44 protein-coding genes (2 of these 44 cut by a window edge) are annotated in these 57671 nt (G+C 66.6%); 14 read left to right on the top strand and 30 right to left on the bottom strand.

All coding sequences use genetic code 11. From position 1 onward, the window contains the following. On the top strand, positions 1–498 hold the end of the coding sequence (gene ilvD, locus N8H22_RS02710; RefSeq protein WP_264589084.1) for a dihydroxy-acid dehydratase. 1341 nt of this gene lie to the left of the window's left edge; 498 of the gene's 1839 nt are visible here — the last part of the coding sequence; the start codon falls outside the window, past its left edge; the stop codon is at positions 496–498. 58 nt (positions 499–556) lie between these two features. Here ilvD and N8H22_RS02715 read toward each other — a convergent pair whose 3' ends face one another. Both N8H22_RS02715 and N8H22_RS02720 read right to left on the bottom strand, forming a co-directional pair. Then, entirely contained in the window at positions 557–2290 is a 1734-nt protein-coding gene (locus N8H22_RS02715; protein WP_264589085.1) for a DUF4153 domain-containing protein, read from the bottom strand. A 98-nt stretch (positions 2291–2388) separates the two neighbouring features. Beyond that, the gene (locus N8H22_RS02720; protein WP_264589086.1) at positions 2389–3507 is read right to left on the bottom strand and encodes an NAD(P)/FAD-dependent oxidoreductase; all 1119 of its coding nucleotides are present in this window, start codon (positions 3505–3507) and stop codon (positions 2389–2391) included. Between the two features lie 98 nt (positions 3508–3605). Between N8H22_RS02720 and N8H22_RS02725 the strand changes: the two genes are divergently transcribed. Further along, positions 3606–4061: a metallophosphoesterase family protein gene (locus N8H22_RS02725; RefSeq protein WP_264589087.1), complete on the top strand. Its 456-nt coding sequence runs from the start codon at positions 3606–3608 to the stop codon at positions 4059–4061. On the opposite strand, the gene N8H22_RS02730 is transcribed toward N8H22_RS02725, so the two are convergent. Both N8H22_RS02730 and N8H22_RS02735 read right to left on the bottom strand, forming a co-directional pair. Next, on the bottom strand, positions 4054–4701 hold the full coding sequence (locus N8H22_RS02730) for a YitT family protein (RefSeq protein WP_264589088.1): 648 nt from the start codon (positions 4699–4701) through the stop codon (positions 4054–4056). The two genes, N8H22_RS02725 and N8H22_RS02730, sit on opposite strands and share 8 nt — an antisense overlap. An 87-nt stretch (positions 4702–4788) precedes the next feature. After that, positions 4789–5304 carry a dihydrofolate reductase gene (locus N8H22_RS02735; RefSeq protein WP_264589089.1) on the bottom strand — a complete coding sequence of 172 codons (516 nt, stop codon included), beginning with the start codon at positions 5302–5304 and terminating at the stop codon, positions 4789–4791. Between the two features lie 148 nt (positions 5305–5452). Here N8H22_RS02735 and N8H22_RS02740 point away from each other — a divergent pair, with 148 nt between their 5' ends. From N8H22_RS02740 to N8H22_RS02750, 3 genes are all read left to right on the top strand, one after another. Beyond that, positions 5453–6568: a glycerophosphodiester phosphodiesterase gene (locus N8H22_RS02740; protein WP_264589090.1), complete on the top strand. Its 1116-nt coding sequence runs from the start codon at positions 5453–5455 to the stop codon at positions 6566–6568. 92 nt (positions 6569–6660) lie between these two features. After that, positions 6661–8055, top strand: coding sequence for a DUF2868 domain-containing protein (locus tag N8H22_RS02745; RefSeq protein WP_264589091.1), 1395 nt, complete (start codon positions 6661–6663; stop codon positions 8053–8055). Continuing rightward, positions 8048–9421 carry a DUF3482 domain-containing protein gene (locus tag N8H22_RS02750; RefSeq protein WP_264589092.1) on the top strand — a complete coding sequence of 458 codons (1374 nt, stop codon included), beginning with the start codon at positions 8048–8050 and terminating at the stop codon, positions 9419–9421. Before N8H22_RS02745 ends, N8H22_RS02750 begins: the two co-directional genes overlap by 8 nt. Positions 9422–9450: 29 nt before the next feature. On the opposite strand, the gene N8H22_RS02755 is transcribed toward N8H22_RS02750, so the two are convergent. Further along, complete coding sequence (locus tag N8H22_RS02755) at positions 9451–10362, bottom strand: DMT family transporter (protein ID WP_264589093.1); 912 nt, start codon at positions 10360–10362, stop codon at positions 9451–9453. 92 nt (positions 10363–10454) lie between these two features. Between N8H22_RS02755 and N8H22_RS02760 the strand changes: the two genes are divergently transcribed. After that, positions 10455–11369 (top strand): LysR family transcriptional regulator, encoded by a 915-nt coding sequence (locus N8H22_RS02760; protein ID WP_264589094.1) that lies wholly within the window; start codon positions 10455–10457, stop codon positions 11367–11369. A gap of 118 nt (positions 11370–11487) precedes the next feature. Here the strand turns inward: N8H22_RS02760 and phoU are convergent, their stop codons facing one another. The 5 genes from phoU to N8H22_RS02785 all read right to left on the bottom strand — a co-directional run bounded on the left by phoU (position 11488) and on the right by N8H22_RS02785 (position 18391). After that, positions 11488–12216, bottom strand: a complete 729-nt coding sequence (phoU, locus tag N8H22_RS02765) for a phosphate signaling complex protein PhoU (RefSeq protein ID WP_125867269.1) — start codon at positions 12214–12216, stop codon at positions 11488–11490. Positions 12217–12362: 146 nt separating this feature from the next. Continuing rightward, on the bottom strand, positions 12363–13196 hold the full coding sequence (pstB, locus tag N8H22_RS02770; RefSeq protein WP_264589095.1) for a phosphate ABC transporter ATP-binding protein PstB: 834 nt from the start codon (positions 13194–13196) through the stop codon (positions 12363–12365). Positions 13197–13260: 64 nt separating this feature from the next. Continuing rightward, on the bottom strand, positions 13261–14931 hold the full coding sequence (pstA, locus tag N8H22_RS02775) for a phosphate ABC transporter permease PstA (RefSeq protein ID WP_264589096.1): 1671 nt from the start codon (positions 14929–14931) through the stop codon (positions 13261–13263). Between the two features lie 54 nt (positions 14932–14985). After that, positions 14986–17262 (bottom strand): ABC transporter permease subunit, encoded by a 2277-nt coding sequence (locus tag N8H22_RS02780; protein WP_264589097.1) that lies wholly within the window; start codon positions 17260–17262, stop codon positions 14986–14988. Positions 17263–17425: 163 nt separating this feature from the next. Further along, positions 17426–18391 (bottom strand): phosphate ABC transporter substrate-binding protein PstS family protein, encoded by a 966-nt coding sequence (locus N8H22_RS02785; protein ID WP_264589098.1) that lies wholly within the window; start codon positions 18389–18391, stop codon positions 17426–17428. A 222-nt stretch (positions 18392–18613) separates the two neighbouring features. On the opposite strand from N8H22_RS02785, the gene N8H22_RS02790 reads away from it, so the two are divergent. Further along, positions 18614–19015, top strand: coding sequence for an acyl-CoA thioesterase (locus tag N8H22_RS02790; protein ID WP_264589099.1), 402 nt, complete (start codon positions 18614–18616; stop codon positions 19013–19015). A gap of 6 nt (positions 19016–19021) precedes the next feature. On the opposite strand, the gene N8H22_RS02795 is transcribed toward N8H22_RS02790, so the two are convergent. Beyond that, on the bottom strand, positions 19022–20218 hold the full coding sequence (locus N8H22_RS02795; RefSeq protein ID WP_264589100.1) for a GGDEF domain-containing protein: 1197 nt from the start codon (positions 20216–20218) through the stop codon (positions 19022–19024). 177 nt (positions 20219–20395) lie between these two features. On the opposite strand from N8H22_RS02795, the gene N8H22_RS02800 reads away from it, so the two are divergent. Beyond that, complete coding sequence (locus tag N8H22_RS02800; RefSeq protein ID WP_264589101.1) at positions 20396–21304, top strand: AEC family transporter; 909 nt, start codon at positions 20396–20398, stop codon at positions 21302–21304. A 9-nt stretch (positions 21305–21313) separates the two neighbouring features. Here N8H22_RS02800 and N8H22_RS02805 read toward each other — a convergent pair whose 3' ends face one another. From N8H22_RS02805 to recC, 4 genes are all read right to left on the bottom strand, one after another. Then, positions 21314–21769, bottom strand: coding sequence for a hypothetical protein (locus N8H22_RS02805; RefSeq protein WP_264589102.1), 456 nt, complete (start codon positions 21767–21769; stop codon positions 21314–21316). A 137-nt stretch (positions 21770–21906) separates the two neighbouring features. Then, positions 21907–23742 carry an exodeoxyribonuclease V subunit alpha gene (gene recD / locus N8H22_RS02810; protein WP_264589103.1) on the bottom strand — a complete coding sequence of 612 codons (1836 nt, stop codon included), beginning with the start codon at positions 23740–23742 and terminating at the stop codon, positions 21907–21909. Between the two features lie 55 nt (positions 23743–23797). Further along, on the bottom strand, positions 23798–27346 hold the full coding sequence (gene recB, locus N8H22_RS02815; protein WP_264589104.1) for an exodeoxyribonuclease V subunit beta: 3549 nt from the start codon (positions 27344–27346) through the stop codon (positions 23798–23800). Then, entirely contained in the window at positions 27343–30600 is a 3258-nt protein-coding gene (gene recC, locus N8H22_RS02820; protein WP_264589105.1) for an exodeoxyribonuclease V subunit gamma, read from the bottom strand. Before recC ends, recB begins: the two co-directional genes overlap by 4 nt. A gap of 226 nt (positions 30601–30826) precedes the next feature. Between recC and N8H22_RS02825 the strand changes: the two genes are divergently transcribed. Further along, entirely contained in the window at positions 30827–31723 is an 897-nt protein-coding gene (locus tag N8H22_RS02825) for a cache domain-containing protein (RefSeq protein WP_264589106.1), read from the top strand. Between the two features lie 141 nt (positions 31724–31864). After that, positions 31865–33550, top strand: a complete 1686-nt coding sequence (locus tag N8H22_RS02830) for a Na/Pi cotransporter family protein (protein WP_264589107.1) — start codon at positions 31865–31867, stop codon at positions 33548–33550. Positions 33551–33666: 116 nt separating this feature from the next. Here the strand turns inward: N8H22_RS02830 and N8H22_RS02835 are convergent, their stop codons facing one another. After that, the gene (locus tag N8H22_RS02835; protein WP_264589108.1) at positions 33667–36216 is read right to left on the bottom strand and encodes a TRAP transporter permease; all 2550 of its coding nucleotides are present in this window, start codon (positions 36214–36216) and stop codon (positions 33667–33669) included. A 124-nt stretch (positions 36217–36340) separates the two neighbouring features. Then, a complete protein-coding gene (locus tag N8H22_RS02840; protein ID WP_264589109.1) occupies positions 36341–37306 on the bottom strand; it encodes a TAXI family TRAP transporter solute-binding subunit in 966 nt (321 codons plus the stop codon). A gap of 391 nt (positions 37307–37697) precedes the next feature. Here N8H22_RS02840 and N8H22_RS02845 point away from each other — a divergent pair, with 391 nt between their 5' ends. Continuing rightward, positions 37698–39281, top strand: coding sequence for a PAS domain-containing methyl-accepting chemotaxis protein (locus N8H22_RS02845; RefSeq protein WP_264589110.1), 1584 nt, complete (start codon positions 37698–37700; stop codon positions 39279–39281). Between the two features lie 62 nt (positions 39282–39343). Here N8H22_RS02845 and N8H22_RS02850 read toward each other — a convergent pair whose 3' ends face one another. The 4 genes from N8H22_RS02850 to N8H22_RS02865 form a co-directional block, all read right to left on the bottom strand. Continuing rightward, the gene (locus tag N8H22_RS02850; RefSeq protein WP_264589111.1) at positions 39344–40573 is read right to left on the bottom strand and encodes a spore maturation protein; all 1230 of its coding nucleotides are present in this window, start codon (positions 40571–40573) and stop codon (positions 39344–39346) included. A gap of 393 nt (positions 40574–40966) precedes the next feature. Continuing rightward, the gene (locus N8H22_RS02855; protein ID WP_003282841.1) at positions 40967–41137 is read right to left on the bottom strand and encodes a DUF1328 domain-containing protein; all 171 of its coding nucleotides are present in this window, start codon (positions 41135–41137) and stop codon (positions 40967–40969) included. 110 nt (positions 41138–41247) lie between these two features. Next, a complete protein-coding gene (locus N8H22_RS02860; RefSeq protein WP_264589112.1) occupies positions 41248–41484 on the bottom strand; it encodes a hypothetical protein in 237 nt (78 codons plus the stop codon). A gap of 183 nt (positions 41485–41667) precedes the next feature. Next, positions 41668–42099 carry a PA2169 family four-helix-bundle protein gene (locus N8H22_RS02865; RefSeq protein ID WP_264589113.1) on the bottom strand — a complete coding sequence of 144 codons (432 nt, stop codon included), beginning with the start codon at positions 42097–42099 and terminating at the stop codon, positions 41668–41670. A 283-nt stretch (positions 42100–42382) separates the two neighbouring features. Between N8H22_RS02865 and algB the strand changes: the two genes are divergently transcribed. Both algB and N8H22_RS02875 read left to right on the top strand, forming a co-directional pair. Beyond that, on the top strand, positions 42383–43729 hold the full coding sequence (algB, locus tag N8H22_RS02870; RefSeq protein ID WP_264589114.1) for a sigma-54-dependent response regulator transcription factor AlgB: 1347 nt from the start codon (positions 42383–42385) through the stop codon (positions 43727–43729). Continuing rightward, the gene (locus tag N8H22_RS02875) at positions 43726–45513 is read left to right on the top strand and encodes a KinB sensor domain-containing domain (RefSeq protein WP_264589115.1); all 1788 of its coding nucleotides are present in this window, start codon (positions 43726–43728) and stop codon (positions 45511–45513) included. The genes algB and N8H22_RS02875 overlap by 4 nt, the downstream gene beginning before the upstream one ends. Before the next feature lie 4 nt (positions 45514–45517). Here the strand turns inward: N8H22_RS02875 and N8H22_RS02880 are convergent, their stop codons facing one another. From N8H22_RS02880 to N8H22_RS02900, 5 genes are all read right to left on the bottom strand, one after another. After that, positions 45518–46297 (bottom strand): N-acetylmuramoyl-L-alanine amidase, encoded by a 780-nt coding sequence (locus N8H22_RS02880; RefSeq protein ID WP_272890669.1) that lies wholly within the window; start codon positions 46295–46297, stop codon positions 45518–45520. 108 nt (positions 46298–46405) lie between these two features. Then, on the bottom strand, positions 46406–48241 hold the full coding sequence (locus tag N8H22_RS02885; protein ID WP_264589116.1) for a diguanylate cyclase: 1836 nt from the start codon (positions 48239–48241) through the stop codon (positions 46406–46408). Then, positions 48238–49107: an endonuclease/exonuclease/phosphatase family protein gene (locus N8H22_RS02890; protein WP_264589117.1), complete on the bottom strand. Its 870-nt coding sequence runs from the start codon at positions 49105–49107 to the stop codon at positions 48238–48240. Before N8H22_RS02890 ends, N8H22_RS02885 begins: the two co-directional genes overlap by 4 nt. A 7-nt stretch (positions 49108–49114) precedes the next feature. After that, on the bottom strand, positions 49115–49744 hold the full coding sequence (locus N8H22_RS02895; RefSeq protein ID WP_264589118.1) for a thiol:disulfide interchange protein DsbA/DsbL: 630 nt from the start codon (positions 49742–49744) through the stop codon (positions 49115–49117). A 186-nt stretch (positions 49745–49930) separates the two neighbouring features. Further along, positions 49931–50563: a cytochrome c4 gene (locus N8H22_RS02900; protein ID WP_264589119.1), complete on the bottom strand. Its 633-nt coding sequence runs from the start codon at positions 50561–50563 to the stop codon at positions 49931–49933. Positions 50564–50817: 254 nt separating this feature from the next. Here N8H22_RS02900 and yihA point away from each other — a divergent pair, with 254 nt between their 5' ends. Beyond that, positions 50818–51471, top strand: coding sequence for a ribosome biogenesis GTP-binding protein YihA/YsxC (gene yihA / locus N8H22_RS02905; RefSeq protein ID WP_264589120.1), 654 nt, complete (start codon positions 50818–50820; stop codon positions 51469–51471). A gap of 185 nt (positions 51472–51656) precedes the next feature. Here yihA and gcvP read toward each other — a convergent pair whose 3' ends face one another. The 4 genes from gcvP to N8H22_RS02925 form a co-directional block, all read right to left on the bottom strand. Then, the gene (gene gcvP, locus N8H22_RS02910; protein WP_264589121.1) at positions 51657–54533 is read right to left on the bottom strand and encodes an aminomethyl-transferring glycine dehydrogenase; all 2877 of its coding nucleotides are present in this window, start codon (positions 54531–54533) and stop codon (positions 51657–51659) included. 57 nt (positions 54534–54590) lie between these two features. Then, the gene (gene gcvH / locus N8H22_RS02915) at positions 54591–54980 is read right to left on the bottom strand and encodes a glycine cleavage system protein GcvH (protein WP_264589122.1); all 390 of its coding nucleotides are present in this window, start codon (positions 54978–54980) and stop codon (positions 54591–54593) included. Between the two features lie 66 nt (positions 54981–55046). After that, positions 55047–56129, bottom strand: a complete 1083-nt coding sequence (gene gcvT, locus N8H22_RS02920) for a glycine cleavage system aminomethyltransferase GcvT (RefSeq protein WP_264589123.1) — start codon at positions 56127–56129, stop codon at positions 55047–55049. A 186-nt stretch (positions 56130–56315) separates the two neighbouring features. Next, positions 56316–57671, bottom strand: partial view of an iron ABC transporter permease gene (locus tag N8H22_RS02925; protein ID WP_264589124.1) — the 3' portion only. It continues 255 nt past the right edge of the window; the window shows 1356 of its 1611 coding nt (coding positions 256–1611); its start codon lies off the right edge, out of view; the stop codon is at positions 56316–56318.

A 57671-nucleotide genomic window follows, 5' to 3' on the forward strand; every position in this document is an offset into this window, starting at 1 on the left:
GGCACGGCGAAGATCTATGAAAGCCAGGACAGCGCCGTGAAGGGCATCCTCGCCGACGAGGTGAAGCCAGGCGACATCGTCATCATTCGCTACGAAGGGCCGAAAGGCGGCCCGGGCATGCAGGAAATGCTCTACCCGACCTCGTATCTGAAGTCCAAGGGGCTGGGCAAGGAATGCGCCCTGCTGACCGACGGCCGCTTCTCCGGCGGCACCTCGGGCCTGTCCATCGGCCACGCCTCGCCGGAAGCCGCTGCCGGTGGCGCCATCGGCCTGGTACGCGAAGGCGACCGCATCCACATCGACATCCACAACCGCAGCATCGAGCTGCTGGTCACGGATGAAGAGCTGTCCCATCGTCGTCACGAACAGGAGAAGAAGGGCTGGAAGCCGGCGCAGCCGCGCGCGCGCAAGGTTTCGACCGCGCTCAAGGCCTACGCCCTGCTCGCCACCAGCGCCGACAAGGGCGCGGTGCGCAACAAGGCGCTGCTGGAAGGCTGATCACCTGTCGCAGCCGCAATGAAAAAGCCCGACCTTGTGTCGGGCTTTTTCACGTCTGCTATTCGGTAATCGCCGGTTCAAGCCGTAAGCCGTCGATCTCCAGCGCATTGAAACGCGGTGCAACCACCCGCCAGGCGCCGCGCTCGATCTGCTCCTTGAGGGTCTCGCTGTCGAGGGTCTGCTCGTCGGCGCTGCGAAGGTGGCCGATCCAGCGCCAGCTGCCGTCCGCGCCACGCCCCAGCAGCGTCACGACCCGCGGCCGCGTACCGCGCAACAACAGCACCTCGGGCTGGCTGTCGGCATCCAGGTCGACGGCGAACAGGGCGCAGTCCCCGTCACAGCCCTGGGTCGCGATCGCTTGGGCCAGCACACCGTCGACATCCTCGAGGGGCTCACCGATCCATGGCACGGGGGCGGTGTTGGCCATGTCATGTTCATGCCGCCAGTTCCAGTAGTTGTCGGCCCTGTCCAGCCGTTGCAGGTCCACCTGCAATTGCTCCCGTCGCGCGTCTGCGAGACCGGGTTGAGCCAGGCGCTGGCGCAGCTTCTCGAGATGGTCGCGACCCGGCTGTCCGAGCTGAAAGCGCAGCGCGCCGAGATCGGTGTGCTCCGCCGGCACCTGCTCGTCGAGCAGGCGCTGGTACTGGTTGGCCGCGCTGAGCTGCAACGGGCTCAACGGCGGCAGATGCAACAGCAGCAACAGCGCCACCGAAACCAGCGCCAGCACCGGGTTGCTCTGGCGCAGCCCGGCCAGCCAACCATCGCGGCGGCGCAGTACCGCCACCATCAACGCCAGCGCATGCAGCAGGGCGACCAGGGTCAGCCCGGCCGCGATGACCCGCTCGGGCGTCAGCCCGTACTGACCAATCCGCAGCCAGAGCGCATGCACCGCGAGACCTGCCAGCAACGGCAGGCACAACGCGCTGGCATCGATCAGCACGCGCAGCGGTCGTGGGTAATGCACGCCTTGCCGGCCATCCTGAACGACGCCGTTGAGCAGTGCGACATGGGCGAACAGCATGGCCAGCAGGATCGGCGTCGCATGGCGGGTCTGCCATAGTGGCTGCAGGCCGGTGAACGGCAGGCAGGCGACGAACAGCAACAGGATCAGCACCGTCAGCGGCAGCAGGAAGCGGCACATGGCCTGCAGCACATTACGCAGCGCATCGACTACCAGGCCGCGCTCCAGCCCGATCCACAGCCCGATGGCGACGACCGTCGCGCTGGCGATCCAGATGAAGCCGGAGGACTCGAACAGCGTTGCGAAAATGCCGATCCCGACCAGTTTGAACAAGCCTGCCCAGAGCCAGATCAGCAGCCAAAACGCCGCCAGCATCAGCAGCGCCATGAACAGCAGCAGGCCGTTGTTGATGGCGTGGCGGTACAGGCCGGTGTAGTCGACGCGCCAGCGATGCTCGACGTCCCGCGCCTGGATGAAGGGTGTCAGCACATAGGCCAGGATCAGGTTGCTCCACAGCAACAGCGTGCCCGTGGTTTCGTCCAGGTAATACCAGCGCGGCTGGTCGAATTGCAGTGCGAGACCGCCCGCCAGCACGGCCGGCAACACCGCGGCGGCAACCACCAGGCGCCAGCGCCCGGCCTCGCGCAGCCCGCCCCAGAGCAGCTGCACCTGCCACCCGCCAATCACCGTGAACGCCAGCAACGCCGAACACAGGACGCGCCAGCCAGTGGCGTGTGGCCAGGCCTCGCCGGCCGCCCAGAGCGCCAGGCCCTGCAGCAGTCCGACCGCCAGGTAGGCCTTCAGCGGGCGTGCTTCAGCTGTCTGTTGCATGCACATTCCTTTTGCCGGTAGTCGCGCCGTCCGATCGCGGCGGGTTGCAGTGTGCGGCCCGTCTGCGCGGGCCGCAACGCGAGTGCGACAGCGCGTGATCAGCTCGCCAGTGCCTTGTGTTCGAGCAACCCGCAGACGTGTTCGGCAATCGCCAGGCAGGCGGTCAGGCCCGGCGACTCGATGCCGAACAGGTTCACCAGCCCGACTATGCCGTGCTGCGCCGGGCCGTCGATGCGAAAGTCCGCGGCCACCTCGCCAGGTCCACTGATCTTCGGGCGGATGCCGGTGTAGGCCGAGTGCAACGAATTGTCCGGCAGCGCGGGCCAGTAGCGGCGGATCGCCGCGTAGAAGCCCCCGGCCCGCTCCGGCTCGATGCGGTAGTCGAGCGCCTCGACCCACTGCACATCCGGACCGAAACGGGCCTGGCCGGCCAGATCCAGGGTCAGGTGCACGCCCAGGCCGCCGGGTTCGGGCAACGGATAGACCAGGTGGCGGAACGGCGTGCGCCCAGTCAGGCTGAAGTAGCTGCCCTTGGCGAAGAACTGCCGCGGCCGCGCCGCTGGCGCCAGCCCGGCGGTATGCGCAGCGAGGATGGGCGCGCCATGTCCGGCGCAATTCACCACACTGCGGGCCAGCAACTGCAACGGATCGGCGCCGCCCACCTCGACCTGCAAGCCTGCGCTGCCGACGGTGATCGCCGTTACCGGCGCGTTCAGCGCCAGCACCGCACCGTGGCGCTCGGCATCGCCCAGCAGTGCCAGCATCAGCCCGTGACTGTCGATGATGCCGGTACTCGGCGAGAGCAGCCCGGCCACCGCGTGCAACTCCGGCTCCAGCGCCTGCACCTCGCGCCCATCGAGGTACTGCAGATCATCGACCCCATTGGCCTGCGCGTGCCGCCGCAATTGCTCCAGCGCAGCGATCTGGGCCTCGTCGGTGGCGACGATCAGCTTGCCACAGCGGCGATAGGCCACGCTGTGGCTGTCGCAGAAATCGTAGAGCTGACGGCGCCCGGCCACGCACAACCGGCCCTTGAGCGAGCCCTGCGGGTAGTAGATGCCGGCGTGGATGACTTCGCTGTTGCGCGCGCTGGTGGCGGTGCCGAAAGCCGCTTCGGCTTCCAGTATCAGCACCTCGCGGCCGGCCAGTGCCAGCGCGCGTGCCACGGCCAAGCCGACCACTCCCGCACCCACCACCACGCAATCCACCCGATCCATGCCAGACTCCTCGACCCGAACAGCCCAAGCCTGCCGCAACCACAGCGGTCGGCCAAGGGTCGGATGACCTGACGAAGACCATTCAAGGAAAAACCGGCATGCGCATCGGGCTGATCTCCGACACCCACGGCCTGCTCCGTCCCGAGGCGCTGGCGACACTGCAGGGTTGCACGCAGATTATTCACGCCGGCGATATCGGCAAACCGCAGGTGCTCGACGGGCTGCGCGCCATCGCGCCGCTGCAGGCGATTCGCGGCAATATCGATACGGCCGACTGGGCGCGGGAGCTGCCCGAACGCCTCGACCTGCGCATCGAGGGTTTCACCCTGCATGTGCTGCACGATCTCAAGCAACTGGACATCGACCCGCACGCCGCCGGCATCGACGTGGTGATCGCCGGCCACTCGCACAAACCGAAGGTCGAGCGGCGCGACGGCGTGCTCTACCTGAATCCGGGCAGCGCCGGTCCGCGACGCTTCAGCCTGCCGATCAGCCTGGCGCTGCTGGAGCTGAACGATGGCCAGGCACAGGTCGAGCTGATCAGCCTCAGCTGACGCCCATGTAGCGATCGGCGCGGTGATTGATCGCCAGCACCAGGTTCAGCGCCACGGCGCCGAGCACCGACAGCAGCACCTTATCGGCCGGCACGACGAACACCGCGGCCAGCACGATCAACGCGTCGATGCCCATCTGGAAGGTACCGGCGCGCAGGCCGAAGCGCTCCTGCAGGAACAACGCGAGGATGTTCACCCCGCCGAGACTGGCGCGATGGCGGAACAGGATCAGCAGGCCGATGCCAATGGCGAACCCGCCGAACACCGCGGCGTAGACCACATTCAGCTTGGCGAAGCGCACCCACTGCGGGGTCAGTTCGGCGAACAGCGAGACCAGCCCCACTGCGCAGACGGTGCGCAGGGTGAACTTCCAGCCCATGCGCCAGATCGCCAGCGCGTAGAACGGCAGGTTGAGCAGGAAGAACGCCGGGCCGAACGACCAGCCGGCCAGGTACTTGAGCAGAAAGGCCAGCCCAACGGTGCCGCCGGTGAGCAGCCCGGCGTGGCTGTAGAAGGCGATGCCAAGGGCGACCAGCGCGGTGCCGGTGAGCAGCGCCAGAGCGTCCTCCCACAGCGGGTGACGAACGAAGATCGCCGATACGCGCTCGGCTTGCGGCACGTCGGATTCGCGGGTTTGCATCGGCTGGGTCTCGAAAACGGTTGTTGCGAAGGATAGAAGCTGGCCAGGCGGAAGGACTTGGCGCCGATCAAGCGAAGGCGGCGCCGATCAGCGACGTTGCCAGGTCTCGAATCGATACGCTGGTGCATCGCCCTCGGCCGGGTGCGTCTGGCTGTCGACGCATTGCCAGTCAGCCTCATCGAACGCCGGAAAGAAGGCATCGCCCTCGGGCTGCGCGTCGATCCGTGTGAGGTAGAGCCGCTGCGCCTGCCCCAGCGCCTGGGCGTACAGTTGCGCACCGCCGATCAGCATCAGCTCGGCGACGCCCTGCTCGCGCGCCCACTGCTCGGCACGTACCAGCGCGGCGTCCAGGTCGGTGAAGGTTTCCGCGCCGTCGAGCTGCAGATCAGCCTGGCGACTGACCACCAGGTTGAGCCGCCCCGGCAGCGGACGGCCGAGCGAGTCCCAGGTCTTGCGGCCCATGATGATCGGCTTGCCAAGGGTCATGGCCTTGAAATGCTTGAGATCGGCGGGCAGATGCCAGGGCATGCGGTTGTCGAGGCCGATCACGCGGTTCTGCGCGAGGGCGGCGATCATGGCGAGGGGAAGGCGGGTCTGATTCATAGCGGCGAGAATACCAGAGCGGCCCCGATTCCCGCAGCGCCAGCCGTTCGTCGGCTTCATCGCTTTGCAACGCAAGGGGCAACGCAGCGTCAAAGTCCGGTCATGCAAGTGGCTCAGGCTGTAACTTCCAAACCGAGGAGATACCGATATGGCCCGCACGACCACCGCTTCCCTTCGCCGCTGGCTCACCGCCTACGCCCTGCTGCTACCGTTCACCGGCTTCGCTGCGGCGGATGAACACGCCGCGAAACACCAGGCTGCGCGGGGCGAGCCGACCCCGCTGGTGATCGCCCACCGCGGCGCCAGCGGCTACCTGCCGGAGCACACCCTGGCCGCCTATGCGCTGGCCGTGTTCCAGGGCGCCGACTACATCGAGCCGGACCTGGTGATGACTCGTGACGGCCATATCGTCGCCCGCCACGACAACGAGCTGGGCCTGACCACCGATGTCGCCCAGCGCCCCGAGTTTGCCGATCGCAAGCGCACCCAGCAGGTCGACGGCGTCACCCTCACCGGCTGGTTCAGCGAAGACTTCACCCTCGCCGAGCTGAAGACCCTGCGCGCCATCGAGCGCATCCCGGATATCCGCCCGGGCAATGCCCGCATGGACGGCAGCCTGGAAATCCCGACCCTGCAGGAGATCATCGACCTGGTGAAAACGCTGCAGCTCAGCCAGGGCCGGCGCATCGGTCTGTACCCGGAAACCAAGCATCCGACGCATTTCCAGCAGCTCGGCCTGGCCATGGAGAAACCGCTGGTGCGCATCCTCACCCGCAACGGCTACGTCGGGCGCCACGCGCCGGTGTATATCCAGTCGTTCGAGGTGGACAACCTCAAGACCCTCAGCCGCCTGACCCAGCTGCGCCTGGTGCAGCTGTTCAGCTCCGGCCAGCCGTATGACCAGCAGGTGCGCGGGACCAAGCTGACCTACGCGCAGATGGCCACCCCCGCCGGGCTCAAGGCCATCGCCCGCTACGCCGCCGGCGTCGGCCCGGAGAAGAGCTACATCATCCCGCGTGACGGCAACGGCAACCTCGGCAGCCCCACCGGCTTTGTCGCCGCCGCCCACGCGGCGGGGCTCAAGGTCCACCCGTACACCTTCCGCGCAGAAAACGCCTTCCTGCCGGCCAACCTGCGCAGCAGCGACCAGCGCCACGAACGCGGCGACAGCGAAGCGGAGATCCGCGCCTTCCTCGACGCAGGTATCGATGGCCTGTTCATCGACCAGCCGGATATCGCCGTGCGCCTGCGCAACGCCGACTGACGGCCCCAGCGGGGAGCCGCAACGGCTCCCCGTTTTCCCGTTCCGCGCGGCAGCGGTTATCCTCAGGGCACGACCCGCCAGCGAGATGCCGTGTGATAGCCCGCCCCGCCCCTGATCTCGATACGCTCGACCGCCTCTGGCTTACCGAAGCCGTGCGCCTGCGCGAAGAGCATGCCGGGCCGCTGGAGGATGACGAAGCCAACCGCCAGGCCCGCGCCCAAGGCGGCGACCTGCCGGCACTGATCGAACAGCGCGCGCTCTGGCTGGCCCGCCGTGATGGCTTGGTCGAAGCGCTCCTGCACTGGCGTCAGGGCGCACGGCTGGGTGGGTTTGTGCTGGCGCTGCTCGCGGTATTCACCGGCGCCGGGCTGGCCTTCGCCGCGCTCGGCGACGGGCAGCGACCGGTCAATGTGTTCTGGGCGCTCGGCAGCCTGCTCGGGCTGAACCTGCTGACCCTGCTCGGCTGGCTGCTCGGCCTGCTGCTGACCGGTGACAGCAGCGGCGCGCTGGGGCGGCTGTGGCTCTGGCTGAGCGAAAAGCTCGCCCGCGATGCCCGCGCCGCGCAGCTGGCCCCAGCCCTGCTGAGCGTGCTGCACCAGCGCCGACTCGGCCGCTGGTTGCTGGGTGTCGGCGTGCATGGCCTGTGGCTGCTGGCGATGGCCAGCGCCCTGCTCAGCCTCCTCGCCCTGCTGGCGACCCGCCGCTACGGCTTCGTCTGGGAAACCACCATCCTTGGCGAGAACGCCTTCGTCGGCCTGACCCAAGCCCTTGGCGCGCTGCCGGCACTGCTCGGCTTCAGCGTGCCGGATGTCGAGCAGATCCGCGCCAGTGGCGCACTCGGCGGTGATCTGGAAGGTGCCCGGCAACGCTGGGCCGGCTGGCTGGTTGGCGTGCTGCTGATCTATGGGCTGCTGCCGCGGCTGCTGCTGGCGGGCCTCTGCCTGTGGCGCTGGCGCCGTGGGCGCGCCGCGTTGAAGCTCGACCTGAACCTGCCGGCCTACCGCCTGCTGCGCGAACGCCTGCAGCCACCCAGCGAGCGCCTCGGCATCCGTGATGCGGCGCCCGCCCAACTGCACGCGCCCAGCGCCGGCGCTCAGCTAGATGGCAGCGCCGGCGCCGTACTGGTGGCCATCGAACTGGATGGCAGTCGCCCATGGCCGCCGGCTCTGTCCAAGGACATCGCCGATGCCGGCATCCTCGACGACCGCGAGGGGCGCCGACGGCTGCTCGATCAGCTCAGCCGTTTTCCGCCGGCGCGCCTGGCCATCGCCTGTGATCCACGGCGTTCGCCGGATCGCGGCACCCTGGCGCTGATCGGCGAGCTGTCGCGCTGCGCCGCGGCGACTCGGGTCTGGCTGCTGCAGGCACCACCCGGCGAGGCGCTGGACAGCGCGCGCCTGGATGACTGGCACCAGGCGCTGGACAGCCTGGGCCTGCCCCATTCCAACACGACGCCGCTGGGCTGGCTGGAGAGCGGACATGACTGAAGCGCTGAAGCTCGCCGTGGTCGGCCACACCAATGTCGGCAAGACCTCGCTGCTGCGCACCCTGACCCGTGATGCAGGCTTCGGCGAGGTTTCGCACCGTCCCAGCACCACCCGCCATGTCGAAGGTGCGCGGCTGTCGGTGGACGGCGAGGCGCTGCTGGAGTTGTACGACACCCCCGGCCTGGAAGATGCCATCGCCCTGCTCGACTACCTCGAGCGCGTCGAACGCCCTGGCGAACGCCTCGACGGCCCGGCACGCACCGCCCGCTTTCTCGACGGTAGCGAGGCGCGCCAGCGTTTCGAGCAGGAAGCCAAGGTGCTGCGCCAGCTGCTGGCCAGCGACGCCGGGCTGTATGTGATCGACGCCCGCGAGCCGGTGCTGGCCAAGTACAAGGACGAACTGGCGGTGCTCGCCGGCTGCGGCAAGCCGCTGTTGCCGGTGCTCAACTTCGTTGCCCAGCCGGGGCACCGCGACGAGGAATGGCGCCAGGCGCTGGCCCGCCTCGGCCTGCATGCGCTGGTGCGCTTCGACAGCGTGGCGCCACCCGTGGACGGTGAGCGCCGGCTGTACGAAAGCCTGGCGCTGCTGCTGGAGCAGGCGCGACCCAAGCTGCAGCGACTGATCGAGGACCACGAGGCCCAGGCTGCCGCACGCCTGGCCAGCGGCCAGCGGCTGATCGCCGAACTGCTGGTGGACGTCGCCGCCTGCCGACGCAGCGTGGCCGCACAGCCGGAACTGGAACGTGGCGCCATTCGTGAATTGCACGACGCCGTGCGCGGCCGCGAGCAGCGCTGCGTCGAATCCCTGTTGCGCCTGTATGCCTTCCGCAAGGAGCAGGCGGCGGCCAGCGATCTGCCGCTGCTCGACGGCCGCTGGGGCGACGACCTGTTCAATCCGGAAACCTTGAAGCAGCTGGGCGTGAAGATCGGCGGCGGCATGGCCGCAGGTGCCGCGGCCGGTGCCGGGGTCGACCTGATGGTCGGCGGCATCACCCTCGGTGCCGCGGCACTGCTCGGCGCCCTTGCCGGCGGCGGCGCGCAGACCGCGCGGCACTATGGCAATCGCCTGCTCGGCAAGCTCAAGGGCCAGCGCGAGCTGAGCGTCGACGACGCCGTGCTGCGCCTGCTCGCCCTGCGCCAGCGCCAGCTGCTGACCGTGCTTGCGACTCGGGGGCATGCCGCCACCGAGGCGATCCGCCTGGCCACGCCGCAGGACCAGGGCTGGCGCGAGGGCAAGCTGCCCGAAGCCCTGCAGCGCTGCCGCGCGCATCCCGAGTGGTCCTCGCTCAACCCCGGCGCCCGCCTGCAGGACGGCGAGCGCCAGGCGGCGCTGGACGAGCTGCAGGCCGAACTTCGGCAGAGCTGACCGACCTGCTGCTTCGCCGTGCCTGCACGCTAGGCGCGGGCCGGTACTCCAGCGCCAGCCACGGTCGCCGCCGGCTGGCGGCCGACCAGCAGGGTGCACAGGGTCGCCAGCATGATCAGCAAACCACCCGCCCAGCCCATCGGCCCCAGCCACTCACCCAGCCAGACACCGGCGATGAGCGCGCCGAACAGCGGTTCGGAGCCCATCAGCAGCGACACCCGCGTTGCGCTGCTGCGCCCCAGCGCGCGGTTCTGCGCGAACATGGCGAACAGCGTGGCGAACAGCACCAGATACAGCGTGCCGAACCAGAAGCCCGGCTCCACCGGCAGCGCCGGCAGTCCGCCCGGCAGCGACACGGCAAGCAGGATGCAGCCCGCCGCGACGACTCCGCTCTGCACCGCGGTCAGCGCCAGTGCCGGGATTTCCCGACCGGCCGTGAAGCGCCGGGTCAGGCAGACCAGCAGCGCGCGCAGCAAGGCGGCGGCGAGCATCAGCGCATCGCCGAGATTCAGCGACAGATGCGGGCCGCCGGTCAGCAGCCAGACGCCCGCCAGCGACAGCGCGCAAGCGAGGAACAATGAGTTGTGCGGCCGCTGGCGCAGCAGCAGCCATTCCATGAACGGCGTGATCACCACGCACAGGCTGATCAGAAACGCCGCATTGCTGGCGCTGGTCAGCATCACGCCCCAGGTCTCGCAGAGAAATATCGCCAGCATCACCAGCCCCAGTGGCAGACCGGGGCGCAGCGCCCGGCGGCCAGCGCCGCGCAGTTGCGGCAGCAGCAGGACGAAGGTCAGGCCGAAGCGGATCGCGAGAAAACCCAGCACCGGATAGAACAGCAGCGCCTGCTTGGCCACTGCATAGCTGCTGCCCCAGATCAGCGCCACCGTCAGCAGCATGCCATCGGCCAGCCACAGCCCCTGTCTCCATGTGCTTTTCATACTCAAGCCCCTGCACCCAACGATCAGGCGCTGATTGTCGGGCTTGTCGCCGCGGTCGATAATCCAACGAAACAGCACAGGACCTGTTCCGCATGGGAACGAATGACAGCGCAGCCCTGCTGCCCTACATGGCCGTGTTCGTGCGGGTGGTCGAGGCCGGCAGCTTCTCCGGCGCCGCGCGGCTGCTGGGCAGCACGCCTTCGGCGGTTAGCCGCCAGGTGGCCCGTCTGGAACAGGCCCTGGCGCTGCGCCTGCTGGAACGCACGACGCGCCAGTTGCGCCTCAACGAGGCCGGGGCGGAGTTCTACCAGCATTGCCGGAGCATGCTCGATGCGGCCGACGCCGCCGTCGCCATCGGTGAACGGCTGATGCGCAGCCCGCGCGGGCTGGTGCGCCTGAGCGTGCCCAAGGCCTATGGCAAGTTCGTCGTCGGGCCGTTGATGCCGGCCTTCCTGCAGCGCTACCCCGAGGTCGATGTGCAGCTGCGGATCAGCGACCAGAGCCCGGACCTGATCGAAGACGGTTTCGACCTGCTGGTGCAGGTCACCGACAACCCACCCGAAGGCCTGGCCGGCAAGCCGCTCGGGCCGGTGCGCCAGCTGCTCTGCGCCAGCCCCGACTACCTGCAACACCACGGCGAGCCGCAACATCCGCAGGACCTGCTGCGCCATAGCTGTCTGTATCTGGGGGAAACGGCGGGAGACAATCGCTGGCACCTGCGCCGCGGCGAGCAGCAGGAAACGGTGACGGTGCGCGGCCGTTATATCAGCAACCACAGCGAGGCGCGGCTACTGGTGGCGCTGGCAGGCCTGGGCATCACCTGCCTGCCGCATTTCACCGCCGCCCAGGCGCTGGCCGACGGGCAGTTGCGCGAGGTGCTGCCGCAGTGGCGCTACACCGGCTCCTACCAGGGCGCGGCCTGGCTGCTGTGGCGACAGAATCACCACCTGCCGCCGAAGACGCGGGCGCTGATCGACTACCTGAGCGAGGCGCTGATCCGCACCTGAGCGGCATCCGTGCGGGCGAACCGATGCCGGTGGATGGGTCAAGCCTCAACGCCAGCGGCGGCTCTGTCCGCAGTTTTTGGCGCCGGGCGGACATCGCTGCCCGCCCCGCGACCGCGAATCAGCGCTCCTTGGTGCCTTCCACTTCCTCGGCCATGCGCGCCAGGCCGAGGTGGCGCACGTCGGTGCCGCGCACCAGGTAGATCACCAGTTCGGCGATGTTGCGCGCGTGGTCGCCGATGCGCTCCAGCGAGCGCAACGCCCAGATCACGCTGAGCACGCGGGAGATCGAGCGCGGGTCTTCCATCATGTAGGTGACCAGTTCGCGCAGCGCGGTCTTGTATTCGCGGTCGACGGTCTTGTCGTACTGCGCCACCGACAGCGCGAGGTCGGCATCGAAGCGGGCGAAGGCGTCGAGCGATTCCTGCACCATCTTGCGCACCTGGTCGCCGATATGGCGCACCTCGACGTAGCCCTTGGGCGACTCGCCTTCCTCGCACAGCTGGATGGCACGGCGGGCGATCTTGGTCGCCTCGTCACCGATGCGCTCGAGGTCGATCACCGATTTGGAGATGCTGATGATCAGGCGCAGGTCGGAGGCCGCCGGCTGGCGACGGGCGAGGATGCGCACGCACTCCTCGTCGATGTTGCGCTCCATCTGGTTGATCTGGTCGTCCACCTCGCGCACCTGCTGGGCGAGCCCGGAATCGGCCTCGATCAGCGCGGTGACCGCGTCGTTGACCTGCTTTTCCACTAGGCCGCCCATGGCCAGCAGGTGGCTGCGCACCTCCTCCAGCTCGGCGTTGAACTGCTGGGAGATGTGTTGGGTGTGGCTGTCTTTGCTGATCATGTGCGAACCCTTGCGAAACTGTTGTTCTCTCGCCGGACGGCCCGGCCTTTGGCAAATCGTGCTGCGCTAGGAGGCGGCGCGCAGACAGTACGAACCAGGTACGGCAAGCGCCGCCGACAACGCGCAGCGCGATTTGCCATAGCCAGCTAGCCGTAGCGGCCGGTGATGTAGTCTTCTGTCTGTTTTTTTGCCGGGTTGGTGAACAGCGTATCGGTATCGCCGTACTCAATCAGCTTGCCCATGTACATGAACGCGGTGTAGTCCGATACCCGCGCCGCCTGCTGCATGTTGTGGGTGACGATGACGATGGTGTACTTGGATTTCAGCTCGTAGATCAGCTCCTCGACCTTCAGCGAGGAGATCGGGTCGAGCGCCGAACTCGGTTCGTCGAGCAGCAGCACTTCCGGCTGCACGGCGATGGTACGGGCGATCACCAAACGCTGCTGCTGACCGCCGGACAGGCCCAGCGCCGACTCGTGCAGGCGATCCTTGACCTCGTCCCACAGCGCCGCGCCCTTGAGCGCCCACTCCACGGTTTCGTCGAGCACGCGCTTCTGCTTGATGCCCTGGATGCGCAGGCCGTAGACCACGTTCTCGTAGATGCTCTTGGGGAACGGGTTGGGTTTCTGGAACACCATGCCGACGCGGCGACGCAGGTCGGCCACGTCCTCGCCCTTGCGGTAGATGTTGTGGCCGTCGAGGTTGATCGCGCCTTCGATGCGGCAGCCATCGACCAGATCGTTCATGCGGTTGAAGCAGCGCAGCAGGGTCGACTTGCCGCAACCGGACGGACCGATGAAGGCGGTTACGCGCTGCTTGGGGATGTTCATGCTGACGTTGTGCAGCGCCTGCTTCTGGCCGTAGAACAGGCTCAGATCGGGCACCTCGATGGCGACCGGCTCGTCGGCCAGGCTCAGCACGCGCTTGTCGCGGCCCAACGCGGAAATGTCGATGGCGTGGGCGGGGGTTTGACTTTGCATAACAGTCTCCTTCGGAGGCTACAGGGCTCAGGCACCGGCGGTTGGCCGGCGACCTGCAGCCGCCTTAGTGGTCCAGCGCCTTGTATTTTTCGCGCAGATGGTTGCGGATGACGACCGCACTGAGGTTCAACACCGCGATGACCAGCACCAGCAGAAATGCGGTGGCGTATACCAGCGGGCGCGCCGCCTCGACGTTGGGGCTCTGGAAGCCGACATCGTAGATGTGGAAGCCCAGGTGCATGATCTTTTGGTCGAGGTGCAGGTACGGGTAGTTGCCGTTGAGCGGCAGGTTCGGTGCCAGCTTGACCACGCCGACCAGCATCAGCGGCGCCACTTCACCGGCAGCGCGGGCCACGGCGAGGATCAGGCCGGTCATCATGGCCGGGCTGGCCATCGGCAGCACCACCTTCCACAGCGTCTCGGACTTGGTCGCGCCAAGGGCCAGCGAGCCTTCGCGGATCATCCGCGGGATGCGCGCCAGGCCTTCCTCGGTGGCGACGATGACCACCGGCAGGGTAAGGATGGCCAGGGTCAGCGAGGCCCACATCAGGCCCGGTGTACCGAATACCGGTGCCGGTGCGGCTTCCGGGTAAAACAGCCGGTCCAGCGAACCGCCCAGCACGTAGACGAAGAAGCCGAGGCCGAACACGCCGTAGACGATCGACGGCACGCCGGCCAGGTTGTTTACCGCGATGCGGATGATGCGCGTCAGCAGGCCCTGCTTGGCGTACTCGCGCAGGTAGACTGCAGCGATCACGCCGAACGGGGTGACGATCACCGCCATGATCAGGGTCATCAGCACGGTACCGAAGATCGCCGGGAAGATGCCGCCCTCGGTGTTGGCCTCGCGCGGTTCGTCGCTGACGAACTCCCACAGCTTGCCGGCGTAGAAACCCAGCTTGTCCAGGGTCGACATGGCGTTCGGTCGGTAGGCGCGCACCACCTTGCCCAGACTGATCTGCTGCTCGCGACCATCGACGGTGCGCACGGTGATGCTGTCGCGGTTGAACTGCTGCTGCAGCGCGATCAGCTCCTGCTCCAGCACGCGGTATTCGGCGTCCCATTCGGCACGCTCGACGTCCAGCTCGGCCTGTGCGGCGGCGTCCAGACGGCCGTCCAGCTCCAGCTTGCGGGTCTTCAGGCGCAGACGCTCGAGGCCGTGGTTGATCCGGCCGATCTCGACCTTCTCCACCTGGGCGATCTGCCCGTGCAGCTGCTCGACCCGTTCGAGGCGGCGCTGCAGCTCGGCCCAGGCAGCGTCGTCCTCAGCCACCAGCTGCCCGGCCTCCTTGACGTTGAGCAGCTCGCCGTAGAAGTTGCCCCACTCGCGGCGCTCCAGCACCACCATGTCGGCCGGTTTGCGCGAGTTGCTCAGCCATTCGCCGACCACCCAGGAGAAATCCGCACCGTAGACTTCACGGTTGCCAACCTTGAGCAGCTCGCGGGTCATGAACTCGCCGCCCTCGACGTTTACCGGCAGGCCGCTGGCCGCCAGCCGCGCGCGCGGCACTTCCTCGGCCTGCACCACCTCGCCGGCCAGCACGCGTGGCTCGGCGCCCGGCACCTGATACTCGGCGACCATCACATCGGCCGGCCAGAAATGCGCCAGGCCGCGCACGGCGATCACCGCCAGCAGGCCCAGGGTCATGATCACCGCAATGGACACCGCACCGGCGTTCATCCAGATCCAGGGGGAACCGCTCTTGACCCAGCTGCTCAACGAATCCTTTTTCACGGATCGATACCTTCTCGAAAATCTCGGCGCAGCCGCCCGCGGGCGGCGCGTGCATTACAGGCTGGCGTACTTGCCGCGCAGGCGCTGGCGAATCAGCTCGGCCAGGGTGTTCATCACGAAGGTGAACATCAGCAGCACCAGCGCGGCGAGAAACAGCACGCGGTAGTGGGTGCCACCGACCTCGGATTCGGGCATTTCCACCGCGACGTTGGCGGCCAGGGTGCGCATGCCTTCGAAGATGTTCGCCTCCATGATCGGCGTATTGCCGGTGGCCATCAGCACGATCATGGTTTCACCCACGGCGCGGCCCATGCCGATCATCAGCGCCGAGAAGATGCCCGGGCTGGCGGTCAGCAGCACGACGCGCGTCAGCGTCTGCCAGGGCGTCGCACCGAGGGCCAGCGAACCCAGGGTGAGGCTTTTCGGCACGCTGAACACGGCATCTTCGGCGATCGAGTAGATCGTCGGGATCACCGCGAAGCCCATCGCCAGGCCGACCACCAGGGCGTTGCGCTGATCGAACGGGATGCCCAGGTCGTTGGACAGCCACAGGCGCATGTCGCCGCCGAAGAACCAGTTTTCCAGATGGCCGCTGATGGCCAGCGAACCGACGCCCACCAGCAGGATGACCGGAATAAGCAGCAACGCTTCCCAGCCGTCCGGCACGCTCAGACGCACGCGCTCGGGCAGACGGCTCCAGCTCCAGGCGGCGAAGAGGATGCCCAGCGGCATCAGCAACAGCAGGCTGAAGATGCCCGGCAGGTGGTTCTCCAGGAACGGCGCGAGGAACAGGCCGGCGAAGAAACCGAGAATCACCGTCGGCAGCGCCTCCATCAGCTCGATCACCGGCTTGACCTTGCGGCGCAGCGCCGGCGCCATGAAGTAGGCGGTGTAGAACGCCGCACAGATCGCCAGCGGGGCCGCCAGCAGCATCGCGTAGAAGGCCGCCTTGAGCGTGCCGAAGGCCAGCGGCGCGAGGCTCAGCTTCGGCTCGAAGTCGGTGTTGGCGGAGGTCGACTGCCAGACGTAATCCGCCTCGGCATAGCTCTCGTACCAGACCTTGCCCCACAGCGCGCTCCAGGAAATCTCCGGATGCGGGTTATCGATGACGAAACGCTGCAGCCCCTTGTCCGACTCGACCAGCAGGCGCGTTGCGCGCGGCGACATCGCCGCCAGCGCAGCGCCCTCGGCCACCGGCTGCTTGAGCAGCGTGCGGTGCGCGGTACTGTGGAAGATCCCCAGGGTGCCGGCACGGTCGAGCGCAAGAAAGCCCTTGCGCCGCTCCTCCGGCAGGATCTGGCTGATCGCGCTATCGCCCAGCTGGAAGTGCCGCACGTTGCGCAGTTCAGCCGAACCGTCGGCGCTGCGCACCATGAACCACTGGCCGATGCCGCCTTTCGAGTCGCCGACCATCAGCGAGATGCCGCCGAGCAGCGGACTGACCGTGGTGATCTCGGCCCCATCGGCGACCAGCTTGTAGCGGCCGTTGAGCTGCTTGCGGCGCAGGTCGAAGACGTCGGCGCTGGCCTTGCCACTGACCGCGTACAGCCACATGTGGCGCGGATCGATCTGCAGCGCGCGGATCGGCTCGGCGAGCTGCGGCAGGTCCAGGCGCTGCTGTTCCAAGGTGACTTCGCCGGTCAGCAGGTTCTCGCTGCTGGCGATGCGCTGCGCATGCAGTGCGGTGCCGGTGGCGCCGGCGACCAGCAGGGTCTTGCCATTGAGGCTGATGGCCGCCTGCTCGATCGCCCGGCCTTCGGTGTCGAGCTGCAGCGGCTGCTCACCGAACGGGTAGACGAGCTGCGGGGTAATGGTCTTCTGGTTGTTCGGATAGGTGACCTTGTAGGTGTGCTCGACCACCAGTGCCTGACCGTTGCTCAGACCGAGCACCAGGCGGCGGGTGCCGGGCGTGTCCTGGCCGACCGAGACGATGCGGCTGTCGGCCGGCAGCGGCAGGGCGAACGTGGACAGCGGCGCACCGTCGGCCAGGGCAAAGAAGCGCACCCGACCATCGGCCATCAGGCGCATCGCCACCTGGTTCTGTTCCTCCACGGCGAGCAGCAGCGGTGCGCTGTCCTCAGCCAGCCAGGCCGGCTGCTGGACGTCGCGCGCCTCGAGCTCGGCGCCCTGGAACATGGGCAGCACCACCTGCCCGAGATAGAAGAAGATCAGGGTGATCGCACCCAGCACAGCCAGACCGCCGATGGTCACGTACCAGCGCGCCAGGTGATCTTTCAGCGCGCGAAGGCGGCGTTTGCGCTGCAGGGCTGGCGTGTTGAAATCCAGCCGTTGCACATCGGAGTTCGCGGTCATGTTTTCCATGTCGTTCATGCCAGGGCTCCTGGGCCTGAGCGGCCCTTCGGGGCGCCTAATCTAATAAAGCCGTGTGACAGAAAGATTACAGTCAGGTGACGCGACGAAGCCCGCCAGCGCGTGTCGCGTGGCGGGCATCTGCGCAGAGCCGGCGGACAAGCCGCCGGCTCCCACCGGAGTCTTACAGCCCCAGGTCCTGCATGGTCTTGTCGACCACTTTCTTCGGCAGCGGGATGTAGCCGTCCTTGACCACGACTTCCTGGCCCTGCTTGGACAGCACCAGCTTGATGAACTCGGCATCGATCGGGCTCAGCGGCTTGTTCGGCGCCTTGTTCACGTAGACGTAGAAGAAGCGCGCCAGCGGGAACTTGCCAGCCAGAGCGTTCTCTTCGTTAGCTTCAAAGGCTTCGCCACCCTTGGACAGCGGTACGGCACGGACGCTGGAGGTCTTGTAGCCGATGCCCGAGTAACCGATGGCGTTCAGCGTGCTGGAGATCGACTGCACCACCGAGGCCGAACCCGGCTGCTCGTTGACGTTGGCCTTGAAGTCGCCCTTGCACAGCGCTTCTTCCTTGAAGTAGCCATAGGTGCCGGATACCGAGTTGCGACCGAACAGCTGGATCGGCTTGGCCGCCCACTCGCCGGTCAGCCCCAGGTCACCCCAGGTCTTGATGTCCTGGGCGCCACCGCACAGGCGGGTGCTGGAGAAGATCGCGTCGACCTGCTCGATGTCCACGCTCTTGATCGGGTTGTCCTTGTGCACGAACACCGCCAGGGCGTCGATCGCCACCGGTACGGCGGTCGGCTTGTAGCCGTACTTTTCTTCAAAGGCCTGGATCTCGTTGTCCTTCATCGGGCGGCTCATCGGGCCCATGTTGGAGGTGCCTTCGGTCAGCGCGGGCGGCGCGGTGGAGGAACCGGCAGCCTGGATCTGGATGTTGACGTTCGGGTAGCTGCGCTTGAACTCTTCGGCCCACAGGGTCATCAAGTTGGCCAGGGAATCCGAGCCGACGCTGGACAGGTTGCCGGAAACGCCAGAGGTCTTCTCGTAGCTCGGCAGTGCCGGATCGACCGCTGCAACGGCGCTCGCAGCACCCACGCCAGCGGCTACAAAGGTCAGCGCCGCCATCAAACGATTCAGTTTCATACCTTGCTCCTAGCAGAGGTGTGTGTTCGAGTGTGTTGGAACGGGGGCCAGTATCTGAGGGCCGTATGAACACTCTATGAAGCGAGTGTGACAATCTGATTACGGCCGGCAAACTTGATCCAACGCGGTCGCTGCGCCGATAGACAGCCGTTATACTGCCGCTCGCCTGCCCTACCGCGGGCCTTTCGCGCCAAAACAACAATCGCGCCGCGAGTCCGATCGATGAACGAATACGAACAGGATGACCCCATCCCTCAGGGCGATCTGGCCCTGCAGCTGACCGCCCTACCTCGCGAAACCAACGGTTTCGGCGATATCTACGGTGGCTGGCTGGTGTCGCAGATGGATCTGGCCGGCACGGCCATGGCCAGCCGGGTAGCCGGCGGGCGGGTAGCAACGGTTTCCATCGACCGCATGGCCTTCATGGTGCCGGTGGCTGTCGGCGCGCAGCTGTCCTTCTATACCCAGACCCTGGAAGTCGGCCGCAGCTCGATCCGCATGCTGGTGGAAGTCTGGAGCGACGATCCGCTGTCCAGCGAATGGCGCAAGGTCACTGAAGCGGTATTCGTCTTCGTTGCCATCGACGGCAGCGGCCGCACCCGTCCGGTACCGCCACGGCGCTGATCCGCTTCAGCCGGCCATCGCCTGTTCCGGCGCCGCATAGCGGTTCTTGCCCGCCTGCTTGGCGCGATAGAGCGCCGCATCGGCACAGTGGTAGAGCTGCTCGGCGGTCTGTCCCGACTGCAGCGTGGCGATACCGATACTGACTCCCACACGCCCCTGCGGCGACGCTGGATGAGCGATGGCCTGGGCACGCAATGCGGCCAGCAGCTGGCTGGCAATCTGCCGTGCGGCCTCCTCGCCGCAATCGTAGAGCAGCAAGGCGAACTCCTCGCCACCGACGCGCGCCGCCATATCCAGCGGTCGCCGCGCGAACTCGCCGAGCAGTTGCCCGAAGGTCTTGATCAGCGCATCCCCGGCCGGGTGGCCAAGTCGATCGTTATAAGCCTTGAAGTCGTCCAGATCGAGCAACAGCAGGCTCAACGGCACGTCATCCCGGCGCGCCTGGGCCAAGCGTTGCCGCAGCGCATCGTCGTGACTGCGGCGGTTGGGCAGCTCGCTCAGCGCGTCATGCGCGGCGATCCAGCCCAGCAGCTTGCGCATCAGAAACTGCTGGCGCTGCGAGTACTCGTGCACGTAGCGGCTGACCGCGCCGATCACCAGCAACAGCATGTAGTAGCTGACCGCGATCCAGTGGCCGGGCAACTGCTCCGAAGGAAGGATCTGGCTGGCCATGAACACGTCGAGGGCGATGATCGCCAGCGCGCAGAGCAGCGAACACCAGAAGGTCATGCCGAGGAAGAAGAACGAGCTGATGATCAGCAGACCGGCGCCGTAGCGAAAGGCGTACTGCGGCGCGGCCAGTTCGTACTGGATGTCGATAAGCGCCGCGATCACTCCGATCAACACCAGCAGCATCGGGAACAGTTGGTTGGCGCGGGCGAAGAAACGCTTGCTGAGGAAGCTGAGTGCCAGCACCAGCACGCCCGGGGACAGCTCGACCACACGCAGCACGGTGAGTCGTGTCATCCATGCCGGGTCCGCGACCGGAACCAGCAGACGTTCGACATACAGATAGCCGCCGGCTGCCAGGATCAGCAGCAACGCAGCGACCCGCTGCGCACCCCGAGCCTGGCGGTCGAGAAAGCCACGGAATTCCTTCTCCAGTTCAGGCTTGAACACTAGCAGGCGGAACCCGCGCAATAGCTGACGCCCATAAGGCGTGTCGCTGAAATCAACGGCAGAGGAATGCTCGGTGATGCGCATGGGTTGGGCTCGATTTCGTGGCAAGCGATGATATCACCTGGCTACTACAAAGAAGTTGCAATCAGGCCGAGACGACCGCTCAGGTGACGAGCGGGGCTCGCGGACCAAGGCCACCAGGCTTGCAGCCAACGCTGCGAGCACCCAAGATTCGCTTTACCTTCCCTGTCGGATGTATCCGTGACCGCCCTTCTGCTCGCCCTCTGGCCGCTGTTCGCGCTGATCGTCGCCGGCTATTTCCTGCGCTGTCGTGACTTCCCCAACGAAGCCTTCTGGCCGGGCGCCGAACGGCTGAACTACTTCATCCTGTTCCCTGCGCTGCTGTTCAGCAGTCTGGCCACCGCTCCTCTGGACAACCCCGCGCTGCCGCGCCTGGCGGCCGCCGTGTTGCTCGCCCTCGGCCTGGCCTGGTGTCTGCTGCTGATCGGCCAACGCCTGCGTGGCTGGCCGGCAGCACGCTTCGGCGCCATCACCCAGGGTGCGCTGCGTTTCAACACCTACCTCGGGCTGGCCGCGGTCGGCAGCCTGTTCGGCAAGGAGGGACTGGCACTGGCGGCGCTGATGCTGGCGCTGATGGTGCCGACGGTGAACGTGATGTCCGTCTGGGCGCTGACCGCCGAGCGGGGCCTCAGCGCCCGCGGTCTGCTGCTGCCGATTGCGAAGAACCCGTTGATCCTTGCCTGTCTGGCCGGTGCCCTGGTGAACCTCTCCGGCCTGGGCTTGCCCGGTGGCAGCGATCGCCTGCTGGGCCTGCTGGCCGCCGCCAGCCTGCCGCTGGGCCTGCTCTGCGTCGGCGCGGCACTGAAGCCGCAGGAACTGAGCGGGGAAATTCCGGCACTGGCCTGGAACAGTGCACTGCGTCTGCTGGGTGTGCCGCTGCTGGCCTATGCGGTCGCCCGCGCGCTCGGCCTGCCGAGCATGGAAACCACCGTGCTGGTGCTGTTCTTCGCCCTGCCCACCGCACCGACCGCCTATGTGTTGACCCGCCAGCTCGGCGGTGACAGCCACCTGATGGCCGGCATCATCACCCTGCAGACGCTGCTTGCTGCGGCGAGCCTGCCACTGCTGCTGATGCTGCTCGACGCCTGAGGCTCTCGCTCAGCGCACCACCTGGGTACGCAGCAAGCGCAGCAGCAGAACCGCCGTACCCACACCGATCGCCAGCAGCACCAGCAGTGGCCCCACATAGCCGATCAGCTCCTGCAGCCAGACCAGCAACTGGCGGCCGAACGCGACGCTGAAGCGCCAACCCGGCGCCGCAGGATTGGCAATATAGGCGCCCTGTTGCCAGATCTCGAAGGCGCTGTGCAACGGCAGCAGCGTTAATGGCAGCAACAGCAGGCACAGCCAGTAACCGCAGCGCCGGCGAGGTCCCAGCAGGCCCCAGGGCTGGTAGGCGGTGCGCAGGAACTGCAACACGCAGAACGAGCAATAGACCACCAGCAGCAGCGCCAGGCCGCGCGCCAGCGAGGGTGCCTGCAATAGCTCCAACAACGCGGCCGCACCCAGCAGCAGGCTGAGCACGCCCCAGATGACAAAGATGATTCGTTTCATTGAGTGTCCCTTACGCCGGTCGCATGGCGAAGGCGCATCGGAACAGAAATCAAGAACTGATACGTGCAACGCCATCACGAAAACGGCGCCGCGATACCGCTGAAGACCCCGTGGTGCGCGGCCTTCAGCGCAACGCGCTAGAACAGGCTGAGCTGATCCGCCGGCTCGGAAGCGACGCCGGCCTGCACCCGGCCTTCCTGCGCCGCAGTACAAGTCAGGCGCTCAGCCAGGCCGGCGGCGCGTTCGGCGCGCGTCACCACCGCTTCCTGCAGGCGCGGCGGCAGAGCCCAGATTTCCACCTTACGCTTGGCCCGGGTGATGCCGGTGTAGAACAGCGCCCGCGTCAGCAACGGGCTGGGTTGCTCTGGCAAGGCCAGCAGCACTTCGCTGAACTCCGAGCCCTGACTCTTGTGCACGGTCATGGCGAAGGCGCTGTCATGGCTCGGCAGCCGTGCCGGAGCGAAGCCACGGAAGCCGTCGTCGCCCTCGAAATACACGCGCAGACCCTGCGCGGTCTTCAGGCAGAGACCGATATCGCCGTTGAACAGACCGAGGGCGTAATCGTTCTGCCGCACCATCACCGCACGCCCCGGGTACCAGCGCTCGCGCACCGCCACACCGAGGCGCCGCTTGAGCCGCGCCTCCAGCGCTTCGTTGATGCCGGTAACGCCGAAGGCGCCTTCGCGCTGTGCCGTCAGCGCACGGAAGTCATTGAACGCCGCGAACGCCGCTGCCGGATCGCCCAGGCGCGCCGCCTGCAGATAGGGCGCGTAACCCTGCTCCAAGCGCTCGATCAGCGCCGTCGGGCTGGGCACTGCATTCCAGACCAGGTCCGCCCGCGACTCCTGCAGCAGGCTCACACAACCCTTGGCATCGCCACCGTTGATCCGTCGTGCCAGCTCACCGATGCCGCTGTCGCCAGCAAAGCGATGGCTGTGGGTCAGCAGCACCACCGCGTCGCCCAGGCGCGAGCGCGGGACTTCGACCGGCACGCGCTGGCCGGTCAGGCGCTGCAGCTCGGTCGCAGCCTGCGCGTCGAAGCCACGGCCTTCGCAGAGCTCGGCAAACACCGCGCCAGCCTCTACCGCCGCCAGCTGGTCCTTGTCGCCCAGTAGAATCAGCCGGGCCTTGGGCGGCAGTGCGGCGACCAGTTTGGCCATCAGCGCCAGGTCGACCATCGACGCCTCGTCCACCACCAAGACGTCCAGCGGCAGCGGATTGGTCGCATCGTGACGCACCTTCGGGCTATCGCCGCGGCTGCCGAGCAGACGGTGCAGGGTGCGGGCCTCATCCGGCAGCGCGGCCTTCACAGCGTCGCGGACCGGCAGATCGGCCTTGGCACTGCGGATCGCCTCGGCCATGCGCGCCGCGGCTTTGCCGGTGGGCGCGGCGAGGCCGATGGCCAGACGCTCGCCGCCGGGCTGTTCGAGCAGCGCGGCGAGCAGGCGTACCACGGTGGTGGTCTTGCCGGTGCCGGGGCCACCGGAGATCACCGCCAGCCGTCGACGCACCGCCTGCGCCGCAGCCAGACGCTGCCAGTCGGGGCTTTGCTGGTTGAAGGCGAACAGCCGCGCCAGGCTTTCGCTGAGCTGTGCCTCATCGACCTCGGGGACATCGACGGCACGCGCGAGCAGCTGCTCAGCCAACTGCTGCTCATAGGCCTGGTAACGGGCCAGGTAGAGCCGGTTGCCGACCAGGGTCAGCGGCGCATATTCGTCTGGCGCACCGATCAACGAAGAGGCTTCAAGCTGTGCGCGCCAGGTCGAGAGCGGTGGCGGGCTGAAATCGTGACCCAGCCAGGGGCGTTTGCCCGCCACCCGTTCGAGCGGCAGGCAGACGTCGCCAGAGGCCAGGGCCTCACAGCACAGCGCGGCGGCGAGCAGCACCGGCTCGGACGCCTCCGGCTCGAGGCGTTGCAGGCTGGCGACGAAAGCGCGCTCCAGTGGGCCAAGCGGCAGATCGGCAAGGGTCATATGTCGCTCCTGATATGCATGCATGCGCCGTCATGGCCCCATTCGCGGAGCATCATCAGCGCCCCTCCTCGAACAACCGATCCAGCGCATCGAGCAGCGCATCGTCCGGGCGGGCGAAATACACGCCGGCATCCGGCATGCCGCGCAGGAACAGGTAGAAGGCGCCACCCAGCTGCTCGTCGCGGAAATCGGCCAGGCGTTGGCGCAGGAAACGGCGCAGCGCCACCAGATAGATCAGGTACTGCAGGTAGTAGTGCTCGGCAGCCAGGGCCTGCAACAGCCGGTCGCCACCGTAGTAGCCGGCGTCCGGGCCGAGCCAGTTGGACTTGTAGTCGGCGATGTACCAGCGACCGTCGTGTTCGAAGGTCAGGTCGATGAAGCCCTTGAGAAAACCACGCAGCGTATCGAACTCCAGCCGCGCCGCCGCCTCGCGCAACGGTGCGGCCAGACCGCTGCGCGGGTCGCTCAGCAGCGCGCGCAGGCGGATCACGTCGAGCTGGCGCACCGGGAAGGTGAAGCCCAGCTCCGGCAGGCGCCGCGCGGTCTGCAGGCTGGCAAGGGTCAGACCGGCACCGCTCAGGTCGGTCTGCAGCACCTGTTGCAGCTGGACGCTGGCAACGTCCTTCCACTCCAGCGGCAGACCGTAGGCCTGCAGCGCCGGCTCGACCAACTCCGGCAGTGCGCCCTTGCCGCGTGCCCAGTCTTCGAGGATCGCATGCAGACAGGTACCGGCCCGCGCACCGCGGGGGAAGGCGAAGAAACCGCTGCCCGGCTCGCCGGCATCCGGCATGGCCAGAGCGTCGCGATCCGGTGCCTCCATGTGCATGCCGGCGGCCAGCCCCGAGAAGCTGCCGATGCGCCAGGCGCTGTGCAGGCTGCGCTCGAGCTGCGCGAGCTGCTGCGGCGCGGCGGCCCGCAGGCTGCCTTCGGCACTCGCCTCGCGGCTTTCCAGCGCCAGGCAGGCGGTATTCCCGCCACTCGCCGCCGCCAGCCGCTCGACGGCGCCGCGCAGACCGGTACCGTCCAGCTCGGCCAGATGGCGACCGAGTTCCGCCAGGGCATCGTTGCCCGGCAGCTCGCGGCCGTGCAGCAGCCAGGCCAGGGCGCTGCTGTGCAGGCCCTCGTCGGGCAGGCTGCCGTCCTTCTTCGCCTTGTACAGGTTCACCGGCCCCCAGTGCAGCCAGAGCCGGTCGCGGGCGCGGGTCAGCGCAACGTAGGCCAGGCGCAGCTGTTCGGCGAAGATTTCCTGGCGGGCGCGCTCCAGGTTGTCCTCCAGCGCGTCGCTACCCAGGTCCAGCAGTGGCTGGCCGTGCTCGTCGTGGCAGCTGGCGCTGTCGCGATTCTTGCCAAGCAGCTTGCCGTCCCAGAGGAACGGGCAGAACACCAGCGGGTACTCCAGCCCCTTGCTGGTGTGGATGGTGACGATCTGCACCCGCTCGGCATCGCTCTCCAGGCGCAGCAGTGCTTCCTCACCGGCACCGTCGCTGCCGCGCTGGGCGTTGAACCAGGCGAGCAGCGGTTCCAGCCCCGGGCGCAGCAGGCTTTCGGCCTGCAGCAGCTCGCTCAGATGCAGCAGGTTGGTCAGCCGGCGCTCGCCGTCGATCCGCGCCAGCAGCCGTTCGGCCACCGCCTGCTCGTCGAGCCAGGCACGGAACACGCGCATGAAGCCCTGCTGCTGCCAGAGCTGGTGATAGCGCTCGGCGGCTTCGCGCTCGGCATCCCACTGTTGCTGATCGTCCTGGCAGCGGGCCAGGTCGGCGGCGCTGCGACCCAGCAGGCGCGTGGCCAGGGCATAGCGCAGTAGCCCTTCGCGACCCGGCTCGGCATAGGCGGCGAGCACCGCGGCCAGCTCACCGGCCTCCTCGCTGCGCCAGACACTGTCGCGCCCGCGACGCACGCTGGGCACACCGCGAGCGGCCAGCTGCTCGGCGATCAGCGCGGCCTGGCGGTGGTTGGCCACCAGCACGGCGATGTCGCCACCCTTGAGCGGGGTGAACTGGCCATCCTTGGCGAAACCGGCACGGCCATCCGCCGCGGCAGCCAGTTGCAGCGCGATGCGCCGCGCGGTGTCGCTGGCAGCCAGCTCGGCAGCCTCCCCCTTGCCCAGCGGGTCGTCACCCAGCCAGACCAGCGCCAGCGGCGCCGCTTCATCCGCCTCGGCCAGCTGCAGATGCGCGCGCGGGCGCTCCGCGGCCTCGACCCGCGGGTAGTCCAGGCCGGCTTCGGAGAAGGGCCGCGGCCGGTCGAACAGGCGGTTGAGCGCGTCGATCAGCTGTGGCGTCGAGCGATGGTTGATCGGCAGGTTGTAGGGCGCGCGATCGACCTGCTGCTTCGCCTTCATGTAGGTCGCCAGATCCGCGCCGCGAAAGGCGTAGATCGCCTGCTTGGGGTCGCCGACGAAGCACAGCGAGGCCCCGCCGCCCTTGGCGTAGATGCGATCGAAGATGGCGTACTGGATCGGATCGGTGTCCTGGAATTCGTCGATCAGCGCCAGCGGATAGGTGGCGCGCAGCGAGGCGGCCAGGTCCTCGCCCACCGGCCCGCGCAGCGCCTGATCGAGACGGTTGAGCAAATCGTCGAAGGCCAGCAGCCGCTGCGCCGCCTTGCGCGCCGGCAGCTCGCGGTTGAGCCGCTCCAGCAGCGCCACCTGCAGGGCGATCAGGCGCTGCTGGCCGGCCGGCAGTGCCTCGGCGAGGGCATCGGCCAGCTCGTCGAGCGCCTGTGCCAACTCGCAGGAGGGCGCATCGAAGCCCTTCTTGCAGGCTTTGGCCAGCGCCCGCGCGCCGAACTTGAGCAGACCATCCGGTGCGTCGAAGATCGCCGCCGGATCGGCGAAATAAGCCTCCAGTTCGCCGCGCCAGAGTGGGAACTTGAGCGCCTTGTGCGTGCTCTGGCTGAGTCCGCGGTGAGCGCCGAGTTCCTCGACCCAGACGCTGCCGGACTGCCGCCAGAGGTTGGCGGCGCGCTGCCAGGCGGCCTCGACGGCGGACAGATCGGCCGGTGCCGGCAGCTCGCGCGGCTCGATGCGCAGATAGGGTTTGCCCAGATGACTGCGCAGGCGCTGGCGCAGCCACATCGGGGTGATCTTCTGCTTGGCGAGAAAGCGCGCCCAGGCGGGGTCTGCAGCGGCCAGTTCGCTACGCCAGGCATCGGCGAGCAGCGCGTCGATGATCTCGCGGTCATCGGCGGTCAGTTCGCTGTCGAAGTCGCCACCGGCCTCGAAGGCGGCGTCCTGCAGGGCGCGCTGGCAGAAGCCGTGGATGGTGAACACCGCAGCCTCGTCAAAGCCATGCACGGCCAAGAGCAGGCGCCGGCGCGAGGCTTCATCCGGATAGCGGGCATGCAGGCGATTGAGGAAGTCATCGTCACTCGGTGTGCCCTCGTACACCGCCAGCAGCTTGGCCAACCGGGCGCGGATGCGCTCGCGCAGCTCGGCCGTCGCCGCCGTGGTGTAGGTGACCACCAGGATCTGCCCCACCGACAGCTGACGTTCCAGCAGCAGGCGCGCGTAGAGCGCGGTGAGCGTCCAGGTCTTGCCAGTACCGGCGCTGGCTTCGATCAGCGAGCGGCCGTCGAAGGGTGAATCGAGCAGGTCCAGGCTCATGCGTCTTCCTCTTCGTCCTGAGCCAGTGCATCCAGGGCCGGGCCGATCAGTTGCTCGGCGAGCGCCTCGAAACGCTCGTCCAGTGGGTCGCGGTCGCGGAAGGCCAGGGCATTCCAGGGGTCTTCGCACTCGGCGGTGATGGGGCTGAATTCGGCGCCAAGCCAGGCCTCACGCGCACGCTTGCGTGCGGTTTCGACAGGCTCGCTGCCGCGGGCCGGATTGCGATAGCCCCTGGCGAAGGCATGGCTACTGCGCGGCAACAGCGGCAGGGGTTCACGGATGGCACTGCGATAGGCAACCAGCCAGGGTTCGAGCAGCTCGGCCGCATTCGCCAGCGGCCCCAGCTGCCAGTCGCCGGCCGGCGAGAGCATCAGGCTGCGGCGCTCGATGCCGGGCGTAGCGGACAGGTTCAGCAGCAGATGCCGCAGCCAGAACGGCGCCAGGTCCCACTCGCCGAGGCGGCCGAGCTTCCAACCAAACAGCCCGCCCGGGGTGACGCCATCCAGCCAGCCGTGAATGCGCACGCCAGCCAGGGTGATGTCCACCGCGAGCGGCTCGGGCACATCCTGCGGGCGCAGCTCGAACAGCCGCGGGGCGAAGGCCCGCACCGGGCCGCGCAGCTTGCCCCACAGCGCCTGGCCCAGCTCCCCGGGCGGCAGCCAGCCGGCGGCGCAGGCCATCCGCCGCTCCTCCACGTCGCTCCAGCCATGCTCCAGCGCCTGCAGCGACAGCCGGCGCAGGCCGTTCCAGGCGGGCATTTCCAGTTCGAATGGCTCATCACTGGCCAGTGCTTGCTCGGCATCGGCCAGACGCAGGCCGAGACGCTGTTCCAGCAGAAAGCGCGACGGATGACGGAAGCACTGCAGCAGCTGCGACGGCTCGAGGGTCAGCCAGGCGTCATCAGGCTCGGCGAGCACGCCGGCGAACGGCGGCGCCTGTTCCGGCGGTGCGGCCAGGCGCTGCGCGGCACGGAACCAGGGCGCGGAATAACCCGCGCAGGACGCACCGGCAAAGTTGCCCGAGGCGAAGGGCTGCAACGGGTGGGCGATGACGATCCGCTGGCTGGCCTTGCGCCCGTCGGCCAGCGGCGCGACGGTGAGGTCCACCGCCTCGAGCACCTCGCTGAGCAGCACCGAGGGCGGCAGCTCGGCGTTGTCGCGCGGATCGCGGCCGACATAGGACAGGTACAGCGCCTCACGTGCCGAGAGCAGGGTTTCCAGCAGCAGGTAACGATCGTCCAACCGGCGCGCGCGGTCGCCTCGGCGCGGGTGACGGGCGATCAGGTCGAAGCCGGCCGGCGGGTTGCGCCGCGGGAAGGCGCCATCGTCCAGGCCGAGCAGGCAGACCAGGCGGAACGGCAGGCTGCGCATCGGCACCATGGTGCAGAAGGTCACCGCGCCGGTGAGAAAACCCGAGGCGCCACCGCCCTGCTGCAGCGCGGCGCTGAGCTGCTGGTGCACCAGTTCCAGCTCGATCGGCCGCTCAAGATCGGCCGCCTGCGCCTGCTCACGCAGCGAAGCGCAGGCCCGCGACAACAGCAGCAGGGTGTCGCCGGCCTCGCGCTCGTCGAACAGGCTGTCGATCAGCAACTGCAGGTCATCGGCCCACTGCGCCAGCGGGCGCGGCCGGGTGAGCTGATCGGCCAGCCCGCCAAGCTGCTCGACGAATGCCACCAGGCGTCCCAGCAGCTGCCCGCGGGCGCCTTCCAGCGCATCCAGCGGCCAGTGCTCGCCGAGCAGCGGCGCGCTGTCGCCGGCCAGTTGCGGCGGCGCGGCGAAGCCCAGCAGCAGGCGGTCCAGCCCCTGGCGCCAGGTGAATGCGGCGTCCTCGGGCAGACCGAGGGCCGCACGCTGAGAGCCATCGCGCCCCCAGCGCACGCCGGCCTCGCGCAGCCAGTCGCGCAGCAGCGGCAGATCTTCATTTTCGATCCCGGCGCGGCGGGCGATGGCCGGCTGCTCCAGCCAGGCAAGGATTTCCTCGGCGGCGAAACGGCTCTGCGCCACCAGCAGCAGCTCGAGAAAGGCCTCGATCAGCGGCACCTCGGCGCGCAGGCTGCGGTCGGCGAGGCTGTAGGGAATCCGCGGCACGCCTTCACGCGCGGCGAACACCGCCTCGATGAAGGGCGCGTAGCGTTCGATGTCCGGAGTCAGCACCACCACCTGATCCGGGCTGAGCGCCGGATCGGCCGCGAAGCGGGCGAGCAGCTGATCGTGGAGGATTTCCACCTCGCGCAGCGGCGAGTGGGCGACGTGCACCTCCAGCGAGCGATCGCCCTCGGTCAGCGCAATGCGCGCCTCGGGGTGCCGTGTACGCAGGCGCAGGATGTCGTTCTGCAGCGCGTGCAGCAGGCTGTCGTCGCGCAGGTCCTGATCCTCGGAGTACAGGCCGATCTCCTGACCATCGAGGCCGAACAGCGCATCGAAGAAGTCACGCCCCTGCTTGCCGAGACTGGCCAGCAGCGGATGGCCTACGTCGAGGTACCAGTCATCCGCACCGCTCACAGGCTGTTTGGCCAGCTCGCGGATATCGCGAATCTCGCCCCAGGCTTCGCGGCTGGGGTTGAGCGCGCAGACCACCACGTCGATGTGCCGGGCCAGGCCGTCGAGCACGCGCAGATGATGCGGCGGCAGGCTGCTGATGCCGAACACCAGCAGCCGCTCGGGCAGGCCGGGCAGCGCTTCGTCGCGGTACAGCCGCTGCAGCAGGTCGCCGAGCAGACGCGCGCGGTGCGGGTGGCCGTCCTTGGTCAGTTCGCGCCAGAGCAGCATCTGCCAGGGCTCGTCCGGGCCGAGGTCGAGCGCCTCGCCGCGCTCCCAGGCGGCCAGCCAGTCGTCGCGGTAGAGCAGGTACTGGTCGAAGGTGTCGGCGATCTTGGCCGCCAGCGACAGCCGCCGACGCTCGTCGCCGCCATCCAGGTACTGCGCCAGGCGCGGCGCCAGCTGAAGATTGGCCGGCTCGCACAGCCAGCCGTACAGGCGCCAGGTCAGGGTCGTCGGGGAGAACGCCGATTGCTCCGGCAGGCTGCCCAGCACCGTGCGGCTGAGGTCCCAGACGAACTTGGCCGGCAGCTGGATTTCCAGCTGCATGGCGATGCCCTGCTTGCGCGCCAGCTCCAGCGTCAGCCAACGGCCCATGCCCTGGCTCGGCACCACCACCAGCGCCGGCGCGAAGGGATCGGCGAGCGGCTGGGCGAGCAGCGTGGTGGCCAGTTCGCCGAGGGTTTCGAGATCAGGGGCGTGGTAGAGGCTGAGCATGGGCGCACCGCTTGAACAGAAGTCGCTAGGTTACAGGCCGTCCCGCAGCGGAGCGAGCCGTCAGCTTCAGTCTGTACCCGCCATGCGACAGGTCATGTCGCGCTAATTCTCCTCCTTTCGCCCTGCCCGTTTGCTTCTCTCGACCAATATCAATTGCGCCGCGGCTGCCTAGCATGGGCTCGAGGGGCGGCTGCTTCGTCGCCTGCCATCCGCTCGGGAGTCGTTCATGAACCGCAACCGCAAGACGCTGCTCATCCTTTCTCTGTCCGCCACCCTCGGTGCCATGCCGCCGCTACTGCATGCGCAGCAGCAGGCCCAGCCACGCACGCTCGGCTCGGTGGAGCGCAGCCAGGCCAGCCAGGCCCGCGCCTTGCTCGACCAGGCCGTGCTGACCTTCCAGGCCAAGGGCCCGGAACAGGCGATGGCCGCCTTCAACGATCGCAACGGCGAATTCGTCCGCGGCCAGTACTACATCTTCGTGCTCGGCGAGGACGGCACCATGCAGGCCAGCAGCGGCCCGTCGGCCAGCCTCGTCGGACTGAACGTCGGCGAGCTCAAGGACGCCGCCGGCAAATCGTTCATGCGCGAGCTGCTGGACAAGTCGGCCAAGCAGGACAGCGGCGAGGTCGAGTACCAGTGGCTGAACCCGGCCGACAACAAGGTGGAAAGCAAGGTCAGCCAGTTCCGCAAGGTCGGCGATCATGTGCTTTGTGTCGGCTACTACATCCCCCGCGCCACCGCCGAACATGCCAAGGCGCTGCTCGAGCGTGCCGTGCAGCACGTCAAGGACAAGGGCGCCGAGGCGGCCTTCCGTAGCTTCAACGACCCGCGCGGCGGCTTCGTCTTCCAGGACGAGTACGTCTTCGCCATCGGCCTGGACGACGGTCGTTACCGCGCCAGCGGCAGCTCGCCGAACCTGGTGGGCGTCGATGTGCGCAGCGTCACCGATGCCGCCGGCAAGCCGCTGTTCCAGGACATGATCGAGCTGGCACGTCAGCACGGCTCGGGCACGGTGGACTATGTCTGGCGCAATCCGGTGACCAACGCGGTGGAACCGAAACACACGCTGATCCAACGCGTCGACGGCGTGCTGCTCGGAGTCGGCTACTACACCCCGCAGTAAGGTCTGCAGCGCCGCGCCGTCCATGACCGTTGCATGAACGAGCCCGGCCGTCCGCGGTCAACCGAGCATCCCCCGAGCCGTATGCGTCGTCCTGACGCGCCCTGGTCGTTGCCGCTCGCGGGGCCACGGAGGCCGAATCCGATGCTGACCCTGCTGCACCTGCTGTCTGCCATCGCCCTGCTGGTCTGGGGTACGCACATCGTGCGCACCGGGATCATGCGGGTGTATGGCTCGCACCTGCGACGGCTGCTCGGCCGGAGCATGAGCAACGCGCCGCTGGCCTTCGGCGCCGGCATCGGCGTCACCGCGCTGGTGCAGAGCAGCAACGCCACCGCGTTGCTGGCCATTTCCTTCGTCGCCCAGGGCCTGATGGCGCTGCCGACGGCACTGGCGATCATGCTCGGCGCGGATGTCGGCACCGCGCTGATGGCACGGGTGCTGACCCTCGACCTGTCCTGGCTGTCGCCGCTGCTGACGCTGCTCGGCGTATGCCTGTTTCTCTCGCGCAAGCAGAGCCGCGCCGGCCAGCTGGGCCGAGTGCTGATCGGCCTCGGGCTGATCATTCTCGCGCTGCAGCTGATCGTGCAGGCCGCCGAGCCGATCACCGAGGCGCGCGGCATGCAGGTGCTGTTCTCCTCGCTGGCCGGCGACACCCTGCTGGCGGTGCTGGTGGGCGCGCTGTTCGCCGTGCTGTCGTACTCCAGCCTGGCGGCCGTGCTGCTGACCTCGACGCTGGCCGGCGCCGGGCTGATCAGCCTGCCGGTGGCGCTCGGCCTGGTGATCGGCGCCAACATCGGCAGCGGCCTGCTCGCCTGGCTCAACGCCAGCCTGCAACCGGCTTCGGCGCGCCGGGTGGCGCTGGGCAACCTGCTCTACAAGCTGGCCGGACTGCTGGTGCTGCCGTTCCTCGACCCGCTGGTGGCCTGGATGGCCAGCCTCGGTTACAGCGCGCAGACCCAAGTGATCGGCTTTCACCTGCTCTACAACAGCCTGCGCTGCCTGCTGCTGTTACCGACCGTGCGACCGATGGCACGCGTGTGCGAACACCTGCTACCGGAGCGGTCGCTGGACGGCGGCGTGGCGCAGCCGCGCCATCTGGACCCCGCGGCGCTGGACACGCCGAGCCTGGCCCTGGCCAACGCGGTACGCGAAACCCTGCGCATCGGCGATCTGGTGGAATCGATGCTGGCGCGACTGCTGGACGTGCTGCGCGACGGCCACTCCGACTCCGCCGAGGAAATCCGCCGGCTGGACGATGACGTCGATGCGCTCTACAGCGGTGTGAAACTCTATCTGGCGCGCATGCCGCGCGAGGATCTGGCCGAGCAGGAGGGCCGCCGCTGGGCGGAGATCATCGAGCTGGCGATCAATCTCGAGCAGGCCGGCGACATCATCGAGCACATGCTCGGCAAGGTGCAGAACCTCAAGACCACCCAGCGCCGCTCGTTCTCCGACAGCGGACTGGAAGAGCTCAACCAGCTGCACGCACAGCTCAGCGCCAACCTGCGGCTGGGGCTGTCGGTATTTCTCTCCGGCGACGGCCACAGTGCGCGGCAGCTGCTGCAGCACAAACGCCAGTTCCGCAAGCTGGAACGCGAGCTGGCCCATGCCCATGTGCAGCGCCTGCACCAGCAGGTGGTGGAAAGCATCGAGACCAGCGCGGCGCATCTGGAGCTGATCGCCGACATGAAGCGGCTCAATTCGCTGTTCTGCAGTGCAGCCTACGCAGCGCTGGAAAGCCCGCCGCCAGCGAACCCGCGCACGCCTGCCGAACCGCCCCGCGATCTGCTGAGCGCCGAGCCGCGGTTGCCGGGCAAACCGGCATAGCGCTTCCGTCACTCGCGCTGCCGCCGCGGCACGCGACACTCGCCGCGCAGAAACACAGAACCCCGACCCTATCTGCATAGGGTCGGGGTTCGCAGACGCTCAGCGGAAGTCGGCGATCAGTGCTGCCGGCGCCGCCGCTGCATCCAGACGACCAGCGCGAAGAGCAGCAAGCCCGGCAGCCACATCAGCTCCTTGGGCAAGCGGTCGGTCGGCGCGCGCACCGCAAGGATCTCCTGATCGAACTCCAGACCTGCCTCGGCGGCCGGACTACCGAAGGTCACGCTGTCGATCAGCACCTTGCCGTCCTCCTCGTAGGTCATCAGGCCGAGCTTCTCCAGCTTCTCCTCGCCGCTGGTGCCGTCGGGAATCGCCAGCAACAGGCTGAACTCGCGCGCATCGCCAACCGTATCCTCGCCACGGATACGCAGACGCAGCTGGCTGTCCGGCTCCACCGCGCCCAGCGCTTCGGCCAGCTGTGCCGGCGGAATATCGCGATAGGGGTCATGCGCGAGGTCCATCCAGAAGCCTGGGCGGAACAGCGTGAAGGCCACCAGCAACAGCAGCACGCTCTCGTACCAGCGGCTGCGCACCAGGAAGAAGCCCTGGGTGGCAGCCGCGAAGATCAGCATGGCCACGGTCGCGACGATGAAGATCAGCACGCCGTGCCAAAAATCGACGTCGATCAACAGCAGGTCGGTGTTGAAGATGAACAGGAACGGCAGCGCCGCGGTGCGCAGGCTGTAGTAGAAGGCCGTGATGCCGGTCCTGATCGGATCACCCTTGGACACCGCCGCGGCGGCGAACGAGGCCAGCCCCACCGGCGGCGTCACGTCGGCCATGATGCCGAAGTAGAAGACGAACAGGTGCACCGCGATCAGCGGCACGATCAGGCCGTTCTGCTGGCCCAGCGCCACGACCACCGGCGCCAGCAGACTGGACACGACGATGTAGTTGGCGGTGGTCGGCAGGCCCATGCCGAGAATCAGGCTGAACACGGCGATGAGCAGCAGCATCAGCAGCAGATTGCCCATCGACAGCATCTCGACCAGATCGGCCAGCACCAGGCCGACACCAGTCTGCGACACCGCACCGACGATGATCCCTGCGGCCGCCGTGGCGATGCCGATGCCGATCATGTTGCGGGCGCCAGCGATCAGGCCCTCGCGCAGGTCGATCAGCCCGTCCATGGCGGTGCCATGGGTCGCCCCGCCGTCGCCGCGCATCCAGGACAGCAACGGGCGCTGGGTGAGCAGGATGATCACCAGCATCACCGTGCCCCAGAAGGCCGACAGACCGGGTGACAGCCGTTCGATCATCAGGCACCAGACCAGCACCACTACCGGCAGCAGGAAATGCAGGCCGGAGAGCAGCACCGCGCGGGTATTGGGCAGCTCGTCGAGCGGCTTGTCCGGATCCTCGGCCGGCAGCGGCGGATTGCTCGCGGCGACCTTCAGCAACGCCAGATAGACCAGCGCGAGCAGGATCGAAACGCCAGGCAGCGCGAAATCACCTAGCGCCGGCTTGAGCCAACCCAGGCCGTAGTACACCGCCAGCGAGAGGCCGCAGATCAGCGCGGCGCCGAAGGCGAAGCCGGTCAGGCGGCGCAGCCAGGGTTTCGGCTGATGCGTGCCGATCGGCTGCATGTTCTGTTTGAGCGCTTCCAGATGCACGATGTAGAGCAGCGCAATGTAGGAGATCGCCGCCGGCAGGAAGGCATGCTTGATGATTTCCACGTAGGGCATGCCAACGTACTCGACCATCAGGAACGCGGCGGCGCCCATCACCGGCGGCATGATCTGCCCATTCACCGACGAGGCCACTTCCACCGCGCCGGCCTTTTCCTTACTGAAACCGACCTTCTTCATCATCGGAATGGTGAAGGTGCCGGTGGTCACCACGTTGGCAATCGACGAGCCGGAGATCAGTCCGGTCATGCCGGACGCGACTACTGCGGCCTTGGCCGGGCCGCCGCGCATGTGGCCGAGCAGGCTGAAGGCCAGCTGGATGAAGTAATGGCCGGCGCCGGCACGTTCGAGCAGCGCGCCGAACAGCACGAAGAGAAAGACGAAGCTGGTGGAAACGCCGAGGGCAATGCCGAACACGCCTTCGGTGGTGATCCACTGGTGGTTGGCCATCGCGGTGAAACTCACCCCGCGATGCGCCAGCAGCCCGGGCATCCAGGGACCGGCCAGGCTGTAGACGATGAAGACCAAGGCGATGATTGCCAATGGTGGGCCGAGCGCACGCCGCGTCGCCTCCAGCAGCAAGGGGATGCCGATGCAGGCGGTGATCAGATCCATGCTGGTCAGGTTGCCCGGGCGCTGCGCCAGCTGCTCGTAGACGATGAACAGGTAGGCGGCGCTGGCGGCAGCCAGCAGACCCAGCGCGAGGTCGGTCAGCGGTACCCGGTCGCGAGGCGAACGCTTGAACGCCGGGTAGGCAAGAAAGGCCAGCAGCAGCGCGAAAGCCAGATGGATCGAGCGTGTCTCGGTGTCGTTGAGCACGCCGAAGCGCAGCAGGAACGGCAGTGGTGAGGCGATCCACAACTGGAACAGCGACCAGGCCAGCGCCAGGCCGGCAATGACGGCGGCCATCGCCCCTTCGGGCAGGCGCGCGCCAACATCCTGGGCGATCAGTTCCTCGGTGGAAAGTTGTTTGTCTTGCATGAAATCGGGCCTGTTTTTCAGGAATCGGAAACCGCGGAAACCCGTGGCCGGCGTGGCTCACGGGTTTCCGGTTAGGCACAAAGGACCAGCGCCGCGCCCCACTGGTCGCGGCGCATAACGATCCTTACAGCCAGCCGCGTTCCTTGTAGTAACGCGCGGCGCCTTCATGCAGCGGCGCGGTCAGGCCGACCTTGATCATGTCTTCCGGCTTGAGGTCCTTGAACGCCGGGTGCAGGCGCTGGAAACGCTCGATGTTCTCGAACACCGCCTTGACCAGCTGGTAGACAACTTCCGCATCGACCTTGGCGGTGGTCGACAGCACAGCCTTGCCGCCGATCGACTGGGTGGCGCCATCGTTGCCCTTGTACAGCCCGCCGGGAATCTCGGCCTTGGTGTAGTAGGTCTTCTGCGCCAGCAGCTTGTCGATCTCCGGTCCGGTGATCGGCACCAGTACCGCGTCGACGGTGGTGGTGGCTTCCTGGATCGCGCCGTTCGGATGACCGACGAAGTAGGTCATGGCATCGATGTTGTTGTCGCTCAGCGCGCTGGCCTGCTCGGCCGGCTTGAGTTCGGCGGCGAGGGCGAAGATGGACTTGTCCCAGCCTTTGACGGCCATGATCTCTTCGAGGGTGTCACGCTGACCGGAACCAGGGTTGCCGATGTTGACGCGCTTGCCCTTGAGGTCGTCCAGGCCCTTGATGTTGGCGTCGCGTCGTGCCAGTACGGTGAACACTTCGCTCTGCAGGGAGAAAACGGCGCGGATGTCGTCCATCTTCCCTTCCTTCTCGAAGGGCGCGGCGCCTTCCATCGCCTTGTACTGATGGTCGGACTGCATGATGCCGAAGTTGAACTCGCCGCTGCGCAGCCCGTTGACGTTGGCCACGCCACCGCCGCTGGCCGGCGCGTTGCACTTGATGTTCTCGGCGTTGCGATTGACGAAGCGGCAGATCGACTGCCCCGCCACGTAGTAGACGCCCGTCTGACCACCGGTACCGATGGTGACGAACTTCTCTTGTGCCTGCGCTACACCACTCAGGCTGCTACCCGCCAATGCAGCGGTAAAGATCCATGCCAAGGATTTGCCTTTCATGGATGAACTCCTTTTGGTTGTTTTTGATTAACCCGCCATCCCTCGTGAGTCTGCGCGGAATTGGGAGTCTAGCAGGGGAATGTCGGATGCGAAGAACCTCACACAGCGTCGTCGATGTCGCTGTCACCGTCGCTGACCGAACGCCCTACATAGACTGCACGGGGGCAAAAGCGTTTCCCGCGGCGGTGGTGAAGCGGCGCTGGCGATCCTTAATCGCTAATGGCACATTGCCACAGATTCGTCACAGAACTTGCATAAGGTTCTGGCGCCGTCGCGACCAGCGTGCGGCGGATGACCAACAAGATGCTGCCGATCCCCCTGCGGATCAGAAGCGGCACACTGCCCGGCCTTCGCGTGAACCGACCTCAATCCATGGAAGAGATTCGCCAACATGCGAGCCAACCTGCCCGTCAGCGATCGGGAAGTCATCGTCCGCGACAACGCCAACATTCTTTCCACCACCAATCTCAAGGGCCAGATCACCTACGCCAATCCGGATTTCATCGAGCTGAGCGGCTACAGCGAAGCCGAACTGCTCGGTCAGCCGCACAATCTCGTGCGCCATCCCGATATGCCGCCGGCCGCCTTTGCCCATCTGTGGAGCACGGTACAAGCCGGCCATTCCTGGATGGGCGTGGTGAAGAACCGGTGCAAGAACGGTGATTACTACTGGGTCAGCGCCTACGTCATGCCGATCTGCCGCGACGGCAAGGTGGTCGAATACCAGTCGGTCCGCACCAAGGCGCAACCGGAACAGGTGCGCGCTGCCCAGGCTCTGTATGCGCAACTGAACCAGCCGCGCGGTTCCGTTCTGCGGAAGTGGCGGCCGAGCTTCCAAACCCGCCTCGCGCTGTGCGTCGGCCTCGGCAGCCTGGTCGGCGCGACCGCCACGGCGCTGCTGGCCGGCGGCGCGCTGCCGCTTGCGCTGCTGGCCGGAGCCGGTGCAGGGATCGTCGCCGCGACGCTCGGTCTGCTGGGGCTGGCACCGCTACGGGCGCTCAGTGCGCAGGCGCGGCGTGTCGGCCACAACCCGTTGAGCCAGCAAATCTACACCGGTCGCAGCGATGAGCTGGGCGAGATCGCCTTTGCTCTGCGCATGCTCGAAGCCGAAGCCGGCGCGGTGGTCGGCCGGATCGCCGACAGCAGTCGTCAAATCAGCGGCCATGCCCAGGAGCTGGCCAGCGCCATGCAGGAAAGCACCGCCAGCGCAACCACCCAGCAACAGCAGACCGACCTGGTGGCGGCCGCCATGAGCCAGATGGTCGCCAGCGTGCAGGACGTCGCCCTGAGTGCACAGCGCACCGCGCAGGCGGCCGCGCTGGCCGACGACGATGCTGCCGACGGCCGCGACATGGTCGGCCAGACCGGCAGCAGCATCGGCCGGCTGGCCAGCGAGATTCAGCAGGCCGCCGAGGTGATCCAGCACCTCGAGGGCCACAGCCAGGCCATCAGCCGCATGCTCGACGTGATCCACGGCATAGCCGAGCAGACCAACCTGCTGGCGCTCAATGCCGCCATCGAGGCGGCGCGCGCCGGCGAGCAGGGCCGCGGCTTCGCGGTGGTGGCCGACGAGGTCCGCGGCCTGGCCTCGCGTACCGCCGAAGCGACCGCCGAGATCCAGACCATCATCGGCACGCTGCAGGCCGGCTCGCGCGACGCGGTCGAAGTCATGCAGCGCAGCCGCGAGCAAGCGCAGATCAGCGTCAGCCACGCCGAACATGCCGAACGCTCGCTGCAGGACATCAACGCCCAAGTCGCGGACATCAGCACGATGAGCACACAGATCGCCGCCGCGGTGGAGCAGCAGAGTGCGGCCACCACCCAGATCAGCGAGAGTCTGGCGAGCATCCGCGCCGGCGCCGAGCAGCACGTGGTCGCCGGCCTGCAGAGCCAGCAGAGTGCCGCCGGCGTCGCCGGTCTGGTGGCCGGCATGCAGCAACTGACGCAGCAGTTCTGGGGCCGCCGGCGGGCCTGAGCAACAGGACTCAGGCGTCGCTCCCGGTGGATGATTTCAGCCATCCACCCTACGTCGCAGGGTCAGCCGAAGAACCAGTAGCACACCGAGATCGCCGCGATTACCCCGGCAAGGTCGGCCAGCAGTGCACAGCCCACCGCATGCCGCGCGCGCTGGATGCCCACCGCGCCGAAATACACCGCCACCACGTAGAAGGTGGTCTCGGTACTGCCCTGCACCGTCGCGGCGACCAGCGCGGGGAAGCTGTCGACGCCGTGGTTCTGCATGGTCTCGATCAACATCGCCCGGGCCGCACTGCCGGAGAACGGCTTGACCAGCGCGGTGGGTAGCGCATCGACGAAGCGGGTATCCCAGCCGAGCGCTTCCACCAACCAGCGGACGCCATCGAGGCCGAACTCGAGCGCGCCGGAGGCTCGCAGCGCACCGACGGCTACCAGCATGGCGACCAGGTAAGGCAGCAGGCTTTTCGCCACATCGAAACCTTCCTTGGCACCTTCGACGAAACTCTCGTAGACCGGCACCTTGCGCAGCGCGCCGACCGTCAAGAAGGTGAGGATCAGGCCGAACAGCGTGAGGTTGCCCAGCAATGAGGACAGCGAAGACAGCGCAGTGGCCGAGAGTCCGGCGAGCAGCGCCATGAAGCCACCGAGCAGCAACGCGCCTGGGATCAGGTAGGCGAGTACCACCGGGTCCCACAGGCGCAGGCGCTGCATCAGCGCCACCGACAGCAGACCGGCGAGCGTCGAGGCGCTGGTGGCCAGCAGAATCGGCAGGAATACCAGGGTGGGGTCGTCGGCGCCCTGCTGCACGCGGTACATGAAGATCGACACCGGCAGCAGCGTCAGCGACGAGGCATTGAGCACCAGAAAGAGAATCTGCGCATTGCTCGCCGTACTTTCCGAGGGATTAAGTGTTTGTAGTGCGCGCATGGCCTTGAGGCCGATCGGCGTGGCAGCGTTATCCAGCCCCAGGCCGTTGGCGGCGAAGTTCAGCGTGATCAGCCCGAGCGCGGGATGCCCCGCCGGCACCTCGGGCATCAGCCGACGGAACAGCGGGCCGAGCAGCCGCGCCAGCAGTTCCACCAGGCCGGCCTTTTCGGCGATGCGCAGGAAGCCCAGCCACAGCGTCAGCGTGCCGAACAACAGGATCATGACTTCCACGGCCAGCCGGGCCATGGCGAACAGGCTTTCTACCACGGCGGCGAATACCGTCGGATCGCCGCCGAGCAGCCAGCGCGCCAGCGCGGCGATCGCGGCAACCAGAAAAAAGCCCAGCCAGAGGCCGTTGAGCATGTCGTTCTCCCGTCAAAGCTGGCAGCGATGATAGCGGCGCCGGCGCCTGCCGGTCACCCGGTGCGCCAGCAGCGAACGAGACGATGAACGAGCGATGAGAAGCGACAGAGTGCGCGAAGCAAAGCAACAGAGGTGGCTATCGCCACCTCTGGCTGCAGCTTTGCCGAACCCGGTCCGAACGGAGGTACTCCCTGTACCCCTAGGTCGCTCCGCGCGGCAGAACAACCCGACCCCCTGGTTCGCCCCTTGGCGGGGCCGGTTCCACGGCCAGCAAGTCCATGACTCACCGGCGAAGATGGCTCGTCGCGCAAGGCGACGAGGCCGCAAGATTGGCATCCTTTGCCGTTATCGCTCCTGGTGATGCAGCCGCCCTCACGGGCGGCATCTAGTGCATCAGACTCGCGGTCCGCGTCCGCGACCGAAGATCAGCGATGCTACGAACAGCACCAGGAACACCACGAACAGGATCTTGGCGATGCCTGTGGCGGTGCCAGCGATACCACCGAAGCCCAGTACCGCGGCGATGATGGCGATGATCAGGAAGGTAATAGCCCAACTCAGCATGGTGCGACTCCTCTTGGTTCAGGATCGGTTCTCGGCGGACCGGCGGCTGCACGATCTGCTTCGAGTGTGTTTTCGCATCCCTGCCGGTTCGCCTGCGGTATCCGTGCGGCTCAGAAGACCCAGCGCTGTTCCGATCGCGCCTGATGGAAGTCCAGGGTTTGCGGCGCCCGCCCGGTCCGCGTGAGCTCAATGGGTTGAGCGTCATACAGGCCAATTCGTTCCGCGTTGTTCGGTTGTTCCTCACTGAGCGGTTCAGTCATCGGCTGCTTGGCGCCCATGATCAGCATCACGACAGCAGCACCCAGCAGTCCTTTGCTGGCCAGGGAAAAGCGGGCTTCGCGGTTCATCCTCAACTCCTTCTAAGCATGGCGTTAGCGATTGCCTGTTACATTGCAGCGCCCGTGCCAGCCCGCATGATCGAAAATACCCCTTTAATATCAATACGTTAGAAATGGTCATCAAACGAAACGCCACTTAATTTGCACGAGGATCCCTGTTAGGCCGTGCGTTTTGCACGAATCGCCGGGGGCTCAGGCCAACGACTGCTTCAGCTGACGCATACGCGTGTGACAAGCCCTCAGCTTAGGCAGCTCGACTGCCAGCAGTGCACGAATATCCGGCTGCGCATCCTGCAGAGCGTCCTCGAAGGCGCGCAGGATGCGTTCCTCCGCCTGCTCCAGCTGCTCGACGTAGGTGCTACTGGCGTTGCCCAGACGCGCCTTGGTGTCGGCGTACAGCTCGCGGATGCGGCCAGCCAGCGTGCCGCCCTGCGCCGGCTGCTCATGGTTCGCCGCGACCTTGACCGTCAACGCCTGAATGATCTGGGTCTTGGCCTGCGCCATGTCGCGGAACAGGTGCTGCAGTTCGGCATCCTTTACTTCGTCGATCGCATGCTGGTAGAAACGCTGGCCGTCGCGGGTAATCTCGATCAGCTCGTTGAGTTGCTGCGTTGCTTGGCTCATGGCAATCCTCCTCGCGGGTTCAGTAACGCGGGCGGCGCCCGCTGGACCTGGAGCGTCGCAAGCGGCGTGCCAGTGCCGCCGCACCCTGCCAGCCGGAAAATCAGCCGCTTGCGACACGGCTCGCTGTGCTGCGAAGTGCAGCCTGCAGGAAAGCCGTCGACGCACCGTGCAACTTGCAAGACTTTTCATAGACTAAAGGACTCGCCACCGGCGCTGACCCAGGCCGTGGCCCGTCTATTACGCATTTACGGGCATTAGAAGAAGCGCCTCGAAGGGAGCATCCATGGACCAAACGACGGACACTGGCGGACGCATTTTGCTGGTGGATGACGAAGCAGCGATTCTGCGGACCTTCCGCTACTGCCTGGAGGATCGTGGCTACACGGTGATGACCGCCGCCAGCGCGGCACAGGCTGAAGCCATCCTGCAGCGACAGGTGTTCGACCTGTGCTTCCTCGACCTGCGCCTGGGCGAGGACAACGGCCTCGACGTGCTGCAACAGATGCGCACGCTGGCGCCGTGGATGCGGGTGGTCATCGTCACCGCTCATTCGGCGGTGGACACCGCGGTGGACGCCATGCAGGCCGGTGCCGCCGATTACCTGCTCAAGCCCTGCAGCCCCGAACAGCTGCGCCTCTCGGCGGCCAAGCAGCTGGAAGTCCGGCAGATGGCCGCACGCCTGGAAGCCCTCGAAGGCGAGATGCAGAAGCGCAGCGACGCACTCGGCTCGCACAGCCCGGCGATGATGGCGGTACTGGAAACTGCGCGGCAGGTGGCCGACACCGACGCCAATATCCTCATCCTCGGCGAATCCGGCACCGGCAAGGGCGAGCTGGCCCGCGCCATCCATACCTGGAGTCGGCGGGCGAAGAAGGCCTTCGTCACCATCAACTGTCCGTCGCTGTCGGCCGACCTGATGGAAAGCGAGCTGTTCGGCCACAACCGCGGCGCCTTCACCGGCGCCACCGAAAGCACCCTCGGGCGGGTCAACCAGGCCGACGGCGGCACGCTGTTCCTCGACGAGATCGGCGACTTTCCGCTGGCGCTGCAGCCCAAGTTGTTGCGCTTCATCCAGGACAAGGAGTACGAACGGGTCGGCGACCCGGTGACGCGCCGCGCCGACGTGCGCATTCTCGCGGCGACCAACCTCAACCTCGAGGAGATGGTTCGCGAGGGCAAGTTCCGCGAAGACCTGCTCTACCGGCTGAATGTCATCACCCTCAACCTGCCGCCCATGCGCGAGCGACCGGAAGACGTGCTGGCGCTGGCCGAGCGCTTTCTCGCCTCCTTCGTCAAGAACTACGGCAGGCCGGCACGCGGCTTCAGCGACGCGGCGATCGCCGCGCTCAAGGCCTACCGCTGGCCCGGCAACGTGCGCGAGCTGCGTAACGTCATCGAGCGCGCCAGCATCATCTGCCCGCAGGCGATGATCGAGGTCAGCCATCTTGGTCTCGGCGAACAGGTCAGCGGCAATGCCCCGCGCATCGGTGAACCGCTGAGTCTCGAGGCGCTGGAGAAAGCCCATATTGCCGGTGTGCTGAGCACCAGCGACACCCTGGAGCAGGCCGCGCGCATCCTCGGCATCGACGCCTCCACGCTCTACCGAAAGCGCAAGCAGTACGGCCTATGAAGCTGCCGATGAAGCTGAGAACGCGGCTGTTTCTGGGGTTCTCGGCACTGATGACGGTGGCCCTGCTCGGCCTGCTGCTGGCGCTGGTCAGCGTGATGCAGATGGCCAAGAGTCAGGAGCACCTGATCCGCGACAACTTCGGCATCATCGAGCTCAACCAGCAACTGCGTCAGGCGTTGGGCAACCACCTGATCATCCTGCTGCGCGAGGAGCGCGACGACGAGGCGCTCGCTGAAGCACGCACGACATTCCAGGGCGCTCTCGAGCGCGGCATCGCCGAAGCGCGCAACGAGCAGGATCGCCAGGCCTACCAGAACATCGCCAGTGCCTACGCGGGCTTTCTCCGGGAGTTGAATACTCCGCGCAGCGAGCCCTGGACCCTGCTGGAAGAGAATACCCTGAGCCAGGCGTTCAACCAGGTGCGCAGCCTGATGGTGGACATGCAACAGAGCGCCTACGCGACGATTCGCGACACCGAGGTGCGCAGTCGCGAACGCGCCATGATGCTCGCGGCCCTGCTCGGCCTGACCGGCGTCGCGGTCCTGCTGATCGGCTTCGTCACTGCGCACGGTTTCGCCCGCCGCTTCGGCGCGCCCATCGAACGGCTGTCTGCCGCAGCCGATCAGATCGGCCGCGGCGACTTTGCCATCGACCTGCCCACTTCACCGATTGCCGAGCTGTCGTCGCTGAGTCGCCGTTTCGGCTTGATGGCGCAGGCGTTGCACCAGTTCAAGCAGACCAACGTGGAAGCACTGGTCAACGGCCAGCAGCGCCTGCAGGCACTGCTCGACAGCATTGACGACGGCCTGCTGATCATCGACCGGCATGGCTGCCTGGAACACGCCAACCCGGTGGCGCAGCGCCAGCTCGCCTGGGAAAGCGAACATCTCGGCCTGAGCCTCGGCCAGGCGCTCGGCTCTCCGGAACTGGACGAGGCCGCACGCCTGGTGCTGGACGACAAGCCGCTCGCCGGTCCGCCCCAGGACCTGGTGATCGAGGCTGACGGCGAACGACGCCTGCTGGCCTGGCGCATGAGCCCGGTGAACCACCATGACGGCAGCATCAGCGGCGCGGTGATGGTGCTGCACGACGTCACCGACCAGCGCACCTTCGAACGCGTACGCAACGAGTTCGTGCTGCGCGCTTCGCACGAGCTGCGCACCCCGGTGACCGGCATGCAGATGGCCTTCAGCCTGTTGCGCGAGCGCCTGCACTATCCGGAAAACAGCCGCGAATCCGACCTGCTCAGCACCGTGCACGAGGAGATGCAGCGCCTGGTGCGGCTGATCAACGACCTGCTGAATTTCTCGCGCTACCAGAGTGGCCAGCAGAAGCTCGAGCTGGTGCAGTGCGATGTCCCGCAGCTGCTCGAGGATGCCCGCCAGCGTTTCCTGGTGTCCGCCGCCGAGCGCGACATCGAGCTGAAGCTGGAGCTGCAGCTGCCACTGCCCAGTCTGCTGCTGGATCGTCAGCAGATCGAGCGGCTGCTCGACAACCTGCTAAGCAACGCGCTGCGCCATACACCGACCGGCGGCGAGGTGCGGCTGCTGGCGCGCCATCACGGCGAGCGGATGATCCTCAGCGTCGAGGACAACGGTGAGGGCATACCCTACAGCCAGCAGGCACGCATCTTCGAACCGTTCGTACAGATCGGCCGGCGCCGCGGCGGCGCCGGACTGGGCCTCGCGCTGTGCAAGGAAATCGCCCAGCTGCATGGCGGGCGCATCGGCGTGCACTCGCGCATCGGCCACGGCACCATTTTCTACGTCGCCTTGCCGATCTGACGCATCACCCGGCGCCGTTGAGCACCTGCAGCAGCGCCGCGGTCTCGGCATCCGGCTCGCCATCGAAGCGGGTCGGGCGGTACTTCATCTGGAAGGCGGCGAGCACGTTGCGAGTCTCTTCGTCCAGCTGACCGTGACGCGGAACCTTGTAACCCTGCTGCGCCAGCGCCGCCTGAAACCAGGCGATATCCGGCAACGCGCCGGCAAAGTGCACCTGTTGTGCCGCCACTGCCGCAGCATCCGGCCACGGCAGCAGACCGGCATCGGCCAGACGCTTCCACGGGAACAGCGGACCGGGATCGACCTTGCGCTGCGGGGCGATGTCGCTGTGGCCGATGATGGCACCGGGCTTGAGCCCGTGACGCTGCATGATGTCCTTGAGCAGCAGCACCAGCACATCGATCTGCTGGTCGGAATAGGGATACCAGAGCCGGCGTCCGTCGCTGCTCTCGACGTAGCCGCGATTGACCAGCTCGATGCCGATGGAGCTGGAGTTCAGCCAGGTCCGCCCGGTCCATTCGCTTTCCCCGGCATGCCAGGCGCGCCGGTTCTCGTCGACCAGGCGGTAGATGGTCGCCGGAGCGTCGCCGATCAGGTAGTGACTGCTCACTTCGCCCTCGGTCAGCAGTGCCAGCGAACGCGGCAGATCACTGGAGGTGTAATGCAGGACGATGAACTGCGCACGGCTGTCCTGGCCGACAGCGCTGTAGCGGGTGTCAATCTTCGGCCCGCCAGCACAGCCGGCCAGCAACAGAACAAGCGCGGCAAGGCTGACGATTCTCATGATTGGCCTCTGGTCGACTGCTGGATGACCCAGATTGGAATGCCGCGCACGGCTGCGCGCGAGGTCGCGATTATACGCAGCGGGCTTGGTTGATCACAGACCGTTCGGTCAGCCGAACTCGACCCGGTTGCGCCCGGCATCCTTCGCCCGGTATAGCGCCAGGTCGGCGCGTTCGAAGACCTGCTCGGGGGTGTCGCCGCTGGCGAAGGCGCTCAGGCCGGCCGAGAAGGTGATCTGCACCCGCTCGCCCTTGAAGTGGAACGGGCAGGCGTCGATGCCACTGCGCAGGGCCTCGAGCACCTTGAGTCCGGCGTCAATCGACGTGGCAGGCAGCAGCAGGACGAACTCCTCGCCACCGAAGCGGGCGATGAAATCGGTCTTGCGCAGGCGCTTCTGCAATTCGCTGCCGATGATCTTCAGCACGCGATCTCCGGCGAGGTGGCCGTAACCGTCATTGATCCGCTTGAAGTGATCGACGTCGACCACTGCCAGCAGCAGATCGCCGCCGTAACGCTGCCAGCGTGCCGCTTCCAGCGTCAGGCGCTCGTTCCAGGCGGCGCGATTGGGCAGGCCGGTGAGGCTGTCGAGCAACGCCTTCTGCCGCTGCTCTTCCAGATGACCCCGCAGGCCCTGCGCGGCCTGCTCCAGGCTACCGACGCGACCGGTCAACTGCTGCAGGCGCTCGCCAAGCTCGCGCTCATGCTCGCTACGCTGTTGCTGATAAGCGTCCACGGTCTGCAGCAGACCGTCCAACCGAGCCTCCACCACGCGCTTGAGGCTGGGCAGGTCGGTAGCCTGGCGCATGCTGCTGTGGAGTCCGTCGACCTGCTCGCGCAGTTCGCTGTCCAGTGCCTCGGCGGTCCGCTGAGTCTCGGCGTGGCCATCGTGGGCGGCAATCAGATTTTCCTGCATCGCCACCAGCCGCGCGTTGAGCGTTTGCAGGAAACTTTCGAATTCATGCTGATCACGGTCACTGACTGCCAGCAGCAGGACCGCCAGGTCATCCAGCACAGGGACCAGCTCATACCAGTTCAGACCGCGCTGAATGCGCTCGCGCAAGGCCACGGCCTGCGCCTGGTGAGGCTCCGGCAAATGCAGGCCGTCGAGCAGTCCGTTGAGCGCCGCCTCGACGCGCTCGGCAACCACGCTATAAGCCGGTTCCGGCGCATCCGGCAAGGCACTGGCAAGATCCTCAAGCGGCTGCGGCGCCAGCTCGTCGTTCGCCAGCTCCGTCGCGGTTGATGGCTCCGCCGCCGCCGACAGGTCGTCCGGTGCTGGTGCTGCTGTCGGACCATCCCCGGCTGTCTGAGCCTCTGCCTGCGGCGGCAGCCCCACGTGCACCGATTCGTCATCGGCATCCGGCGAGCCCGGTAGTTCGGGCGCATCCGCTGCCTGGCCGTGCTCCGCTGCCAGCGACAGCGTCTCGCGATTGCCGAACAGGCGGCGCAGGAAACCACCCGATACGGCCGCGGGATGCCCCTGAGCGACCAACGCCCGGCGTTGCAGTTCGCTTAACTCGCCCAGCAGCGCCGGCAGCTCGCGCAGCCGTGCCGCACGTTGATCGAGCTGCTTGGCGAATCGTTTGAGTGGCTTGCGAATCTCGTTCGGAGGCGACATCGCCAGCAGCTGATTCACCAGGCCGTGCAACGCTTCGGCGAGCCGGCGCGTCCGTTCCTGACGCTGACGATCCGAATCCAGCGCGGCCTTTTCCAGGCGCGGCACCAGCGTACTGAGACCATCATCCAGATCACCTTCACGCAGCACCTCGCGCATCTGCTGCAGGCAGCGCTCCACCGCCGGATCGGCCCCCTCGACCACCAGGCTGCTGCGCACCAGGCTGCGGCGTAGCAGGTCGACACGCTGTTCCCACCGCTGCTCGACCTGCTCCTGCTGCTCAAGCAGTTGCAGGTACTTCTCCTTCCAGCGTTCGGCCTCCACGCTCATAGCGCGCCCCCGCGGGTAACTGGCAGCCTGTCACCATGCAGCGCGTCCGGCAGACGGATTTCCATCGCCACCGGCAGATGATCGGAGATCGGCAGCGGCAGCACCTCGACCCGCTCGAGCGCCAGGCTCGGACTGAGCAGGATATGGTCCAGACAGCGTTGCGGACGCCAGCTGGGGAAGGTCGCCTCGATTTGCGGCGCCAGCAGGCCGAGATCGCGTAAAGGAGAGTTTTCCAGCAGATCGCTGGCATGCGTGTTCATGTCACCCATCAGCACCTGATGCCGATAACCGCCAATCAGCTCGCGGATATAGGCCAGCTGGCGCACCCGCGTCCGCCCGCCCAGCGCCAGGTGCATCATGACCACCACCAGTGCGTCCTCACCCTCGCCAAAGCGCAGCAGAATCGCACCGCGCCCGGACGGGCCAGGCAATGGATGATCTTCCAGCTCCCTCGGCGCAAGACGACTGAGCACGCCGTTGCTGTGCTGAGCGAAGCGTCCGAGGTTGCGATTGAGCTGCTGATACCAGTAAGGAAAGGCGCCAAGCTGCGCGAGGTGTTCGACCTGATTGACGTAGCCGGAACGCAGGCTGCCACCATCGACTTCCTGCAACGCAACCAGGTCATATTCGCCGAGCAGTGCACCGATACGCTGCAGGTTCAACGCGCGCCCCGGATGCGGCAGCAGATGCTGCCAGCTGCGGGTCAGGTAATGATGGAAACGCTCCGTGCTGATGCCGACCTGAATATTGAAACTCAGCAGGCGCAGGCGCCCATCCGCCGGCAGGCCGCTGTGCGGCGGGCACTGCGGATTGACGCGCGCCTGGCCCGAAGCGGCCGGGCGCGATGGATACCAGCGCCGCAGCATGGCCGGCCTACCGCGCGGTGCGTTCTTTTTCGATGAGGAAGTCGGCCACTTCCAACGTGCGCTGCGGGCCACCGGCCGAACCGAGATCGAAGCGGTATTTGCCATTGACGATCAGCACCGGCACACCGGTGATCTGGTAGGCCATGCCAAGCTTCTTCGCCTGCTCTACCCGGCTCTTCACGCCGAAGGAGTTGAAAGCCTTGAGGAAAGCGTCCTTGTCGACCCCTTGTCCGGCAAGGAACTCGGCCATCTCCTCGGGCGTCGCCAGCTTCTTGCGCTCTTGGTGGTACGCGGCGAATACCGCATCGTGCACTTGTTTCTCCACACCCATCGACTCGAGTGTGATGAACAGCTGGCCGTGGGTGTTCCAGACACCGCCGAACATGGCGGGAATGCGCTTGAACACGACGTCCTCAGGCAGTTTTTCGACCCACGGATTGATCACCGGCTCGAACTGGTAGCAGTGCGGGCAGCCATACCAGAACAGCTCGACCACCTCGATCTTGCCCGGCTCGGCAACCTGCACCGGGCTGCTCAGCACGTCATATTCCTTGCCTGCCTGGAAATCGGCGGCCAATGCCGGCAAGCCAAACAGACCCGCGGCAGCAAGAACAGCGGTGAGTACGAGTTTGCGCATGGAAGACTCCTGTGAACGACGGACAATGACACGGCAGGCTGCAGTAAAACGCACCGACTCACCAGTGCTTTCCACATCCGACTTGCAACATAACGTGGCCGCCATTGTAGCGACGACAAAAAGAAAAAAGGGCGGCCAGCCTCACGGCCAGGTCGCCCTCTTAGCGGATCGCCTGTCAGCTGACTGTCAGTGCAGACCCTGGATGTAGCTCGACAAGGCCTGAATGTCCTTGTTGCTCAGCTTGGCCGCGATGCCACGCATGATCATGGTGTCGCCGTCGTTGGTGCGGTTGCCTTCACGGAAATCGGTCAGCTGCTTGGCTGTGTAGGCAGCGTGCTGGCCGCCCAGTTGCGGGAAGCCTGCCAGATCGTTGCCCACGCCATTCGGCGCGTGACAGCCGGTGCAGGCGGGCATGCCGACATCCACCTTGCCACCGCGGAAGAGCTTCTCGCCCTGCTTGACCAGCGCTGGGTCGGCCATGCCGACGGTAGGCTTCTGGCTGGCGAAGTAGGCGGCAAGGTCGGCCAGATCCTGGTCGCTCAGCGGATCGAGCATGCCGGTCATTTCCAGCACCTTGCGTCCGACGCCTTCAGCCGCACCCGGGGTGCTGCCGGCCTTGATGTCCTGCATCTGCTTGAGCAGATAACGCTCGCCCTGGCCGGCGAGTTTCGGGAAGTTCGGCGCCGGGCTGTTGCCGTCGACGCCATGGCAGGCGCCACACACTGCGGCTTTGCCCTGACCAGCTTCGGCGTCTCCAGCCGCGTGGGCCATACCGGTGATGCCAAGGGTCAACAGCAGACTCACGAGTACTTTGTTCATCAGCTCATCCAACTACGGCTAAGGGTTATAAGGGAATCTATCGGCTCGCTCGCCGCCCACAGGCTACGGCAATGCTCGTTATGGTGGCATACCGGACTCAGGCCGGACAGACGCGCTACTCTTGGCCGGAGCCGGCGCGCGTGCTCCCGGCTGGACAAGACCAAAGCGCACACAAAATCTGCGGCATTATATACTTCCGTTCCTGAAACGGAAATGAACCATTGCCGCACCCCCGCGCACTCACCGGAACGACCATGCTCCCGAAAAACCCGATTCTCGGCCTCTGCCAGCAAGCCACTTTCATGATCAGCGCCGCCAAGGTCGATCAATGCCCGGCCGACGAAGGCCTGGAAGTCGCTTTCGCTGGTCGCTCGAACGCCGGCAAGTCCAGTGCGCTGAACACCCTGACCCATGCCAATCTCGCCCGAACCTCGAAGACGCCGGGCCGCACGCAACTGCTGAACTTTTTCCGCCTGGATGACGAACGGCGCCTGGTCGACCTGCCCGGTTACGGCTACGCGAAGGTGCCGATCCCGCTCAAGCAGCACTGGCAGCGCCATCTGGAGGCGTACCTAGGCAGCCGTGAGAGTCTGGCTGGGGTGTTCTTGATGATGGATATCCGCCATCCGCTGACCGAGTTTGACCGGATGATGCTGGACTGGGCGAGCGCCAGCCAGATGCCGCTGCATATCCTGCTGACCAAGTCCGACAAACTGGCCTTCGGTGCGGCGAAGACCGCCCTGTTGGCGATTCAGCGCGACATTCAAAAAGGCTGGGGCGCGGACGTCAGCGTTCAGCTGTTCTCCGCGCCTAAGCGGCAAGGCGTCGAAGAAGCGCAACTGGTGCTGGCGAGCTGGCTTGGGTTGCTGGGTGAGGCATCCGACGAAGAGCAAGCGCCTGAAGCGTAGGGTAATTCAGGGTCACCGAACCATCGAACTGGACCTCCGGTGGATGTAAAAAGCGACATCCACCCTACGATGAGTCCGTCTGCAATCCCTGGAAGCGTCCAGGTCGCCGCATGGCGGATGACGCTTCAGCGATTCACCGCACAGGCGGGTGTGAAAAGCCACACCCACCCTGCGATCAGCGCAGCTCACTCGCGATAGGCGTCCACCGGTACGCAGGCGCAAAACAGGTTGCGATCGCCGTAGACATTGTCGACCCGATTTACCGTCGGCCAGTACTTGTGCGCCCGTGCATGCGCACTCGGCGTCACCGCTTCAGCGATGCTGTACGGGCGATCCCATTCGCCAATGACGTCGGCGAGTGTATGCGGCGCCCGCACCAGTGGATTGTCATCCGTCGGCCACTCGCCATCCTGCACCTTGGCGATCTCGGCACGGATGTTCAGCATGGCTTCGACGAAACGATCCAGCTCGGCCTTCGACTCGCTCTCGGTAGGCTCGATCATCAGCGTACCGGGTACCGGGAAGGACATGGTCGGCGCGTGGAAGCCATAGTCCATCAGACGCTTGGCAACGTCCTCCTCGCTGATCCCGGTCTGCGCCTTGAGCGGGCGCAGGTCGAGGATGCACTCGTGGGCCACGCGACCGTTGCGGCCACTGTAGAGCACCGGGAAGGCACCGCCGAGGCGATTGGCCAGGTAGTTGGCGCCGAGGATGGCTACCTCGGTAGCATCGTGCAGTTGCGGCCCCATCATGGCGATGTACATCCAGCTGATCGGCAGGATGCTCGCGCTGCCCCAGGGCGCCGCGCTCACCGCGCCGTTGCCGGCACGCGGACCTTCCAGCTCGACCACCGGATGGTTGGCGACGAAAGGTGCAAGATGCGCCTTGACGCCAATCGGCCCCATCCCTGGGCCGCCGCCGCCGTGGGGGATGCAGAAAGTCTTGTGCAGGTTCATGTGCGAAACGTCTGCGCCGATATCCGCCGGTCGCGCCAGACCGACCTGAGCGTTGAGGTTGGCGCCATCCATGTAGACCTGCCCGCCGTGGGCATGGATTGCCGCGCAGATTTCGCGCACGTTCTCTTCATAAACCCCGTGGGTCGACGGATAGGTGATCATCAGGCAGGACAGCCGATCGCCGGCCTCGGTCGCCTTGCGCTGGAGATCTTCAAGATCGACGTTTCCGCCCTTATCGCACTCGACGATGACCACCCGCATGCTGGCCATTTGCGCCGAAGCGGGGTTGGTGCCATGAGCCGAGGATGGAATCAGGCAGATATCGCGCTGCGTTTCGCCACGGCTTTCGTGGTACTGGCGGATCGCCAACAGCCCGGCGTACTCACCCTGCGCACCGGAGTTGGGCTGCATGCTGATCGCATCGAAGCCGGTGATCGCGCATAACCAGTCTTCCAGCTCGGCGATCATCCGCGTGTAGCCCAGCGCCTGCGCGCGCGGTGCGAAGGGATGCAGGTTGGCAAACTCCGGCCAGGTGATCGGAATCATCTCGCTGGTGGCGTTGAGCTTCATGGTGCAGGAACCGAGCGGAATCATCGCCTGGTTCAGCGCCAGGTCCTTGTTCTCCAGCTGCTTGAGGTAACGCAGCATCTCGGTTTCGCTGTGATGCGAGTTGAACACCGGGTGACTCAGGTAACCGCTGCCGCGGCGCAGCTCCTCGGGAATCCCCATAGGCGGCTCGGCGGCATCCAGTTCAGCGATTTCCAGGCCGTGATCGGCGCCGAGGAAGATGGCCAACAGCTGCTCGACGGTGTGCTCGTCGCAGGTCTCATCCAGGCTCACGCCCAGCCGGCCGCGACCGAGAATACGCAGGTTGATGCGTGCGGCCTCGGCGCTCTCGATGATCGCGGTCTGCGCGCCACCGACCTCCAACGTCAGGGTGTCGAAGAAGTGCTGATTGAGGCGTTGAACACCGTGGCGCTCCAAGCCGGCCGCGAGAATCGCAGTCAGGCGATGCACGCGCTGGGCGATACGCTTGAGGCCCTGCGGGCCGTGGTAGACGGCATAGAAACCGGCGATGTTGGCCAGCAGCACCTGCGCCGTGCAGATGTTGGAATTGGCCTTCTCGCGGCGGATGTGCTGTTCGCGGGTCTGTAGCGCCATGCGCAACGCCGTGTTGCCGCGGGCGTCCTTGGACACGCCGATGATGCGCCCCGGCATGGCGCGCTTGAACTCGTCACGGGTGGCAAAGTACGCCGCATGCGGACCGCCGTAACCCATCGGCACGCCAAAACGCTGGGTCGAACCAAGCGCCACGTCGGCGCCCAACTCGCCCGGCGGGGTCAGCAGCAGCAGGCTGAGCAGGTCGGCCGCCACGCAGGCCAGCGCCTGCTGACGATGCAGCTGCTCGATGACCGCGCGCAGGTCGCGGATCTCGCCGTGGGTATCCGGGTACTGCAGCAGCGCACCAAATACCTCCTTCCCGGCCAGCTCGTCCAGCGTGCCCACCAGCAGCTCGAAGCCGAACGCGGCGGCACGGGTCTGCACCACGGAGAGCGTCTGCGGATGACAGTTCTCCTCGACGAAGAAGCAGTTGCTCCTGCTCTTGGCGACGCGTCTGGCCAACGTCATGGCCTCGGCAGCGGCGGTAGCCTCGTCGAGCAGCGAAGCGTTGGCCAGGTCCAGACCAGTGAGGTCGATGGTCAGTTGCTGGAAATTCAGCAGCGCCTCCAGGCGTCCCTGGGCAATTTCCGGTTGGTAAGGCGTATAGGCGGTGTACCAGCCCGGATTTTCCAGCACGTTGCGCAGAATAACCGGCGGGGTGATGGTGCCGTGGTAGCCCATGCCAATCAGGCTAGTCCACAGCTGGTTCTGTTCGGCATAGCCGCGCAACCGGGCCAGCGCGCCCTGCTCGTCCAGTGCTGGCGGCAGCGCCAGCTCGCCCTGCAAACGAATCGCCGGCGGCACGGTCTGGTCGATCAGTTCGGCACGACTACTCAGCCCGAGCGCCTCGAGCATCGACCGCTGCTCGCCTTCGTCCGGCCCGAGATGGCGACGCAGGAAGGCATCGGGTTGCTGGAGTTGGGAAAGATTCGGCATGTGCGGCATGGCGGCTACTCTCGGAAAAACAAAAGCCCCGACAGAGCGGGGCTTTCGAGGGGTTGCTTAGGCTTGGGCGTCGCAGGAAGCCTGGTAGGCTGCTGCATCGAGCAACTTGTCCAGTTCCGCCTTGTCGCTCGGCTGCAGGCGGAAGAACCAGCTGCCGTATGGATCGCTGTTGACCAGCTCGGGCGAATCGGTCAACGCCTCGTTGATCGCCACCACCTCACCGGAGACCGGCGCATATATATCCGAGGCGGCCTTCACCGACTCCACCACCCCGGCTTCCTGGCCGGCGCTGAGCTGGCGGCCGATCTCCGGCAACTCGACATAGACCACATCACCTAGCGCTTCCTGGGCGTGGTCAGAAATACCGACGGTGATGCTGCCGTCCGCCTCGAGGCGGGCCCATTCGTGGCTGGAGGCGTAACGCAGATCGCTGGGGATTTCGCTCATTCGTATTGTCCTCAAGGCTGTCGACTGCAGACACGCGAAGCCGTCGCGCGAAGCGGTCGCCCGAATTTACACCAGTACCTTGCCGTGACGCACGAAGGTCGGTTGCACCACCCGTACTGGATACCATTTGCCACGTATTTCCACTTCCGCACGCTCCCCTGTTGCAGCAGGGACGCGTGCCAACGCGATCGACTTGCCAAGCGTAGGCGAAAAACTGCCGCTGGTGATCTCGCCGTCGCCGCCGGCGTTGACCCGCACCACCTGATGGGCCCGCAGCACGCCGCGCTCTTCCAGTACCAGCCCGACCAGCTTGGGCAGATCATCGCGTTGCCGCTGCTGTTCGAGTACCGCGCGCCCGACGAAATCGCGCTCTGCGGGTTCCCAGGCGATAGTCCAGCCCATGTTTGCCGACAGCGGCGAGACATCCTCGTGCATGTCCTGCCCATAGAGATTCAGGCCCGCTTCCAGACGCAGCGTATCGCGTGCGCCAAGACCGATCGGAGAGATGCCAGCACCGACCAGCTCACTGAAAAAATCCGGAGCCTGCTCGGCCGGCAGGATGATCTCCAGACCATCCTCGCCGGTATAACCGGTGCGACCGATGAACCAGTCACCCTCGGCGAGCCCTTGGAATGGCTTGAGTTCATGGATCAGCGTGGCGCTCGCCTGGCTGAGCAGCTCGGCGGTACGTGCCCGCGCATGCGGCCCCTGGATCGCCAGCATGGCCAGCTCAGGGCGCTCGCGCACCTCGACTGCGTAACCGGACGCCTGCGCCTGCATCCAGGCCAGGTCCTTGTCGCGAGTGCTGGCGTTGACCACCAGCCGATAGCCCCAGTCGGTGAGGTAGGCGATGAGATCGTCGATAACGCCGCCACGGGCATTGAGCATGGCACTGTAGAGCGCCTTGCCGACGCTTTTCAGACGGTCCACGTCATTGGCCAGCAGGTGCTGCAGGTAACGCTTGGCGTCGCCGCCGGCAACGTCGACCACGGTCATGTGCGAGACGTCGAACACTCCACAGTCACGTCGCACCTGGTGATGTTCCTCGACCTGGGAGCCGTAGTGCAGCGGCATGTCCCAGCCGCCGAAATCGACCATCTTGGCGCCGAGCGCAAGGTGCTGATCGTAGAGGGGAGTACGCTGACCCATGGGTTTCTCCTTCCGGGCAGGTCGCCGAAGCGGCATTGGTGAGGCCTGGCTGTGCCGGTGTCCGCAGCGAGCGGCGGCGTTCGAATGGCGCGCATTGTAGCCCCAAGGTTGCGGCAGGTCACGGCGGGGCGACGGAGCAACCAGGGCATAGGGTTACCAGTTGTTAAGCACCACCACTGCAGGCGTTCAGCGCCTGGCCGAGCGGCGGATCAGCAGAATCACCGGCAGCAGACCGACCAGCACCAGGGTCAGCGCCGGCAGCGCCGCGCGTGCCCATTCGCCCTCGCTGGTCATCTCGAAGATGCGCACCGACAGCGTGTCCCAACCGAACGGGCGCATCAGCAGGGTCGCCGGCATCTCCTTCAGCACATCGACGAACACCAGCAGCGCCGCGCTGAGCGTGCCGGGCAACAGCAGAGGCAGATACACGCGCAGGAACAGCGCCGGCCCGCCGACACCCAGGCTGCGCGAAGCCTGCGGCAGCGAAGGACGGATTCGCGCCAGACTGCTCTCCAGCGGGCCGAAGGCGACGGCCATGAAGCGGATCAGATAGGCCAGCAACAGCGCACCAAGACTGCCGAGCAGGATCGGTTTACCGGCACCGCCCAGCCAGGCGGAAAGCGGAACCACCATGTGCCGGTCGAGGTAACTGAACGCCAGCATGATCGACACCGCCAGCACCGAGCCGGGCAGCGCATAGCCGAGATTGGCCAGGCCGACCGCACTGCGGATCGCGCGGACCGGTGCCTGGCGCCGGGCAAATGCCAGCAGCAGTGCCACGCTGACGGTGATCAGCGCCGCCAGGCCGCCGAGGTAGAGGGTGTGCAGGATCAGCCCGGCGTAGCGCTCGTCGAGATCGAAGCGGCCACGCTGCCAGAACCAAACCAGCAGCTGCAGCACCGGCACAATGAAGGCGCAGAGAAACACCAGCGCGCACCAGGCGCTGGCCGCGAATGCCTTGAGCCCGCGCAGCCGATACAGCGCGGCGGTGCGCGCCCGCTCATTGGCCGGCCGCGCCGCTCCCCGTGCACGGCGCTCGCCATACAGCACCAGCATCACCGCCAACAGCAACAGACTGGCGAGCTGGGTGGCACTGGTCAGGCTGAAGAAGCCATACCAGGTCTTGTAGATCGCCGTGGTGAAGGTGTCGAAGTTGAACACCGACACCGCGCCGAAGTCCGCCAGGGTCTCCATCATCGCCAGCGCCAGACCGGCGCCGATCGCTGGCCGCGCCATCGGCAGTGCCACCGTCCAGAAGGCCTGCCAGGGCGACTGGCCGAGTACGCGCGCCGCCTCCATCAAGCCGCGGCCCTGAGCGAGGAAGGCCGAACGCGCCAGCAGATAGACGTAAGGGTAGAACACCAGCACCAGCACCACGATCACCCCGCCGGTGGAGCGCACCCGCGGAAAGCGGATAGCGCTGCCGAACCACTCGCGCGCCAACGTCTGCACCGGACCGGCAAAATCGAGCAGGCCAATGAAGACGAACGCCAGCACGTAGGCAGGAATCGCGAAGGGCAGCATCAGCGCCCAGTCCAGCCA

Source organism: Stutzerimonas sp. S1 (assembly GCF_025966695.1).
In the GTDB taxonomy this organism is placed as follows: Bacteria; Pseudomonadota; Gammaproteobacteria; order Pseudomonadales; family Pseudomonadaceae; genus Stutzerimonas.

Bases quoted from the DNA above. Each gene is read 5' to 3' on its own strand.
- N8H22_RS02715 (WP_264589085.1), bottom strand. From the start codon at position 2,290: ATGCAACAGACAGCTGAAGCACGCCCGCTGAAGGCCTACCTGGCGGTC.
- N8H22_RS02720 (WP_264589086.1), bottom strand. From the start codon at position 3,507: ATGGATCGGGTGGATTGCGTGGTGGTGGGTGCGGGAGTGGTCGGCTTG.
- N8H22_RS02725 (WP_264589087.1), top strand. From the start codon at position 3,606: ATGCGCATCGGGCTGATCTCCGACACCCACGGCCTGCTCCGTCCCGAG.
- N8H22_RS02730 (WP_264589088.1), bottom strand. From the start codon at position 4,701: ATGCAAACCCGCGAATCCGACGTGCCGCAAGCCGAGCGCGTATCGGCG.
- N8H22_RS02735 (WP_264589089.1), bottom strand. From the start codon at position 5,304: ATGAATCAGACCCGCCTTCCCCTCGCCATGATCGCCGCCCTCGCGCAG.
- N8H22_RS02740 (WP_264589090.1), top strand. From the start codon at position 5,453: ATGGCCCGCACGACCACCGCTTCCCTTCGCCGCTGGCTCACCGCCTAC.
- N8H22_RS02750 (WP_264589092.1), top strand. From the start codon at position 8,048: ATGACTGAAGCGCTGAAGCTCGCCGTGGTCGGCCACACCAATGTCGGC.
- N8H22_RS02755 (WP_264589093.1), bottom strand. From the start codon at position 10,362: ATGAAAAGCACATGGAGACAGGGGCTGTGGCTGGCCGATGGCATGCTG.
- N8H22_RS02760 (WP_264589094.1), top strand. From the start codon at position 10,455: ATGGGAACGAATGACAGCGCAGCCCTGCTGCCCTACATGGCCGTGTTC.
- phoU (WP_125867269.1), bottom strand. From the start codon at position 12,216: ATGATCAGCAAAGACAGCCACACCCAACACATCTCCCAGCAGTTCAAC.
- pstB (WP_264589095.1), bottom strand. From the start codon at position 13,196: ATGCAAAGTCAAACCCCCGCCCACGCCATCGACATTTCCGCGTTGGGC.
- N8H22_RS02780 (WP_264589097.1), bottom strand. From the start codon at position 17,262: ATGAACGACATGGAAAACATGACCGCGAACTCCGATGTGCAACGGCTG.
- N8H22_RS02785 (WP_264589098.1), bottom strand. From the start codon at position 18,391: ATGAAACTGAATCGTTTGATGGCGGCGCTGACCTTTGTAGCCGCTGGC.
- N8H22_RS02790 (WP_264589099.1), top strand. From the start codon at position 18,614: ATGAACGAATACGAACAGGATGACCCCATCCCTCAGGGCGATCTGGCC.
- N8H22_RS02795 (WP_264589100.1), bottom strand. From the start codon at position 20,218: ATGCGCATCACCGAGCATTCCTCTGCCGTTGATTTCAGCGACACGCCT.
- N8H22_RS02805 (WP_264589102.1), bottom strand. From the start codon at position 21,769: ATGAAACGAATCATCTTTGTCATCTGGGGCGTGCTCAGCCTGCTGCTG.
- recD (WP_264589103.1), bottom strand. From the start codon at position 23,742: ATGACCCTTGCCGATCTGCCGCTTGGCCCACTGGAGCGCGCTTTCGTC.
- recB (WP_264589104.1), bottom strand. From the start codon at position 27,346: ATGAGCCTGGACCTGCTCGATTCACCCTTCGACGGCCGCTCGCTGATC.
- recC (WP_264589105.1), bottom strand. From the start codon at position 30,600: ATGCTCAGCCTCTACCACGCCCCTGATCTCGAAACCCTCGGCGAACTG.
- N8H22_RS02825 (WP_264589106.1), top strand. From the start codon at position 30,827: ATGAACCGCAACCGCAAGACGCTGCTCATCCTTTCTCTGTCCGCCACC.
- N8H22_RS02830 (WP_264589107.1), top strand. From the start codon at position 31,865: ATGCTGACCCTGCTGCACCTGCTGTCTGCCATCGCCCTGCTGGTCTGG.
- N8H22_RS02835 (WP_264589108.1), bottom strand. From the start codon at position 36,216: ATGCAAGACAAACAACTTTCCACCGAGGAACTGATCGCCCAGGATGTT.
- N8H22_RS02840 (WP_264589109.1), bottom strand. From the start codon at position 37,306: ATGAAAGGCAAATCCTTGGCATGGATCTTTACCGCTGCATTGGCGGGT.
- N8H22_RS02845 (WP_264589110.1), top strand. From the start codon at position 37,698: ATGCGAGCCAACCTGCCCGTCAGCGATCGGGAAGTCATCGTCCGCGAC.
- N8H22_RS02850 (WP_264589111.1), bottom strand. From the start codon at position 40,573: ATGCTCAACGGCCTCTGGCTGGGCTTTTTTCTGGTTGCCGCGATCGCC.
- N8H22_RS02855 (WP_003282841.1), bottom strand. From the start codon at position 41,137: ATGCTGAGTTGGGCTATTACCTTCCTGATCATCGCCATCATCGCCGCG.
- N8H22_RS02860 (WP_264589112.1), bottom strand. From the start codon at position 41,484: ATGAACCGCGAAGCCCGCTTTTCCCTGGCCAGCAAAGGACTGCTGGGT.
- N8H22_RS02865 (WP_264589113.1), bottom strand. From the start codon at position 42,099: ATGAGCCAAGCAACGCAGCAACTCAACGAGCTGATCGAGATTACCCGC.
- algB (WP_264589114.1), top strand. From the start codon at position 42,383: ATGGACCAAACGACGGACACTGGCGGACGCATTTTGCTGGTGGATGAC.
- N8H22_RS02875 (WP_264589115.1), top strand. From the start codon at position 43,726: ATGAAGCTGCCGATGAAGCTGAGAACGCGGCTGTTTCTGGGGTTCTCG.
- N8H22_RS02880 (WP_272890669.1), bottom strand. From the start codon at position 46,297: ATGAGAATCGTCAGCCTTGCCGCGCTTGTTCTGTTGCTGGCCGGCTGT.
- N8H22_RS02885 (WP_264589116.1), bottom strand. From the start codon at position 48,241: ATGAGCGTGGAGGCCGAACGCTGGAAGGAGAAGTACCTGCAACTGCTT.
- N8H22_RS02890 (WP_264589117.1), bottom strand. From the start codon at position 49,107: ATGCTGCGGCGCTGGTATCCATCGCGCCCGGCCGCTTCGGGCCAGGCG.
- N8H22_RS02895 (WP_264589118.1), bottom strand. From the start codon at position 49,744: ATGCGCAAACTCGTACTCACCGCTGTTCTTGCTGCCGCGGGTCTGTTT.
- N8H22_RS02900 (WP_264589119.1), bottom strand. From the start codon at position 50,563: ATGAACAAAGTACTCGTGAGTCTGCTGTTGACCCTTGGCATCACCGGT.
- yihA (WP_264589120.1), top strand. From the start codon at position 50,818: ATGCTCCCGAAAAACCCGATTCTCGGCCTCTGCCAGCAAGCCACTTTC.
- gcvP (WP_264589121.1), bottom strand. From the start codon at position 54,533: ATGCCGCACATGCCGAATCTTTCCCAACTCCAGCAACCCGATGCCTTC.
- gcvH (WP_264589122.1), bottom strand. From the start codon at position 54,980: ATGAGCGAAATCCCCAGCGATCTGCGTTACGCCTCCAGCCACGAATGG.
- gcvT (WP_264589123.1), bottom strand. From the start codon at position 56,129: ATGGGTCAGCGTACTCCCCTCTACGATCAGCACCTTGCGCTCGGCGCC.